This is a genomic window from Micromonospora sp. NBC_01405 (genome assembly GCF_045040155.1).
GTDB lineage: Bacteria > Actinomycetota > Actinomycetes > Mycobacteriales > Micromonosporaceae > Micromonospora.
Genome location: NZ_CP109532.1, coordinates 5,567,256 through 5,624,058, shown reverse-complemented (window position 1 = coordinate 5,624,058; position 56,803 = coordinate 5,567,256). Strand labels below are relative to the sequence as shown.

49 protein-coding genes and 1 pseudogene (1 of these 50 running past the window's edge) are annotated in these 56,803 nt (G+C 74.8%); 14 read left to right on the top strand and 36 right to left on the bottom strand.

Features of this window, described 5'->3' with window-relative positions:
- Positions 1-30 precede the first annotated feature (30 nt).
- Genes OG559_RS24305 through OG559_RS24295 form a run of 3 tightly spaced genes read right to left on the bottom strand, consistent with a single transcriptional unit; the run spans position 31 to position 3,670 of the window.
- Positions 31-2,082, bottom strand: coding sequence for a sulfatase-like hydrolase/transferase (locus tag OG559_RS24305; RefSeq protein ID WP_405107428.1), 2,052 nt, complete (start codon positions 2,080-2,082; stop codon positions 31-33).
- Complete coding sequence (locus tag OG559_RS24300) at positions 2,075-3,505, bottom strand: class I SAM-dependent methyltransferase (protein ID WP_405107425.1); 1,431 nt, start codon at positions 3,503-3,505, stop codon at positions 2,075-2,077. The genes OG559_RS24305 and OG559_RS24300 overlap by 8 nt, the downstream gene beginning before the upstream one ends.
- Before the next feature lie 15 nt (positions 3,506-3,520).
- Positions 3,521-3,670, bottom strand: coding sequence for a hypothetical protein (locus OG559_RS24295; protein WP_396673451.1), 150 nt, complete (start codon positions 3,668-3,670; stop codon positions 3,521-3,523).
- Positions 3,671-3,862: 192 nt separating this feature from the next.
- Between OG559_RS24295 and OG559_RS24290 the strand changes: the two genes are divergently transcribed.
- Positions 3,863-4,261, top strand: coding sequence for a VOC family protein (locus tag OG559_RS24290; RefSeq protein ID WP_405107421.1), 399 nt, complete (start codon positions 3,863-3,865; stop codon positions 4,259-4,261).
- A gap of 67 nt (positions 4,262-4,328) precedes the next feature.
- Here the strand turns inward: OG559_RS24290 and OG559_RS24285 are convergent, their stop codons facing one another.
- From OG559_RS24285 to OG559_RS24270, 4 genes are all read right to left on the bottom strand, one after another.
- Positions 4,329-5,015, bottom strand: a complete 687-nt coding sequence (locus tag OG559_RS24285) for a helix-turn-helix domain-containing protein (protein WP_405107419.1) — start codon at positions 5,013-5,015, stop codon at positions 4,329-4,331.
- 46 nt (positions 5,016-5,061) lie between these two features.
- Positions 5,062-6,555 carry an ATP-binding protein gene (locus OG559_RS24280; RefSeq protein WP_405107416.1) on the bottom strand — a complete coding sequence of 498 codons (1,494 nt, stop codon included), beginning with the start codon at positions 6,553-6,555 and terminating at the stop codon, positions 5,062-5,064.
- Positions 6,533-7,273: a response regulator transcription factor gene (locus OG559_RS24275; RefSeq protein WP_405116928.1), complete on the bottom strand. Its 741-nt coding sequence runs from the start codon at positions 7,271-7,273 to the stop codon at positions 6,533-6,535. The genes OG559_RS24280 and OG559_RS24275 overlap by 23 nt, the downstream gene beginning before the upstream one ends.
- Before the next feature lie 238 nt (positions 7,274-7,511).
- Positions 7,512-7,736, bottom strand: a complete 225-nt coding sequence (locus OG559_RS24270) for a hypothetical protein (RefSeq protein ID WP_405107413.1) — start codon at positions 7,734-7,736, stop codon at positions 7,512-7,514.
- A gap of 189 nt (positions 7,737-7,925) precedes the next feature.
- On the opposite strand from OG559_RS24270, the gene OG559_RS24265 reads away from it, so the two are divergent.
- The 3 genes from OG559_RS24265 to OG559_RS24255 all read left to right on the top strand — a co-directional run bounded on the left by OG559_RS24265 (position 7,926) and on the right by OG559_RS24255 (position 10,512).
- Entirely contained in the window at positions 7,926-8,885 is a 960-nt protein-coding gene (locus tag OG559_RS24265) for a serine/threonine-protein kinase (RefSeq protein ID WP_405107410.1), read from the top strand.
- 113 nt (positions 8,886-8,998) lie between these two features.
- Positions 8,999-9,424 (top strand): OsmC family protein, encoded by a 426-nt coding sequence (locus OG559_RS24260; RefSeq protein ID WP_396673457.1) that lies wholly within the window; start codon positions 8,999-9,001, stop codon positions 9,422-9,424.
- A gap of 242 nt (positions 9,425-9,666) precedes the next feature.
- Positions 9,667-10,512 carry a hypothetical protein gene (locus OG559_RS24255; protein WP_405107407.1) on the top strand — a complete coding sequence of 282 codons (846 nt, stop codon included), beginning with the start codon at positions 9,667-9,669 and terminating at the stop codon, positions 10,510-10,512.
- 57 nt (positions 10,513-10,569) lie between these two features.
- Here the strand turns inward: OG559_RS24255 and OG559_RS24250 are convergent, their stop codons facing one another.
- The 5 genes from OG559_RS24250 to OG559_RS24230 form a co-directional block, all read right to left on the bottom strand.
- On the bottom strand, positions 10,570-11,058 hold the full coding sequence (locus tag OG559_RS24250) for an ATPase (RefSeq protein WP_405107404.1): 489 nt from the start codon (positions 11,056-11,058) through the stop codon (positions 10,570-10,572).
- Between the two features lie 128 nt (positions 11,059-11,186).
- The gene (locus OG559_RS24245; protein ID WP_396673460.1) at positions 11,187-11,633 is read right to left on the bottom strand and encodes a response regulator; all 447 of its coding nucleotides are present in this window, start codon (positions 11,631-11,633) and stop codon (positions 11,187-11,189) included.
- A 70-nt stretch (positions 11,634-11,703) separates the two neighbouring features.
- Positions 11,704-12,051: an STAS domain-containing protein gene (locus OG559_RS24240; RefSeq protein ID WP_405107400.1), complete on the bottom strand. Its 348-nt coding sequence runs from the start codon at positions 12,049-12,051 to the stop codon at positions 11,704-11,706.
- A gap of 87 nt (positions 12,052-12,138) precedes the next feature.
- Complete coding sequence (locus OG559_RS24235; RefSeq protein WP_405107397.1) at positions 12,139-13,185, bottom strand: B12-binding domain-containing protein; 1,047 nt, start codon at positions 13,183-13,185, stop codon at positions 12,139-12,141.
- Positions 13,186-13,210: 25 nt separating this feature from the next.
- On the bottom strand, positions 13,211-14,953 hold the full coding sequence (locus OG559_RS24230; protein ID WP_405107395.1) for a SpoIIE family protein phosphatase: 1,743 nt from the start codon (positions 14,951-14,953) through the stop codon (positions 13,211-13,213).
- Positions 14,954-15,182: 229 nt separating this feature from the next.
- Between OG559_RS24230 and OG559_RS24225 the strand changes: the two genes are divergently transcribed.
- Complete coding sequence (locus OG559_RS24225; RefSeq protein WP_405107392.1) at positions 15,183-15,518, top strand: STAS domain-containing protein; 336 nt, start codon at positions 15,183-15,185, stop codon at positions 15,516-15,518.
- A 71-nt stretch (positions 15,519-15,589) separates the two neighbouring features.
- On the opposite strand, the gene OG559_RS24220 is transcribed toward OG559_RS24225, so the two are convergent.
- Positions 15,590-15,907 (bottom strand): hypothetical protein, encoded by a 318-nt coding sequence (locus OG559_RS24220; RefSeq protein WP_405107390.1) that lies wholly within the window; start codon positions 15,905-15,907, stop codon positions 15,590-15,592.
- A gap of 209 nt (positions 15,908-16,116) precedes the next feature.
- Between OG559_RS24220 and OG559_RS24215 the strand changes: the two are divergent.
- The 3 genes and pseudogenes from OG559_RS24215 to OG559_RS24205 all read left to right on the top strand — a co-directional run.
- Positions 16,117-16,767 (top strand): annotated as a pseudogene (locus OG559_RS24215) (DUF2267 domain-containing protein); the annotation flags it as partial.
- Positions 16,768-16,849: 82 nt separating this feature from the next.
- Entirely contained in the window at positions 16,850-17,641 is a 792-nt protein-coding gene (locus tag OG559_RS24210) for a spermidine synthase (protein WP_405107388.1), read from the top strand.
- Between the two features lie 62 nt (positions 17,642-17,703).
- Complete coding sequence (locus tag OG559_RS24205; protein ID WP_405107386.1) at positions 17,704-18,804, top strand: AI-2E family transporter; 1,101 nt, start codon at positions 17,704-17,706, stop codon at positions 18,802-18,804.
- Between the two features lie 20 nt (positions 18,805-18,824).
- Here OG559_RS24205 and OG559_RS24200 read toward each other — a convergent pair whose 3' ends face one another.
- The 8 genes from OG559_RS24200 to OG559_RS24165 form a co-directional block, all read right to left on the bottom strand.
- Positions 18,825-20,126, bottom strand: a complete 1,302-nt coding sequence (locus OG559_RS24200) for an NAD(P)/FAD-dependent oxidoreductase (RefSeq protein WP_405107384.1) — start codon at positions 20,124-20,126, stop codon at positions 18,825-18,827.
- 87 nt (positions 20,127-20,213) lie between these two features.
- Complete coding sequence (locus OG559_RS24195; RefSeq protein ID WP_405107381.1) at positions 20,214-20,741, bottom strand: GNAT family N-acetyltransferase; 528 nt, start codon at positions 20,739-20,741, stop codon at positions 20,214-20,216.
- Between the two features lie 459 nt (positions 20,742-21,200).
- The gene (locus OG559_RS24190) at positions 21,201-22,358 is read right to left on the bottom strand and encodes a HesA/MoeB/ThiF family protein (protein ID WP_405107379.1); all 1,158 of its coding nucleotides are present in this window, start codon (positions 22,356-22,358) and stop codon (positions 21,201-21,203) included.
- A gap of 211 nt (positions 22,359-22,569) precedes the next feature.
- On the bottom strand, positions 22,570-22,857 hold the full coding sequence (locus OG559_RS24185; protein ID WP_405107377.1) for a DUF6510 family protein: 288 nt from the start codon (positions 22,855-22,857) through the stop codon (positions 22,570-22,572).
- Between the two features lie 66 nt (positions 22,858-22,923).
- Positions 22,924-23,670 (bottom strand): ferredoxin reductase, encoded by a 747-nt coding sequence (locus OG559_RS24180; RefSeq protein ID WP_405107375.1) that lies wholly within the window; start codon positions 23,668-23,670, stop codon positions 22,924-22,926.
- Positions 23,667-24,257 (bottom strand): sulfite oxidase-like oxidoreductase, encoded by a 591-nt coding sequence (locus tag OG559_RS24175; protein ID WP_405116926.1) that lies wholly within the window; start codon positions 24,255-24,257, stop codon positions 23,667-23,669. Before OG559_RS24175 ends, OG559_RS24180 begins: the two co-directional genes overlap by 4 nt.
- A gap of 169 nt (positions 24,258-24,426) precedes the next feature.
- Positions 24,427-25,446: a TerC/Alx family metal homeostasis membrane protein gene (locus tag OG559_RS24170; protein WP_405107372.1), complete on the bottom strand. Its 1,020-nt coding sequence runs from the start codon at positions 25,444-25,446 to the stop codon at positions 24,427-24,429.
- A gap of 289 nt (positions 25,447-25,735) precedes the next feature.
- Positions 25,736-26,149 (bottom strand): DUF2267 domain-containing protein, encoded by a 414-nt coding sequence (locus tag OG559_RS24165; protein WP_405107369.1) that lies wholly within the window; start codon positions 26,147-26,149, stop codon positions 25,736-25,738.
- A gap of 198 nt (positions 26,150-26,347) precedes the next feature.
- Between OG559_RS24165 and OG559_RS24160 the strand changes: the two genes are divergently transcribed.
- Both OG559_RS24160 and OG559_RS24155 read left to right on the top strand, forming a co-directional pair.
- Entirely contained in the window at positions 26,348-26,617 is a 270-nt protein-coding gene (locus OG559_RS24160; RefSeq protein WP_396673474.1) for a DUF2795 domain-containing protein, read from the top strand.
- 25 nt (positions 26,618-26,642) lie between these two features.
- Positions 26,643-27,290, top strand: coding sequence for a DUF1345 domain-containing protein (locus OG559_RS24155; RefSeq protein WP_405107367.1), 648 nt, complete (start codon positions 26,643-26,645; stop codon positions 27,288-27,290).
- A 244-nt stretch (positions 27,291-27,534) separates the two neighbouring features.
- Here OG559_RS24155 and OG559_RS24150 read toward each other — a convergent pair whose 3' ends face one another.
- The 7 genes from OG559_RS24150 to OG559_RS24120 form a co-directional block, all read right to left on the bottom strand.
- On the bottom strand, positions 27,535-28,200 hold the full coding sequence (locus tag OG559_RS24150) for a hypothetical protein (RefSeq protein ID WP_405116923.1): 666 nt from the start codon (positions 28,198-28,200) through the stop codon (positions 27,535-27,537).
- 75 nt (positions 28,201-28,275) lie between these two features.
- The gene (locus OG559_RS24145) at positions 28,276-29,247 is read right to left on the bottom strand and encodes a pirin family protein (protein ID WP_405107364.1); all 972 of its coding nucleotides are present in this window, start codon (positions 29,245-29,247) and stop codon (positions 28,276-28,278) included.
- Positions 29,248-29,439: 192 nt separating this feature from the next.
- Positions 29,440-30,036 carry a hypothetical protein gene (locus OG559_RS24140; RefSeq protein WP_405107361.1) on the bottom strand — a complete coding sequence of 199 codons (597 nt, stop codon included), beginning with the start codon at positions 30,034-30,036 and terminating at the stop codon, positions 29,440-29,442.
- A 379-nt stretch (positions 30,037-30,415) separates the two neighbouring features.
- Positions 30,416-31,249, bottom strand: coding sequence for a DedA family protein (locus OG559_RS24135; protein ID WP_405107356.1), 834 nt, complete (start codon positions 31,247-31,249; stop codon positions 30,416-30,418).
- A gap of 221 nt (positions 31,250-31,470) precedes the next feature.
- Positions 31,471-32,319 carry an SAM-dependent methyltransferase gene (locus OG559_RS24130; protein WP_405107353.1) on the bottom strand — a complete coding sequence of 283 codons (849 nt, stop codon included), beginning with the start codon at positions 32,317-32,319 and terminating at the stop codon, positions 31,471-31,473.
- A 106-nt stretch (positions 32,320-32,425) separates the two neighbouring features.
- Positions 32,426-33,307 (bottom strand): helix-turn-helix domain-containing protein, encoded by an 882-nt coding sequence (locus OG559_RS24125; protein ID WP_405116922.1) that lies wholly within the window; start codon positions 33,305-33,307, stop codon positions 32,426-32,428.
- 151 nt (positions 33,308-33,458) lie between these two features.
- Positions 33,459-33,698 carry a DUF397 domain-containing protein gene (locus OG559_RS24120; RefSeq protein ID WP_387025209.1) on the bottom strand — a complete coding sequence of 80 codons (240 nt, stop codon included), beginning with the start codon at positions 33,696-33,698 and terminating at the stop codon, positions 33,459-33,461.
- Between the two features lie 265 nt (positions 33,699-33,963).
- Here OG559_RS24120 and OG559_RS24115 point away from each other — a divergent pair, with 265 nt between their 5' ends.
- Entirely contained in the window at positions 33,964-34,614 is a 651-nt protein-coding gene (locus tag OG559_RS24115) for a GGDEF domain-containing protein (protein ID WP_405107350.1), read from the top strand.
- Positions 34,615-34,641: 27 nt separating this feature from the next.
- Here the strand turns inward: OG559_RS24115 and OG559_RS24110 are convergent, their stop codons facing one another.
- The gene (locus OG559_RS24110) at positions 34,642-35,133 is read right to left on the bottom strand and encodes a type II toxin-antitoxin system PemK/MazF family toxin (RefSeq protein ID WP_405107347.1); all 492 of its coding nucleotides are present in this window, start codon (positions 35,131-35,133) and stop codon (positions 34,642-34,644) included.
- A gap of 124 nt (positions 35,134-35,257) precedes the next feature.
- On the opposite strand from OG559_RS24110, the gene OG559_RS24105 reads away from it, so the two are divergent.
- From OG559_RS24105 to OG559_RS24095, 3 genes are all read left to right on the top strand, one after another.
- Positions 35,258-35,860 carry a DUF4291 domain-containing protein gene (locus OG559_RS24105; RefSeq protein WP_405107344.1) on the top strand — a complete coding sequence of 201 codons (603 nt, stop codon included), beginning with the start codon at positions 35,258-35,260 and terminating at the stop codon, positions 35,858-35,860.
- Positions 35,861-35,991: 131 nt separating this feature from the next.
- Positions 35,992-36,504: an NUDIX hydrolase gene (locus tag OG559_RS24100; protein ID WP_405107342.1), complete on the top strand. Its 513-nt coding sequence runs from the start codon at positions 35,992-35,994 to the stop codon at positions 36,502-36,504.
- A 29-nt stretch (positions 36,505-36,533) separates the two neighbouring features.
- Positions 36,534-37,793, top strand: a complete 1,260-nt coding sequence (locus tag OG559_RS24095) for a hypothetical protein (protein WP_405107339.1) — start codon at positions 36,534-36,536, stop codon at positions 37,791-37,793.
- Positions 37,794-37,974: 181 nt separating this feature from the next.
- On the opposite strand, the gene OG559_RS24090 is transcribed toward OG559_RS24095, so the two are convergent.
- The 7 genes in view from OG559_RS24090 to OG559_RS24060 are tightly spaced (at most 28 nt apart) and all read right to left on the bottom strand, a layout consistent with a single transcriptional unit that may run on beyond the window.
- Entirely contained in the window at positions 37,975-43,476 is a 5,502-nt protein-coding gene (locus tag OG559_RS24090; protein WP_405107337.1) for an amino acid adenylation domain-containing protein, read from the bottom strand.
- Positions 43,473-46,592 carry a non-ribosomal peptide synthetase gene (locus OG559_RS24085; protein ID WP_405107334.1) on the bottom strand — a complete coding sequence of 1,040 codons (3,120 nt, stop codon included), beginning with the start codon at positions 46,590-46,592 and terminating at the stop codon, positions 43,473-43,475. Before OG559_RS24085 ends, OG559_RS24090 begins: the two co-directional genes overlap by 4 nt.
- Positions 46,589-46,777 (bottom strand): MbtH family protein, encoded by a 189-nt coding sequence (locus OG559_RS24080; protein ID WP_396673526.1) that lies wholly within the window; start codon positions 46,775-46,777, stop codon positions 46,589-46,591. Before OG559_RS24080 ends, OG559_RS24085 begins: the two co-directional genes overlap by 4 nt.
- Positions 46,777-47,730: a TauD/TfdA family dioxygenase gene (locus tag OG559_RS24075; protein ID WP_405107331.1), complete on the bottom strand. Its 954-nt coding sequence runs from the start codon at positions 47,728-47,730 to the stop codon at positions 46,777-46,779. Before OG559_RS24075 ends, OG559_RS24080 begins: the two co-directional genes overlap by 1 nt.
- A gap of 28 nt (positions 47,731-47,758) precedes the next feature.
- Entirely contained in the window at positions 47,759-53,266 is a 5,508-nt protein-coding gene (locus tag OG559_RS24070) for an SDR family NAD(P)-dependent oxidoreductase (protein WP_405107328.1), read from the bottom strand.
- Positions 53,267-53,280: 14 nt separating this feature from the next.
- Positions 53,281-56,799: an amino acid adenylation domain-containing protein gene (locus OG559_RS24065; RefSeq protein ID WP_405107325.1), complete on the bottom strand. Its 3,519-nt coding sequence runs from the start codon at positions 56,797-56,799 to the stop codon at positions 53,281-53,283.
- Positions 56,796-56,803, bottom strand: partial view of a lantibiotic dehydratase gene (locus OG559_RS24060; RefSeq protein WP_405107322.1) — the final stretch only. It continues 2,311 nt past the right edge of the window; 8 of the gene's 2,319 nt are visible here — the last part of the coding sequence; its start codon lies beyond the right edge, outside the window; it ends in the stop codon at positions 56,796-56,798. Before OG559_RS24060 ends, OG559_RS24065 begins: the two co-directional genes overlap by 4 nt.

The window sequence follows — 56,803 nt, the reverse complement described above, 5'->3', positions numbered from 1 at the left end:
AGGGGCCCCTACACCGGGCGGGCGAAACTCTCAGGAAACACTCAGTCGGCGCAGCTCATCGCCGGGGCCGACCCGGTAGACGTCCAGCCGGTTGGCGCCGGCCCGGAACAGCCGGTCGTCGGGGAGGAGGGCGGCGAACCGCCGCCCGCCGGGATCGGGCGGCCCGACCGGGACGACCGCCCCGATCCGGCCGTTGACCGCGACGGCGAGCAGCGTGCCGTCACGCACCGACGCCCCGACGGTGCCCCAGACCAGGGCCGGCAGTTCGCCGGCGTCCGGATCGACGGCGCGGAACGCGGCCAGGTCGGCGACCCGGGCGGTACCGCCGACCGGCCGTTCCCCCACGGCTACGCCGACCAGCGGGTGGGGCGACGGCTGGGGCGGCGGCTCCGGCACCCCGCCGGGGAGGCTGACCGGTTCGCCCGGCCGGTCGTAGAAGCGCTTGTCGGCGCGCTCGCGCGGGGCCCGCAGGGCGGAGCTCCCGTCGACCTGCCACGGGATCCGCACGTGCGCGTGGTCGGCGACCGTGGGCAGCAGGTCGACGTGTTCCCAGTTGCGGTCGTCGACCCGCCCGGCCCGCTGGCCGGGCTCCTTGACGAACATCGGCACCCAGGCCACCTGCCCGGCCGCCGCGCGCACGGCGTTCATCCCGCGCCCCTGGAAGCCGTTGTCGAAGCTGACCCCGTGGTCGGCGGTGACCACCACGAGGGCCTTGTCGTACAGGCCGCTGGCGCGCAGGGTGCGCAGCGTCTCGCCGATCAGCCGGTCGGTGTACCCCAACTGGGCGAGGTGCCGCTGCCGGGCCAGCTCGACCCAGCCCGCGCCGTCGTTGGGCAGGTCCTGCGGGGCTGCGTAGCGGGCCCCCGACGGCAGGAACACCCAGGGCGCGTGCGGCATCAGCAGGTGCAGGAAGTGCAGGGTGGGCCGGTCGCTCGGGCGCAGCCCGGCCAGGAACGTGGTGAACCGGGCCGGCTGGTTGTCGTCGAGGCTGTCCCAGCGGAACTTCGGGTCGGCCGGGACCGGCTCGGCGGCGTCCAGCCCCGCCTCGGCGGCGGTCAGCTCGCGGTACGACTCCTCGGGGGCGACGCGGCTGTCCACCGGGGCGGTCACCTGGCGCAGCAGCCGGCCGCTCTCCCGGACCAGGGTGCCGAGGCCCTGCGTGGGGCTGGCCGGCTGGTCGCAACGGCTGGGCGGGCAGAGCCGGGTGATGCTCTCCTGCGCCCGGATGTCGTACAGGCCGCCGAGGGCGGTGAACAGGTTCTCCGGGTACTGCGAGTAGTGCGGGGCGACCGGCCGCGCCGGATACCGGCCGGTGAGCATGGCCGGCAGCGCGTACGGCGTCCAGCCGCTGACCCCGGTGGCGTTGCGGTACCAGGTGGAACCGGCCGCCAGCTCGGCGAAGTGCGGGTAGCGGGCGGCGTCGATCCGGGCGTCGGGGCCGAGCAGGGAGACCAGCGGCAGCTCGTCGAGGACCAGCATGACCACCGGCGGGTGCTCCCCCGCCCCGGCCGCCCCGGCCGCGCCGACGGGGCCCCCCGGCAGCACCACCGGCGACGCGGGCGAGGCGAGCAGGAACAACGCCACGAAGGCCGGCGGCCCGGCCGCGGCCACCCGCAGCGCCCACCCCGGGCCGCGCCACCGCCGGTGCGCGGCGGCCCCGGCCACGCCCACCACCGCCGCCGCCGCCAGCAGCGGTACGCCCCGCAGCGGCGTGCCGTGCCGGCCCACCTGGACGGCGAGGGCGGCGAGCAGCAGGCCGACGGTCCCGGTGTGCACGGCGGCCCGGACGCCCCGCCCGGCCAGCCGGCTCGCCGCGCCGAGCAGGACCACCGGCAGCGTGGGGACCAGCGCGATCAGCGCCACCAGGGTCAGGACCTCGCCCCGGGTGGCGCGGTGGAACAGGAAGAAGTCGGGGCTGCGGCCCAGCACGTCCAGCATCGGCTGGGTGACCACCAGCCCGACCAGCGCCACCACCTCCAGCAGCAGGCCCCGCTCCGCCCGCCACCCGGTCCGCTCGGTGGGGCGGCCCGGAGCCGGGTCGACGTCCCGGAGGGTCGGCGGCGCCGGCGCCGAGTCAGCCACCCACCACCGCCTGGTAGAGCGTCCGGGTGCCCGAGGGCAGCTCGGCGTGCCGCTCGATCCGGCACCGGGCGGCCAGCAACCGGGCGAACTCGTCGGGCCGGTAGGCCGGGAAGAGGCCGGGCGGCCGGTTGGCCAGCAGCCGCCGGGCCATCGGGTCGTCCGGGTGGACGAACTCGACCACCAGCCGGCCGCCGGGGGCGCAGGCGTCGGCGAGCTGGTCGACGAGCTGGTCCAGCGGCACGTTGCGCCCGATCGCGAGGTGGTGCACGACGGCGAGGGCCAGCACCAGGTCGGCGCGGGCCCGGGTGGCGAAGGCCGCCCGCTCCACGCCCCGCCAGCCGCCCCCGGGCGACGGGTCGGCCAGGTCCATCACCAGCGGCAGCACCCGCCGCTGTCCCTCGGCGCGCAGCGCCGCGTACAGGTCGTCCACCACGGCCGGGTCCTGCTCGACGGCGACGACGTAGCCGGCGTGCCGGGCGGCGATCCGGGCGTACCGGCCGTCGTTGGCGCCGAGGTCCAGCACCAGGCCGGGCGGCGGGCCGGCGGTCAGCGCCGCGGCGACGAAGCGTTCCTTGGCGGCCCGGTCCCCCGCCGAGTACGTGCAGGTGCGCTGGTAGTCGACCCAGTGGCTGCGGGCGTGGCGCGGGGCCAGCCGGCGGACCAGCTTCTCGATCCGGCGCACGGCGGCCAGGGCCAGTTCCCGGGAGTAACCGGCGGTGCGCAGTTGCGCCCGCACGTCGCTGGTGGTCGCGGCGGCGTGCCGCTGCTGCATCGCGGAGTGCAGGTGCACGTGGGTGGGGACGCCGGGCAGCAGCCGGCGGGTGCCGGTGAACAGCCGGCGCATCTGCTCCGGCGGGATGCCGTCGACCTGGGCGCGCAGCCAGGGCTGGAAGTCCACGCCGAGGTGGGAGGTGAGCAGCAGCGGGTAGAGCAGGGTCTGGCAGAACTGCCGGTAGCCGGCCCAGGGCTCGCCGTCGCGGGCCGGCTCGAACGAGCCGACGTCGATGAAGACCGGTCGGACGCCGTGCCACTGGAGGTTGTAGGCCGATCCGTCCTTTGTGGTGAAGCCGGCGGCCAGCGCCGCGCGCAGGACCTCCAGGTGCAGCAACGCGGCGTCGCGCAGCATGCCGAACGACCACTCGTACGGGTGGGAGACGAACGGGATGCGCTCGTGGCGCAGGACCGCGGCCCACGGCACTCCGTCGGGGGCCCGGAACCGGTCCGGTGCGACGGGCTCGGTGCCGCAGACCTTGCCGGCGGCGAGCAGCGGCGGGAAGAACTCGCTGGCGGCCAGGGCCCGCCAGTCCTCGGCCGCCCGCGCGTCGAGCCCGCGCAGCACCTCGCCGTCGGCGTAGAAGACGCGGTTCGCCGGGTCGCGGAAGGAGCCCGGCTCGACCCGGACACCGGTGTCGGGGGTGGTCATGCCTGCGGGCCCGGATCAGGAACGGTCGGTGGGCCGGCGGCGGAACCGGGCCGTCAGCCGGCGCCAGTAGAGCTTCGTGGCCACCGCCGCTCCGGCCACCCCGCCGACCACCGCCTGCACGATCAGGCTGCCGGAACCCGCGTCCAGGTAGGCCAGGTGCATCACGGGTCGCTCCTTCCCCTCGCCGTCCCGGAGTCAGCTTCCGGCTCCGCCACTCAGGGGTTTTTCTGCCGAAAAGCCGGACTTGTCTCATTGCCACCGTACGCGACGACGGGCCGCGTCGAGGCCACACCGCCCAGTCCGACCGCGTCCGTTCCGTTCAAGACGCGACGCCCGGCCCCGCCGTACGGTCGGCGCATGACACCTCACTTCGACCTCGTCGGCCTGACGGTCACCGACATGGCCCGGACCCTCGATTTCTACCGCCGCCTGGGCCTCGACGTCCCGGCCGGCGCGGAGGCCGAGCCGCACGTGGAGTTCACGTTGGCCGGCGGCCTGCGGCTGGCCTGGGACACGGTGGAGACGATCCGCGGCTTCGACCCCGACTGGGCGCCGCCGACCGGTGGCTCCCGGGTCAGCCTCGCGTTCCGCTGCGCCGACCCGGCCGAGGTCGACCGGTGCTGGGCCGAGCTCACCGGGGCCGGCTTCCAGGGCCACCTGGCGCCGTGGGACGCCGTCTGGGGCCAGCGGTACGCGGTCCTGCACGACCCCGACGGCACCGCCGTCGACCTGTTCGCCCCGCTGCCGGTCGACTGACCGCAGCGCCCCGGTGGGTCCGCTCCGGTCCCGGCCCCGTCCGCGCCGACAGGACGACCCGAGTGGCTCAGCCGCGCAGCAGGGCCCCGGGCGGCACCCCGGCCAGCTCGCGGACGTCGCGGGTCAGGTGGGCCTGGTCGGCGTACCCGGCGCGGGCGGCCACCTCGGCCAGCGGCGTCCCGGACCGGGCCAGGGCGAGCGCCCGGCGCATCCGCAGAATGCGGGCGAGGGTCTTCGGGCCGTACCCGAACAGGTGCCGGCAGCGGCGGTGCAGCGCCCGCGCGCCGAGGCCGACCTCGGCGGCGACCGTGCCGACCGGCGCCCCGGCGGCCAGCCGGCCCACCAGGCGCGCGCCGAGCGGGTCGGGGCCCCCGGCCGCGCGCAGCCGATCCCGGGCCACCGCCTCCAGCACGGCGGCGACGCCCCGCCCGTCGGCCGTCCGGTCGGCGACGGAGGCCGCGCCCGGTCCCCACAGGTCGGACAGCGGCACCCGCCGGTCCCGCAGCTCGTCGGCGGGCACGCCGAACACGGCCGGCCCGGCGCCGGGCGGCAACCGCAGCCCCACCCAACGCTCACCGGCCGCGCTCCCCGACAGGTGCGCCGTGCGGTCCGGCCCGGCGACCAGCAGTCCCCGCCGCGAGGACCACAGCAGGTCCAGGCACCCGTCGGGCAGCACCCGGGCCGGCCCGTCGCCGGTGGCGACGCTCTCCCAGAGCACCGCCCCGGCCACCCTGGCACCACGCTCCCGGTACACGCCCCCGAGTCTGTCACCCCCGGATCGGTCGCCGGCCCGGGCCTGGTCAGTCCGTGACCGCCGGTAGAGAAACCGTGAACACGGTTCGCCCCGGGCGGCTTTCCACCTCGACCCGGCCGTGGTGGGCGTCCACCACGGCCGCCACGATGGCCAGCCCGAGGCCCGTGCTGCCGTGGGCGCGCGACCGGGAGCTGTCCCCCCGGGCGAAGCGCTCGAAGACCTCGTTCTGCAGGTCGGCCGGGACACCGGGGCCGTCGTCCGTGACGCTGAGCACGACTCCCGCCGGGGTGGGGGCGAGCCGGGTGGTGACGGTGGTACCCGGCGGGGTGTGCACCCGGGCGTTGGCCAGCAGGTTCGCCACCACCTGGTGCAGCCGGGCGGCGTCGCCGGGCACCACCTGCTCCGCCTCGGGCAGGTCGAGCTGCCAGCGGTGCTCCGGGCCGGCGACGTGCGCGTCGCTGACCGCGTCGACGACCAGCGCCGTCAGGTCCACCGGCTCGACCGCCAGCGGGCGACCGGAGTCGAGCCGGGCCAGCAGCAGGAGGTCGTCGACGAGGCTGGTCATCCGGGTGCTCTCCGACTCGACCCGGCGCAGCGCGTGCGCCACGTCCGGCGGGACGCGGTCGTGGCCCCGGCGGGCCACCTCGGCGTACCCGCGGATGGCCGCGAGGGGGGTGCGCAGCTCGTGGCTGGCGTCGGCGACGAACTGGCGTACCCGGGTCTCGCTGGCCTGGCGGGCGGCGAGCGCGGCGGCGACGTGCCCGAGCATCCGGTTGAGCGCGCCGCCGACCTGGCCGATCTCGGTACGGGGATCGGTGTCCGCGGCGGGGACCCGCACGGACAGCGCCACCTCGCCCCGGTCCAGCGGCAGCTCGGTGACCCGCGCTGCGGTGGCGGCGACCCGGCGCAGCGGGCGCAGGGTGGCCTGGACGATCAACGCGCCGAGGCCGCCGGCGATAAGCAGCCCGGCGGTGGCGACCCCGGCCTGGGCCAGCACCATCCACCAGACGGTGTCCTGGACACCGGTCAGCGGCAGCGCGAAGACCAGCACCCCACCGGAGCCGTCGTTGTCGAGGTCGACGAACTGCCGGGCCACCGCCCGGTAGTCGCCCTGGTCGCCGAGGTCCACCGTGCGGGGCCGGCCGTCGACGGCCAGCCCGGCCAGCGGGGCCGCCGTTGCGGTGGCGAGCGGCTCGACCGAACCGGCCGAGTTGCGGATCTTCGCCTCCACGACCCGGCCGTCGACCACCCGGACGACGATCGAGCCGGGCGGGAAGCCGGGGGGCAGTGTCACCTCGCGGGGCAGCGGGGGCAGGGTGGGATACCGGTTCCGCCGGTCCCCGCCGACCCGATGCTGGTCGAAGGTGAGCTGGTCGTCGACCTGGGCGACGAGGAAGTGCCGCAGCGCCACCGTGGTCAGCCCGCCGATCCCGATGCTGACCAGGGCGAGCAGCGCCACCACGGCGGCCACCAGCCGGGTGCGCAGCGACCAGCCGGCCGGCCAGCGGCGCAGCCGGTCAGTCCGCGGGCTTGAGGACATACCCCGCGCCGCGCAGCGTGTGGATCATCGGCGCCCGTCCGACGTCGATCTTCTTCCGCAGGTACGAGATGTACAGCTCGACGACGTTGGCCTGCCCGCCGAAGTCGTAGTTCCAGACGTGGTCGAGGATCTGCGCCTTGCTGAGCACCCGGCGCGGGTTGCGCATCAGGTACCGCAGCAGCTCGAACTCGGTCGCGGTGAGGGTGACCAGCTGGCCACCGCGGCGCACCTCGTGGCTGTCCTCGTCCAGGCTGAGGTCGCCGACGGTCAGCACCGCGTCCTCCCGGGTGGCGACGGCGAACCCGGAGCGGCGCAGCAGCGCCCGCAGCCGGGCGATCACCTCCTCCAGGCTGAACGGCTTGGTGACGTAGTCGTCGCCGCCGACGGTGAGCCCGGCGATGCGCTCCTCCACCGCGTCCCGGGCGGTGAGGAAGAGCACCGGCACGGTCGGGGTGTGCTCGCGCAACCGGCGCAGCACCTGGAACCCGTCCAGGTCGGGCAGCATCACGTCGAGCACCACCGCGTCCGGCTGGAACTGCCGGGCGGTGCTCAGCGCCGTCATCCCGTTGCCTGCGGTGCGGACCTGCCAGCCCTCGTAGCGCAGCGCCATCGAGAGCAGGTCGGTGAGCGTGGGCTCGTCGTCGACCACCAGCACCCGGACGGGTTCCCCGTCGGGTCGGCGCAGCTCGATGCGGCCCTGCGCGGCCTGCCCCTCCATGACCATGCCTCCCATCGTGGGACGGTCGGCTGTGCCCCACATCGGCAGACCCTGTGTACCAGCTGTGCGAGCCGACCGGTGCCGGGACCGCGCATCCGCCCCCCTGCCGGCCGTGCGGCGCGCGGGCCGCGGCCTGAGGCCGGGACCGGCGTACCGGGTCAGGCGGGGCGGGTCGCGGACCGGGCCCGACGGTTCACCACGTCAGGGCCCGGCGGATCACTGTGGCAGGCCCGGCGGATCACTGTGACATGCCCATCGGGTCGGTGCGGACGAAGCGCATGGTCCAGGTGCCGGTGTCGTCCGGGCGGTCGCGCCGGTAGAGGTGGTCGGCGGTCGGCGCCGGGGAGCCGCCCGGGTGGCGCAGCACCCAGCGCTGCGGGGGCGTCCCGTCGGGCCCGGCCGGCACCTGTCGCACCAGGTCGTGCGCGGGCCCGCCGACGAACCGTACGGTCACCTCGGTCATCACCCCTCCGTTTCGCCGCCGTCACCCCGGGTCGACCTTCCGGTGTGGAAGCTACCGCACCCACCGGAGAGACGCGGGCGGTGCGGCGTCTACGCTCCCGGCGGTTTGCCCAGCTCCAAGGTCGGGTACCGGGCGGAAGTGACGGGATTGCCGCCCGCCGATGGTGGCGAGCTAGACGAGGAGCGGTCGATGAGAACGCTGGACGGGCGCTACCAGCTCGAACAGCGCATCGGCATCGGCGGGATGTCAGAGGTGTGGCAGGCCCACGACACGGTGCTCGACCGGCCGGTCGCGGTGAAGCTGATCTCCCCCGGCCGGGACGAGGCCAACTCGGTGGAACGCATCCGCACCGAGGCCCGCTCCGCGGCCCGGCTGGTGCACCCGAACGTGGCCAGCGTGCACGACTTCGGCGCCTCGTCGATGCCGCCCGGCCGGTCGGCGCCGTACATAGTGATGGAGCTGGCGGAGGGTGACACCCTCGCCGCGCACCTGCGCGCCGGGCCGCTGGACTGGCGCATCGCCGTGCGGGTCTGCGCCGAGATCGCGGCGGCGCTGGCCGCCGCGCACGCGCACGGCATCGTGCACCGGGACGTGAAGCCGGCCAACGTGATGCTCACCCCGAGCGGGGTCAAGGTGCTGGACTTCGGCATCGCCACCTCGGCCGACATGCCCGACGATCTGCCGGACGGCATGGTGGTGGGCACTCCCGCGTACCTTGCTCCGGAGCAGCTCGACCGGCGGCCCGCCACCCCGGCCGCCGACATGTACGCCCTCGGGGTGCTGCTCTACTACTGCCTCACCGGCCGGCTGCCGTACCGGGCCGAGAGCACCAGTGAGCTGCTCGGGGCACGCCGACGGCAGCCACCGGAGCCGCTGCCGCCGGTGGACGGCCTGCCGCCGGAGGTGGCCGGGCTCTGCGAGCAGTTGATGGCCGACGATCCCACGTGCCGGCCGACCAGCCTGATGGCCGCGCTGCTGCTGGCCGAGGCGGTTGACGCCCGGGTGTACGTGCCGATGCTCGACATGTCCCCGCCCCGGCAGCGCGAAGGGCTGGTGTCCCCGTGGACCGAGCAGGCCGCCACCGACGCGACCCAGGTGGCGGGCGTCGGCGACCGGACGGCCGGACCTGGGCGCGACCGGGCGTCCTGAGGCCCGGCAGCCTGCCCCCGGAGCCGGTGGCGGCCGGGGCCCGCGACGGAGTCGGTGGCGGTTTCGCCGGGCGCGGGCCGGGTAGTCGGGCGGGTGACTGAGGGGGGAACGGAATGCCGGATCCGAGTTCCTGGCTGCACGAGGCCACCGCGACGGCGGCGGGGGGCCACGTCCGCACCGACGACGGAGGACTGTCCAGCGCCCTGGCCTCCCCGCTGGCGCCGCACTGCACGGGCCTGACGCCGGAGCAACTGCTGGCCGCCGCCTTCGCGTCCTGTCTGCACCACGCGGCGGTCGAGGCCGCCGGGGAGATCACCGACGAGGCGCACACCGTGCAGGTGCGCGCCGAGGCCCGGCTGGGCCGTGACGACGACGGACGCTATCGGGCCGACGTGCACGCCTCCATCTCGTCGGCCGGGCTGAGCCCGCAGCAGCTCGCCCAACTCGTCGAGCATGCCGATCGGCTCTGGCCGTTCTCCAGCGGCGACAGCACCCGCCACCGTCTCACGGTCACCTCGGCGGACAACGGCGGGCGCTGAACAGGTATTCGATCATCACCCGAACGAACGAGTTGATCAAGCTACCCTGACGGGTCGCGCCAGCTCGGCAAAAAATTACTCTTGTCCCTCTTGTTGGGGTGATGACGGACATCGCAGACACGCAGGGATGGCCGGTTTGCTGCACAATCGGAGGGATATGGCCGGTCGGAATCTCGCACATTGTGGCGCAGGCCACCAGCCGCCTCCTGGGGAAAACGCGCCGGGCTCTCTAGCCTCGGCGGGTGCGTCCCGACCAGAACGCTGAGCAGAAGCAGACCGCCACCCGACCGGATGACCGTTCGACCGAGGCCACATCGACCGGGTGGACGGCTGGCCGGCACCGCCGGCCCGAACCGCCGCGCCGCGCCGGCCGGGCGATGCTCGGGTCGACCCCGGTGCGCGCGGCCCTGGCCACCGGCCTGACCTGCTGCCTCGGCGTGGCCGCCTTCGCCGGCACCCGGCACGCCGACACCGACCCGGCGCCGGTCCGCGATGCCCTCGCCGACCGGGCCGCGGTCGCCGCCGAGGCCGAGCGGCGCGCCTCCCGCTCCCTCGACCGCACCCCCGCCGCCCCGCCGACGCTCTCCCCCACCCCGACGGCGAAGTCCAGCCCCGGTGCCAGCCGCAAGCCGAAGCCGGTCAGGCCGTCCCGCCCCCGCCCGGTCGCCGGCCTCGACCAGCTCCAGATGGACAACGCCAAGGCCATCGTGGACGTGGGGCGGGGCCTGAAGCTGCCCCGCCGGGGCCTGGTGGTGGCGGTGTCCACCGCCATGCAGGAGAGCGACCTGCGGAACCTGGCCAGCAACGTGCTGCCCGAGTCCTACGAGTACCCGCACCAGGGCACCGGCTCCGACCACGACTCGGTCGGGCTGTTCCAGCAGCGACCCAGCAGCGGCTGGGGCAGCGTCCGCGAGCTGATGCGCCCCGCGTACGCGGCGCGGGTGTTCTACGAGGCGCTGCTGAAGGTCCCCGGCTGGCAGGAGATGAGCGTCACCGCCGCCGCCCAGTCCGTGCAGGTCTCGGCGTTCCCCGACGCGTACGCCCGGCACGAGGAGCGGGCCGCCGCGGTGGTGGCGGCGCTGCTCTGAGCCGGCCCGGGCCACCCGGGTGCCGCGCTCGCCCGCAGGCTCGGCACCGGTCACCGCTCAGCTCGTGGGCACCCCGCCGGGCGGCACGGACGCGGCGGCCGTCGGCGTGTCCGCGGCCACCGGCTCACCGACCGGCCCGGTGAGGATCTCGTCGAGCCGGGTCGCCCGGAGACGGCGCGCCGCCAGGGCGGCCTCGACATCCCGGCGGGCCCGCACCGCCTCGGCGTACGCCTGCTCGCGGAGCTGCCGGGCCTCCTCGCGGGCCGCGTCCAGCTCGAACCGGGCCCGGGCCAGGACCTCGGCCGCCTCCCGCTCGGCCTCCGGCGGCGACGACCGGCCCGGGTCCGCCCCGGCCGCATCGGCCCGGCGCCGCTCGACCAGGTCGCACAGGCGAGCCGCCTCCCGCCGGAGCCGGTCCCACTCACGGCCCGTCACGGCGGCGACCTCCGCCCGCGCGGCGAGCCGGCTCAGCCGGACCGCCAGCTCGTCGAGGCAGGAGTCGACCTGCCGACGGTCGTAGCCGAACTCCACGACGGAGAACCTCATCCTGTCGCCCCCAGGCAGCCGGTGCTTCTTCCCACCTGCCGATCCTCGGCGGTGCCGGCGGGACGCCGAGGGGGTTCGGGAGAATTGTTCGGCATCCGGGCGACGACGCCCGCCGCCGGCGGCTCGGGTCAGGCCCGCTTGGGCAGCACCACGACGCGGCCGAAGAACTCGTCGATCCGGCGCACCACGTCGTTGAAGTCGTCCAGGTCGATCGGCTTCGTCACGTACGCGTTGGCCTGGAGGGTGTAGCTGCCGACGATGTCGGTGTCGGCGTTGGAGGTGGTGAGCACCACGATCGGGATGGTGCGCAGGTCGTCGTCCTGCTTGACCTCGCCGAGCACCTGCCGCCCGTCCATCCGGGGCATGTTCAGGTCGAGCAGGATCACGTCGGGCCGGCGGGCCTCGGTGTGCCGCCCCTCCTGGCGCAGGAACTCCATGGCCTCCTGGCCGTCGCCGACCACGTCGATGACCTTGTCGACGTCGGAGTCGGCGAGGGCCTCCTCGATCATCAGAACGTCGCCGGGATCGTCGTCCACCACGAGGATACGAACGGGGCCGGGGATGTTTCCAGCCATGAGTGACCTGCCTCGGATTTGACGCGGACGGCGACCTCACGATCGCCTGCTGGCGGGGAAATCTAGCCCATCACGAGGCGGACTGCGACCTCGGGTGCGCCGTGTCGAACGGGTATCGCAGGACGTCGGCCAGCCCGGTCACCTTCAGCACCCGCTCCACCCGCCCGGTGGCCCCGGTGACCCGCAGCCAGCCGCCCCGGGCCGCGGCCCGGTTGTCGCCCCGGACGAACGCGGCGAGGCCGGTGGAGTCGCAGAAGGTCAGCTCGGTGAGGTCGACCAGGAGATGACGCTCCCCCTGGTCGGCCAGCCGGTCGAGGACGGCGTTCAGCTCGGACGCGGTGCTCAGGTCCAGCTCGCCGGCGAGTCGCAGGCACGCCCCGGCACCGTCCCGCTGGGCGTACGTGACGGTGAACGTCAACCGTGGTTCCCCTCGCTTCACCGCAGGCTGATGCTTGCAGTGGAGCAAGTATAAGAGTGAGCCGCGGACCTCCGCACCTTCGCACGCTCAACGCGACCGCGCGCCCGCGTCGAGCAACGCCCCCGCCGCGCCCAGGAAACGCGCCGCCCGCGGGGAGTCCCGCAGCTCCCCCGCGTAGTGCCCGAGCGTGAACCCGACCGCCGAGGCCGGCACCCCCCGACTGACCAGGATGGTGACCAGCCACTCCACGAACTCGGCGAACAGCGAGGCGTCGTCGACGTAGACCGCGGCGGCGAGGAAGTCGACGATGTGGCCGAGGTCGCTGACGGTGGAGTCGAGCTGGGCAGGCGTGTACTCCCGCACCCCGGGAACCCGGTCACGCAGGTCGGCCAGGGCACCGTCGATCAGGTCACCGCGCCGCTTCACCAGGCTGGCGTACTCGTCGTCGGCGAGCTGCGGGGACAGGTCTGCCGGCTGGACACGACGCAGGGCCCGCTCGTCGGCCACCAGCTCGGCCGCGCTGGGCGCGTCAGGGGCCCAGGCAACCCCGAGCCTGCGGGCCCAGCGCCCGTCGTGGCCGAAGCCTCGGCCGCCGACCACCACCGGCACGTCGGAGCGGCGGCACGCCTCGATCACGCGGTGCGCGTACGGCAGCCTCGTCGGCAGCGCGCAGGCCAGCGCGACCGCGTGCGCGTCGTGCCGGTGCAGGTACGACACCAGGTCCACGGCCGGCACACTGGCCCCGAGGAAGGTGACCTGCCAGCCGCGCAACCGCAGCACCTCGGCGACCAGTCGGGGCGGCAGGGCGTGCCACTCGCCGTCCATGCAGGCCACGACCACCCGCCCCCGGGTGGGTCGGGGGTTGACCCGGGCGACGACGGCGGCCACGACCCGCTCGCTGATGTGGGTGGCTGCGTGTTCCTGGGCGACACTCCACTCGTTGCGCGCCCACCGCTCACCGATCTCGACCTGGGCGGGGGCGACCAGTTCCAGCAGCACCCGTTCGGCGGGCACCCCGGCGTCGACCAGCCCGAGCGCGGCGTCGACCGCGGCGTACTCGTCGGCCTCCTCCAACGATCCGAGGAAGCCGTGGTACGAGTAGGCCGGGGAGGCCTCGGCGGTGGCTGCGATCACGCGGCGATCTCCTTCGAGAGGGCGGTCAGGGCGGGGAGGACACGGCGTGCAGGTGCCGGGCCGGTCGGCTGTGCGGCCCGATGGCCCGCAGCGCGAGCACGGCGATGTCGTCGTGCTCGCGCTGGGCCAGCCAGTCGCAGGTGACCTGTTCGACCCGCTCGGCCAGCGCCGGGGCGGGCATCCGCTGGCAGCCGCCGAGGGCACGGACCAGGCGGTCGGTGCCGAACTGCTCGTCGCCACGCCGGCCGCCCCGCGCCTCGGTCACCCCGTCGCTGTAGAGCAGGCAGGTCTCGCCCGGCGCCAGCTCGACGGTCACCTCGCCGATACGCGGGTCGGGAACCACTCCGATCAGCATCCCGCTGAGGCCGATCGACTCCACCTCACCGGACGTGCGCAGCACCAGCGGGGGCAGGTGGCCGCCGCCGGACATGGTCAGGGTCAGACCGCCGTCGCGTCGGGGGCGGACCACGCCGAGCACCATGGTGGCGAACCGGCCCTGGCCGTGCGCCAGGGTGGTCTCCAGCAGCGCGTCGTTGAGCAGCCCCAGCAACCGGCCGGGGTGCGACTCCACCCGGTGCAGCGCCTGGAGGCACTGGCGAAGCTGGCCGGTGAACACGGCCGCCTCGACCCCCTTGCCCGAGACGTCACCGAGGAAGAACACCGAGCCACCGTCGGGCAGCCGGTGCGAGCCGTAGAAGTCCCCGCCGATGCGCAGCCCGGCCTGCGCCGGTCGGTACGCCGTGCCCCACTGCACGCCGGCCGTCTCGGCCGGCTCGACCGGCACCAGGCTGGCCTGGAGGGTGTCGGCGACCTCTGCCTGGTCACGGTAGAGCACGGCGGTGGTCAGGGCGGCGCCCGCCCGGGCCGCGAAGGCGCGGACGAGGTCGAGGTCGGCCTCCTCGTGGTGGCGGGCGGTGCGGCGGGCGACCAGCAGCACGCCCACCGGCAGGTCCCGCCCCGGCAGCGGCACCACCCGGACGCTGGCGTCGGCGGCGGCGAGGCCGGGCAGCCAGCCCGCCTCGACGGCCTGCTCCACGAGCCAGTCCAGCGCGTGCGGCTCGGTGCCGGCGAGCGCCTCGTCGATGGCGGCCGGCAGGTCGACGGCGTCGAGCACCCCGCTGTCCACGGTCGAGGTGTCGTCGTCGGCGGCGCGGGTGGCCCGCCACCAGCGGGCCCGGCCGGAGCGGGGGGCCAACACCAGCACGGCCACCTCGGCCAGGGTGGGCACGGCGAGCCGGACCACCGCGGCGGCGGCCCGGTCGGGGTGCAGCGGGTTGCCGAGCTTCTCCCCCACCACGGCCAGGAAAGCCGAACGGGCCCGCTCGGCGAGCAACGCGTCGGCCCGGGCGACGCTCTCGGTGACGTCCTCGACGTACCAGCAGCACCGGGCGGCGGACAGCGGCACCTGGCGGACCCGCAGCCGGCGGTCGTGGTGGGTGAACTCGCCGACGCCGGACGCGGCGTGCAGGCCCGCGATCCCGGACGCGGCGAGCAGCGCGCCGACGACCACCTCGGGCAGCAGGCGCCCGGCGACCGGGCTCAGGTGCCGCACCACACCGCGGGCGTCGCAGACGATCAGGCCCTCGCGGAAGTGCTCGACGACCTCGGACCAGGCCGGGGTCGGTGGGCCGCGGTCGGGGGTGAGTCTCGGCAGTCCGGCCACGGGTCGCACCGGCATGTCGGCGGGCCAGGCCGGAGCCGGTGCGGTACTCGGCGTGGAGATCCGTCCGTCGCCCGGGTCCGCGCCCCTGACGTCGGCAGCAGTCACCAGCTGAGCCCCACTCCTTCTCGACACCCGCCCGTCACCGAAACGGTGTATGTGGTCCAATCCCTCCCACCCCACCCTACGCCGGTGTGCCGGCACCGCCATCTGACGCAGATCGAGCAGGCAGGCCCCACCGGCCTGCCGGCCCGTCCGCTGCCTTGGGCTCAGGCGGGCGTCGCCCGCCTAGCCCGGGGGGGGTTTGCCGATCGCGGTCGGCTGGGAACATGGGCCCATGCCCTCTCCGCTGTTGACCATCGAGGTGACCCGGTCCGAGGCCGGACGCGCCCGGCTTCGGCTGACCGGCGAGCTGGACTTCGACACCGCGCCGGAGCTGACGGAGATCGCCGAGGCGCTGCGTCGGGACGGCTGCCACGAGCTGGAGATCGACATGGACGGCGTCGGGCTCTGCGACTCCTCGGGGCTCAGCGCGCTGGTGGTGATCCACCGCAGGGGATCCGGCCCGATCCGGCTGACCGGGGTGCGCGGCCAGCTCCAGCGGTTGCTCGACCGCACCGGCCTGAGCGAGGTGCTCGACGCCGAGGCCGTCGACGCGCGCGACGTCGGCTGACCCCGGGGCCCGAAGGGCAGGGGGTGGCCCCCGAACCCTGGGACCAGGAGTCGGGGGCCGGGAGGGTGGCCTCAGGTGGCAGTCACCGGTTGCAGGCGCGGCCCGTCGGCCCGCCGTTCGGCGTCGCCCGGCGGGGGCTCCGCGTCCTCCGGTGGTCCGGAGTCGGGCGTCTGGAACAGGTAACGGACGAACTCCCCACCCGCCTCGTTGTCGTCCGCCCCGGGCCACTGCCCGGTGCAGTCGACGCCGACCACCTCGCGGCCGACGCCGTCGGACTCCTCAAGCAGGGCCCACAGGCTCACCCGGTAGCACCTGGTCGCCTGCGGCGTGAGCCGCCAGCGGGCGTACCAACCGGGACGGGCGGGGACGATTTCGACGATCCTCTTCATGACGACCTTCCCTTCCGCGTGTGTCGGAAGTACTCCGGCCCACTCCGATCGTGGAGCCCGGTCGGGTGAGCCTGGTTCACCCGCCCCGGATGACGCCGCCCCCGGCCGCCGTCGGCCGGCCCGCCCCGCGGGGGCTCGGCCGTTTCGGCCCCGACGACGCCGGGAAGGCGACCCGTCGAGACAACGGACCGGAGAGGGCGAGGTGTGCCATGCGTAAACAGATGGAGGGTGACAACCAGCGCCGCCGGGCGCTGGCCCGCCAGTCCCGCGAACGGGGCCGGCAGGCCAGCGAGACCGGCGCGAGCCTCAGCGCGTCCAAGCAGCTCACGCACCTGGACCGGGGTAAGCGGGCCGGGCCGCCGCCGGCCGGCCGGCACAAGCCCGACACCACCCGGGGCGGGCCGGCCCCACCTCCGGCCGCTCCCGCGCCGACCGCCCGGCCGCAGCCGCGCCCGCAGCGTGGCCCCGGAGGGGCGCCGGGGGCGATCGGCGTGGGCTACCGGGAACTGGTCGACGACGTCGGACGGCGGGCGGGCGTCGACTTCCGCACCGCGAAGGTGGCGGCCGAGGCCACCGTGTTGACCCTGGCCTGGGCGCTGGACCAGGCCGCACGGGAGCGGCTGCTGACGGCCGTGCCGGTGTCGCTGCACGACGTGGTCCCGGTGGACGGCATCGAGCGCCACCACGACCTGCCCGGCTTCCTCGCCGAGGTGGCCCGGCTCAGCGGCCGTACCCCGGAGCAGGCCCGCTACCAGGCGGAGGCGACGCTCGCCGCGCTGGCCGACCGGGACGGCGACCTGGTCGCCTCGCTGCACGTACCGGACGGGCTGCGCGACCTGCTCGGCTCGGCTGCCGGCGGTTGAGGTGGAGGCCGGCGGGCAGTCGTGCCCGCCGGCCCGCCGCCCGGAGGTGGAGGCCGGGCGCGGCGGCTACGGTGCCGGCATGCACACCGCCGCCGACGGCCCGCACCTGGTGGTCGACCCGGCCCGCCGCACCGGGCGCACCCTGCTCGCGGGCGGGGTGGCCCAGTCGTACGTCGACGTGGCCGACCCCCGACACCTGCACTTCGAGTACGTGCGCCGGATGGCTGCCGTGGTCGACCTGGCGGCGCCGCCCGGCGCCCCGGTCGACGCGCTGCACCTCGGCGGGGGCGCCCTGACCCTGCCCCGTTACGTGGGGGCGACCCGGCCGGGCTCCGCCCAGCTCGTGGTGGAGCGGGACCCGGCCGTGGTCGAGCTGGTCCGCCGCGAGCTGCCCGCGCCGGGAGCCGGGGTACGCGTCGTCGTCGCCGACGCCCGCGAGGCGGTGACCGAGGCCCCGCCCGGCGGGTACGACCTGGTGCTCGCCGATGTCTACCGGGCGGCCCGGATGCCGGGGCACGTGGCCAGCGTGGAGTTCGCCGCCGAGGTGGCCCGGGTGCTCCGCCCGGACGGCATCCTGCTGGTCAACGTCACCGACCTGCCCCCGTTGGTGTTCACCCGGTCCCGGGTGGCCACGCTGCGGGCCGTGTACGCCGACGTGTGCCTGGTCGCCGACCGGCGGATGCTGCGCGGGCGGCGTTACGGCAACGTGGTGCTCGCCGCCGCCGGCCGGGCGGGGCGGCTGCCGGCCGACCGGCTGGCCGCGCGGGCGGCCCGCGACCCGGTCCCCGGTCAGGTGCTGCACGGGTCGACGCTCGACGAGTTCGTCGGCGGGGCCCGCGCCGGCACCGACGACTCCCTCGGCGTCACCTGAGCCGCCCCGGGCCGCCCACCGCGAACGGGTTTCCGGCCCGTCGGCGGGGGTAGCCGCGCCGGATGAGGAACGCCGACGACAGGGTCACCACCCGGCGGGCCGCGATCGTCATCGGCCTGGTGCTGGCCACCCTGCTCGGGCTGTTCCTGATCTGGGCCACCCGGCGGCTGCTGGTCTGGGCCGTGGTCGCGGCGTTCTTCTCCGTCGCGTTGAAGCCCCTGGTCGACGGCGTGCAACGCCGCTTCGTGCGACGCCGCGCGCTGGCCACCCTGGTGATCTTCCTGGCCGCGTTCGGGGTGCTCACCGCGCTGATCGCGGTGATCTTCCTGCCGCTGGTGGACGAGCTGGGCCGGTTCGCCGACCGGGCGCCGGACCTGCTGCGGGAGACCCGGGCGGGGCGGGGCCCGGTCGGCGAGGCGCTGGAGCGGCTGCGGCTGCGGCGGTACCTGGCCGGCCACTCCAACCAGATCGAGCAGTACGGCAACCAACTGCGCGAGCCCGCCGTCGGGCTGGTCCGGCGCGTGCTGGAAACCCTCGCGGGGCTGATCACCGTGATCGTGCTGGCGTACCTCATGGTGCTGGAGGCCCCGAGGATCACCGCAGGCGTGACCGCCCTGCTCAGCGACCGGGCGGCGGGCCGGGCCCGGCGCATCGGCCGGGGCGTGTCCCGGGTGGTCACCGGCTACCTGACCGGGAACCTGCTGATCAGCGTGATCTGCGGCGTCCTGACCTTCCTCGTGCTCGTCCTGACCGGGGTGCCGTTCGCCGGGGTGATCGCGCTGCTGGTGGCGATCGCCGACCTGTTGCCCCTGGTCGGCGCGACCCTGGGGGCCATCCTCGCGGGCGGCGCCGGGTTCCTGCACTCCCCCACCGCCGGGATCGTGGTGCTGGTGTTCTTCGTGATCTACCAACAGGTGGAGAACCATCTGCTGCAACCGGTGATCATGGCGCGGGCGGTCCAGCTGAACCCGCTGACCGTGCTGGCCAGCGTGCTGTTCGCGGCGGAGCTGGCCGGTCTGATCGGGGCGCTGCTGGCCATCCCGGCCGCCGGGATCGGGCAGCTGCTGCTGCGCGAGTTCGGGCCGAGGAGCCGCCGCCCGCGCCCCCGGCCGACGAACGCAGGTCGCGTCGGCGAAGGGGGTGATCGCGCCGGCGAAGGGTGATCACAAGAAACGCCGGGCGCTCAGCCGAGCCGGACCGGGACCTCCGGCGACGAGCTCTCCAGCGGCACGGCGTTGGCGGGCACCAGGCCGAGCCGCGCGGCCGGACGGGGCAGGGTGGCGTCGAGCAGCCAGTCCGCGCCGATCCGGGCCCGGTTTCCCGGCATGGCCAGCAGGTGGTAGCCGCGGGTGACGGCCTTGGCCGGCAGCCCGGACAGGGACACCTTCAGCGGGTTCGCCGCGGCGTCCTTGCCGCCGAGGTCGACCACCCAGCCCAGGTCGTGGTGCTTGTACGGCCGACGCCGGCCCTGCCCGTAGGAGGCGGCGATGTTGTACGCCGCCAGCTTGCCCTGGCGCTGGGCGTGTTGGGCGGTCATGGTGCAGACCTGCCCGGGGCGGGTCAGGTCGGGCACCGCGGCGGCGTCGCCGCAGGCGTACACCTCGGGGAAGCCGGGGACGGTGAGGTACTCGTCGACCACCAGACGCCCCTTCTCGGTGCGCAGGCCGAGCTCGGCGACGAACGGGTCGGGGCGCACCCCGACGCACCAGACCAGGCTGCACGTGGGCACGCACTCGCCGTCGGTCAGCCTCACCCCGTCGAACGTGGCCTCCGCCACCGACGTGCCCATCCGCACGTCGACGCCGCGTCGGCGCAGCACCCGGTCGGCGGTCACCGACATCCGCTGATCCAGTTCGGGCAGCACCCGGGGGGCCACGTCGAGCAGCATCCAGCGGGGCCGGACTCTCAGGTGCGGATGCTGGGCGACCAGCCGGTCGGTGAAGAGCTGGCCGTGCGCGGCCACCTCGGTCCCGGTGTAGCCGGCGCCGACCACCACGAAGGTGGTGCGGGCCCGCTGCTCGGCCGGGTCGTCGGTCAGCTCGGCCAGTTCGATCTGGCGTACCACGTGGTCGTGCAGGTAGAGCGCCTCGGGCAGGCCGCGAAAGCCGTGGGCGTACTCGGTGACGCCGGGGATGGGCAGCAGCTTGTTGACGCTGCCGACGGCGAGCACCAGGCGGTCGTAGGCGAGCCGGCCCTGGTCGCCCTCCGGCATCGTGTAGCCGACCCAGCGGTTCTGCAGGTCGATCCGGTCGGCCTCGCCGACGACCACCCGCACGCCGTCGAGGGTGCCGCTGAGCGGCACCGCGATCCGGCCGGGCTCGACCACCCCGGCGGCCACCTCGGGCAGCAGCGGCAGGTAGAGGAAGTAGTCGGTCGAGTTCAGCAGGACGATCTCGGCCCGGTTCCGGGCGATCCCGCTCAACGTCTTCGCCGCGTGGTAACCGGCGAACCCGGCCCCCACGATCACCACCCGAGGCTTCGTCATGGGGGGTGCCGTTCCCACCGCCGGCCTGGGCAAACGTCGGAATCAGTCCGGCTGGAGCCGGAGGTGGGCGGCGGGTCAGGGACGGGCTCAGGGCCGGTCGGGTGCGGTGATCGCCCACCGCTCATGGTCCCGCCACGCCCCGTCGACGAACAGGTAGTCCGGCGAGTAGCCCTCCAGCCGGAAGCCGAGCTTGCGGGCGATCCGCCGGGACGGCTCGTTGCCCGGCTGGATGTTCGCCTCCAGCCGGTGCAGTCCCAACACGTCGAACGCGTGCCGCACCACCAGGCCGATCCCGGCCGACGGGTGCCCGGTGCCGCTGAACGGCAGGAACGCCGCGTAGCCGAGGTAGCCGCCGCGCAGCGCGCCGAGCAGGATGCCGCTGATGTTGACGTACCCGGCGATCGCCCCGCCGGCCCGGTCGCAGATCAGGTATCCGGCGTGGTTCCGGTGCCGGATCCGGCCCAGATACGTGGCGTACGCCTCCGGGGTGTCCGGGGCCGACAGCCACGGGTGGTGCAGCTGCCCGCTACGCCGGGCGGCGGCGACGAACTCGGCCTCGTCGGAGGATCGGGGTCGGCGGATCGCGGCGGGCCCACCGGTGCTCAGGTATCTCACGACCAACGACTCTGACCGGCGGGGCGGGACGCTGTCCAACCGGCTGCCTCCGCCGGGCGACCGGACGGCACGGCGCGACACGTCCGCGCCGACGGCACCGGCCCGGAACGGATCGGTGCCCGGTGCCCGGCGCAACAACAGGTTGATCCCCCAGCCGGCACTGGTCTGCGCGGCCTCGCCGCGCCACAGGAAGGTGACGAGGCGCTGCCGCTGTCGACCCGCTCGACCAGGGGGGTGCCCCGGTGGACCCCGGCTTCAGTTGCCGCTGGGGTTGCTCGCACTGGTCGTCTCCACCTTGTCCAGCTTCCGGATGACGATCTGCTCCACGGTTCTCACCTCCCTCCGAGGGGGTCGGGACCGGCCGCGCCCGCCCGGTGACCGGTCGGCCGACCAGCCACCGGACGCGCTCCGGGCGCAGCTCGTGCGGCAGGACCCGGCCGGAGCCTGCGGCCTCGACGCTCATCCGCGCGCTGCCCGGCCGGCGACGACCGCCGCGTCGACGGGTGTCCCGCCGCAGCCGGCCGGGCAGCGCGGGTGCGGCGGGTGGGCGATGAGGAAGTGCTGGTCGGGGGCGACCAGGTTGATCCCCTGAAGCTGACCGGGCCGGACGGCCGGGACGCCGGTCAGCAGGGCCGTCGCCAGGTGGGCGGCGAGGTGCCCGGAGAGGCCGGCCGAGGACGCGCTGACCGCGCTGCTGCTCTCCCGCTGCACGGTGTACTCGGCTGACGGATCGTCGCGGCGGCGCTTGTCGTGCTCGGCGAGCCAGAAGCACTCGTAGCACGGGCCCACCCCGGGCAGGTACGCCGCCGCCGTCACCACCGGGCCGTGGTACCCGGCGTCCACCCAGGGGGTCGCGGCGCCCAGGCAGACCCGGTTTGCCCAGGCCCGGATGGCGCCCGGCCGGTCGGCGCAGAGCAGCAGCACGTCGCAGCCGGCGACCAGCCGGCGCAGGTCGCCCGGCCCGCGCACCTCGGACCGCTCGCCGGTGACCTCGATGTCGGAGTTGAGCCGGCGCAGCCGGGCCACCGCGGCGTCCACCTTGGGCCGGCCGATGTCGTCCTCGACGTACATGGTCTGGCGGTTGAGGTTGGACAGCTCGACCACGTCGGGGTCGACGCAGTGCAGCCGCCCGACCCCGCCGGCGGCCAGGGCGAGCGCGGCGGCCCCGCCGGTGCCGCCCAGCCCGACCACGACCGCCCGGGAGCGCTTCAAGGCGAGCTGCGGCTCCCAGGAGGTGGCGCGCGGGACCAGGTCGACCCAGCGGTGGAACCGGCGGCCGCGGTCGTGGCGCTCCCGGTCCCGGTCGGTGAGTTCCGGCGGGTCGGGGGCAGCCGCGTCGGTGAGATACCCGGCGGCGGCGAACAGGTCGAGCGCGGAGCGGACGGCGCCGGCCTGCTCGCCCGGGTGCGCGGCGAGCACCTGCCGGACGATCTCCTCGACGCCGCGGGTGCCGTCGGCGGCGCACAGCGTCGTCCAGATCGCGCCGGTGGGGTCGAGCACCTCGGCCGCGATGCCGTAGACCGAGCCGCCGACGCGGATTTGGCCGCCCGGCAGCCGGTGCAGGCCGTGCTCGGGTTTGACCTGGGGATGCCACCCGGACGTCGCCAGTGATGCCATCGATCCTCGCCCCCGAACGGCAGATCGCTGTCCCGGGAATCAGCCTGGCGCAGCCGGGCCGGGGAGCGCAACACCCGGCGGGCGATCGGTGGCCGGTCGGGTACCCGAGCCGCCCGTACGGGCACGCGGCGGAGCCGGGCCCCGGGCACCGCCGGCGCCGATCAGGCGGTCGGCAGCACGCGGATCGGCGACGCGACGGCGTCACGGCGCGTCAGACGGGCCGGGGTTCATCGGGGGGCATGGGCACCTGGAGGTAGGTGGTGCCGCGCAGGTCCAGCCAGGCCCGGTCGGGCGCCCGGACCAGGCGCAGCATCACCGCCGCGCAGGCCGGGCAGCGGGCGACCAGGCCGGGGGCGTGCGGGTAGACGTGCAGGCCGGCGAGCGGGCCGGTCATGCCGCACGACTGGCAGCGCCCGGTGGCGGCGCTCAGGTCGACGGCGAACAGCTCGCGCAGCGGGCCGTCGAGCATGTTGCCGTCCAGGTAGGTCATCTCGGTCATCGGGTCTCCTCGGGCGGGTCGGGGGCCGGATCGGCTGGCGCCGGCCGCGTCCGGCCGGGCCTCGGGTCAACCGGTCGGGCCGAAACGTTCGGTGCGGACCCGTCGGGGCTGGTGGCCCAGGCCCACCAGCAGGTCCGCCGCCGTCTCGACGAAGCCGGTCGGCCCGCAGACGTAGCAGAGCGGCTCCAGGTCGGGCGGCCAGCCGTGGACGTTCACGTCGGCCAGCCCGATCCGGTGCGGCTCGCCCCGCCACCCGTCGGGCGCCGCCCGGGTGTACACGTACGCCACGTCGAGGCCCTGGTCGTCGCGGGCGCGGCGGCGCAGCTCCTCGGCGTAGAGCACGTCGGTCGGGGTGCGCACCGAGTAGACCAGCCGGAACGGCGCCCGGCTGCCGGCGGCCCGGCGGGCCCGGACCATCGCCATCAGCGGCACCACGCCCGAGCCACCGGCGACCAGCAGCACCGGCGCGGTCTCCGTCGGCCGCCAGACGAACCAGCCGCCGACGGGGCCGCGCACCTCCACCGGGTCGCCCGGCGCCCAGACGTCGATCAGGTACGGCGACACCTCGCCGTCGGGCACCCGCTGCACGGTCAGCGCGATCCGGTCGCCGTCGGCCGGCCCGGCGAGGGAGTACGACCGGGCTGCCTGGTACCCGTCGGACGCGGTGAGCCGGACGTCGACGTGCTGGCCGGGCAGGTGCCCGGGCCAGCCGGGCGCGTCGATGACGAGCGTCCGCGCGGTCGGCGTCTCGCCCCGCCGCTCGACCAGCCGGGCCACCCGCCAGGTCAGCGGGGCGTTCGACGGGGCGTTCAATCGCCGGTGTAGCGCTGCTCGCGCCACGGGTCGCCGTAGGCGTGGTACCCGGCGGTCTCCCAGAAGCCGGGCTCGTCCATGGTCTTGAGCCGGATGCCGCGCACCCACTTCGCGGACTTCCAGAAGTAGAGGTGGGGCACCAGCAGCCGGGCCGGGCCGCCGTGCTCGGCGGGCAGGTCGCGGTCGTCGAAGCGGTGCGCCACCCAGGCCCGGCCGCCGCGCAGGTCGGCCAGCGGCAGGTTGGTGGTGTACCCGCCGTACGAGTGGACCAGGGCGTACGCCGCGTCGGTGTCGACGCCGTCGAGCAGGACGTCCAGCGAGACGCCCTGCCAGGTCGTCGCGAGCTTGGACCAGCGGGTGACGCAGTGGATGTCGACGGTCGGGGTGTCCTGGGGCAGGGCGGTGAACTCGGCCCAGGACCAGCGGCGCTCCGCGCCGGTCTCGGTGGTGACGACGAACTCCCAGGTGCCCGGCCGCACCTTCGGGGTGGGGCCGGCGGAGAGCACCGGGAAGTCCTCGGTCAGGTACTGCCCCGGCGGCAGGGCGGGCTCCGCCGAGCGGGGCCGGCCCTGGAAGCCCGGTGACACGATTCCCACCAGTCAGTCGTACCACCTGCCGGATCGCGACGGCACCGTTCGCCCGGACCCGCCGGGGCGGACGACCACGGCGGACGCGGGTCGGGCCGGAGTCCCGCCCACGCCCGTCGCGGCGTGACCGATGTCGACGGCGGGCGGTGACGCCCGGCCGCCTGCGCGGTCAGTGCCGGTCGGCGACGGTCTCCTTGTCGCCCGCTGCGGCGTTGCGGGTGGCCCGGAGGCTGGTGAACGTGACGACGACCAGCACGCCGATGATCACCCCGAGCGAGGCCAGCGTGGGGATCTGCGGCACGCCCGGCCAGATCCCGTGCGCCCAGTGCAGGCCGAGCTTGACGCCGATGAAGGCGAGGATGAAGGCCAGGCCGTAGCTGAGGTGCACCAGCCGGCTCAGCGCGGCGTGCAGCACGAAGTACAGCGCACGCAGGCCGAGCAGGGCGAAGGCGTTGGTGGCGAAGACGAGGTAGGGGTCCTCGGTGATGCCGTACACGGCGGGCACCGAGTCGACGGCGAAGACGATGTCGGTGGCGAACACCGCGACCACCACGAGGGCGAGCGGGGTGAGCGCCCGGCGACCGTTCTGCCGGACGATCATCCTCGTGCCCTGGTACTCCTCGACGACCGGCATGAACCGGCGCAGCAGCCGCACCGACCGCATCTTGTTGATGTCCACCGTCTGCTCGTGGCCGGAGACGGCGTCACGGAGCAGCTTGACGGCGGTGACGATGAGGATGGCCGCGAAGATCAGGAAGGCGAAGTCGAGGGTCTGCAGGGCCGCCGCGCCGAGGGCGATGAAGATCGCCCGCAGCACCAGCGCGCCGGCGATGCCGTAGAGCAGCACCCGCTGGGCGAGGGCGGCGGGCACCGCGAACGCCGCCAGCAGCAGCATGAAGACGAACAGGTTGTCGACCGAGAGGGACTTCTCGACCAGGTAGCCGGTCAGGTACTCCACGCCCTGCTGGGAGCCGAAGCGGGACCAGACCCAGGCGCCGAAGGCCAGCGGAAGGGCGATGTAGAAGGCGGACCAGCCGAGCGCCTCCTTGAGCGACACCTCGTGCGGCTTGCGGGTGACGAGGAAGTCCAGCACCAGCAGCGCGAGCACGCCGGCGATGGTGACCGCCCAGAGCGTGGGTGTGCCCACCGATGACAACTCACCGGCGGACAGATAAGACAATTCGGTCATGGAATCCCCTCGAACACCGTGTCATGTTCGAGGTCTCCTTCACCCGCGTTTCCGTGGGCAACCACCCGAGGCGTGCTCCGGGCACGCCGTACTGACCGGAATGATTCGTGGGAAGTACTCCCCTCGTGCGACAAGGTTAGGCCAGCCCGGTCGACTCGCCAAGCCGCGACCCCGGCCGTCACCAGCGGTGATCGGGCCGGGACGCGCGGGACGGATTCCCAGCGCCTGACGGGACAAACGCGAAACGCCTGAACCCGGCCGACCCACCCCGACCGGGTGGGTCGGCCGGTCAGGGTCGGCGCGGGACGGCCGCCCCCGGGGCGAGCGCCGGCTCGACCATGTCCCGGTAGTCGCGCGGCATCTGGACCACGATGTCGTCGAACTCCCCGCCGCTGACCGCCTCGCGCAGGGTGACGAACACCGCCCGGACGGCGTCCCGGGCGGCCCGCTCGTCCAGGCCGGCCCGCTGGCCGACCCGGGCCACGAACTCGCCCGCGCCGAACCGGTCGGCTGCCTCGGTGTCGGGGCTCGGCCGCAGGACCAACCGCAACGGCTTCGGCAGCTGGGCCGCGAGGTCGAGCACCTCGCCGCCGGTCAGCCGCTCCGCCAGGGTCTCCAGCGTGGCGCGGGTCAACTCCACGGCCCGCTCCGCGGGGACCTGTGCCCGCAGGGCCACCTGTTCGACGAAGGTGTCGTAGTTCATGGCGGTGCTCCTTCCGCTGCATCGGGCCGGTCGCGTACCCGTCCCTCGGGCCCGGAAACGGCGGCCGGCCGGATCGACCCGGACGGGCCGGGTCCGCGATTTCCCCGCGCCGGACGGGCGTGGGCGGCCGGCGGGTGGGTAACCGCGGCCGGTCGTGAAGTCGTGAACCGGATCGAACCGGCGAGGAGAGCCCACACCATGGCGAGTTACGACGACGTCCTGCGGTACCTGTCCAGCCTCGACTACCCGGCCGAGAAGGCCGACGTGGTACGCGAGGCGCAGCGGGAGGGGGCGCCGCCGGACGTGCTGCGCGCGTTGCGGGCCCTGCCCCCGGTCGACTACGCCAACGGCAACGAGGTGGCCCGCTCCGCCAAGATCGACGCCGCCCCGGAGATCGGCAGGTCGCAGCGCGCGGCACAGGCCCGAAATCCGCACACCCGGGTCTCGCAGCACCTACGCGGCATCTGAGCGCCGCGCCGTCGGGAGCGGGTGAGTGCGCGGCAGTGACGGGCACACCCCGGCGGTGGTCCAGCTCGCCGTGCTCGGGCTGGCCGGTGGGCTGGGCGGCGGCCTGTTCGCGCTCGTCGGCCCGCCGTCGCTCGGCCCCCTCGTGGGCTGGGACGTGGCGGCGCTGAGCTGGCTGGTGCTGGTCTGGCGCACACTGTGGCCGTCGGACGCCGAGCGGACCGCCCGGCTCGCCGTACGCGAGGATCCGAACCGGCCCACCCGCGACCTGCTGCTGCTGGTCGCCTGCCTGGCCAGCCTGGTCGCCGTCGCGGTCGTGCTGGTCATCGCGCGCAGCGCCCGGCCGGGGCTGCCCCAGGACGCCTACGGCGTGCTGGGTGTGGCCAGCGTGCTGCTGTCCTGGCTGGTGGTGCACACCGTCTTCACCGCCCGGTACGCCCGGATCTACTACGGCGGACCCGACGGCGGGGTGGTGTTCCACCAGGCCCAGCGCCCGCGCTACTCGGACTTCGCCTATCTGGCGTTCACGGTGGGGATGACCTTCCAGGTCTCCGACACGAACCTGACCAGCAACGAGATGCGTACGACCGTGCTGCGGCACGCGCTGGTGTCGTACCTGTTCGGGGCGGTGATCATCGCCGCGACCGTGAACCTGCTGGCCGGGCTCGTCAGGTGAGCGGGCCGGTGAGGTGGTGACGGGTCGGTCGGCCGGCCGGAGACAGGCGGGCGCCCCGGGTCACGAACCGCGACCTGGGGCGCCACGCAGAACCTGTCTCCCGGCGGTGACCGCGACCCGAACCGGGTCGCACCGCCGGGCGGCCACGTCCGCCCGAACCGGGCGAACTCGACTGCCGAGATCATCATAGCTTCCGCCATCGTCCTTACGGTCAGATTTCGAGGAACTGTGGGCCGGCACACGTTCAGTCGGCCAGCTCGGCGTACCGCTTCTCCAGGTCCACCCGGGCGAGCGCGCCGACCAGCCAGGCCAGCCGCTCCGACTCGCCGCCGCCGGCAAGGTGGGCGAGATCGGTCGCGGACCGCCCCAGGCCGAGCCGGCGGGCCGCCGCGAGCGCCCGTCGGTCCGCCACCGGGGCCACCTCCCGCCACAGCGCCTGCGTCTCACGCAGGAACAGGTCGACCACCCCGGCGTCGACCCCGGGCAGCTCGGCCAGCTGCGCCCGCTCGCCGGCCGGGTCGTGGTGCGCCGCGGCGCGCAGCCGGCGCAGGTCGCCCCGATACCGATCCACCACGGCACGGGCGAGGTCGCCCAGGGTGTCGGCGAGGGCGTCCACGTCGCCGCGCTGCCCGGCCGCCCGCAGCACCCGCACCCGATCGGCGTGCAGCGAACGGGCCATCCGGGCCGCGCTGTCCCAGCCGGCGTCACGCAGCACGGCGGCGGTGTCCAGGGCCCGCCGGAAGTCGCCCCGCCGGGCCAGCAGGACCGACAGGACGAGGAGCTGGAACAGGCTGGACGGATTGTTGGTGACCCGGAACCCGTACTGCTCGGCGAACCCTCGCCCGCTGCCGGCGAGCCGGCGAGCCAGTCGTTTCCTGTCCTCGATGTTGGGGATCGCGGTGGTCGGCATGCCCGCGACTACCCGCGTCGCCACCCGCCACGCCTCCACCCGCCGGTGCCTGTGCCGCCCGGCCCCGCCCGGGGTTCAGGCCCGGATGTCGCCGTGCCGGGTGCGGGCCTTGAGCCGGGTGGTCGGCAGCGCGGGCGCCGGCAGCGGCGGCGCCGCGTCGTCGGCCACCGTCCCGAACCGGCGGCCGGCCGCCCAGTCCTCGCGGGCCGCGACGACCTCCTCGTGCGACCGGCCGACGAAGTTCCACCACATCACCAGCGGCTCCTCGAACGGCGCCCCGCCGAGCAGCAGCAGCCGGCTGCCCGGCGCCGCGCTCAGGGTGAGGCTCTCCCGGCCGGCACCGAGGTAGAGCAGCGCACCCGGCTCCAGCGGCACGTCACCCACCTGGGCGGAACCGGACATCGCCAGCAGGCCGTACTCGAAGTCGCGGCGCAGCGGCAGCCGGGCCGGCGCCGCGCCCCGGGCCGTGAGCTGCGCGCCGACCAGCGGGGTGTGCAGCACCGCCGGGGACCGCTCCCCGCCCAGCTCACCGGCCAGCAGCGTGACGTCGAGGTCGCCGTCGCGCCACACCGGCAGGTCCTCGTGGTGGGCGAAGTCGGGCGCCGCCGCCCGCGCCGGGTCCGGCAGGGCCACCCAGAGCTGTACGCCGTGCATCACCGGCGGATGCGCCGCCGGCGACCGCTCCGAGTGGGCGATGCCGTGGCCGGAGGTCATCACGTTGAGCTGCCCCGGCCGGATCGGCTGGACGTTGCCGAGGCTGTCCCGGTGCACGATCTCCCCGTCGAGCAGCCAGGTGACCGTCTGCAACCCGGTGTGCGGGTGCGGCGGCACCTCCATCCCGGGCCGCTCGGCGACGTCGTCCGGCCCGAAGTGGTCGACGAAGCACCAGGCCCCGACCATCCGCCGCCGGCGCTGCGGCAGCAGCCGGCGCACCGTCGTGTAGCGGCCGAGCGGCACGTCGTGCCCGGGCAGCAGCACGCTGCCCGGATCGGCGGGCGCCACGCCGGGCGGTCGCGTCTGTGCCGGCAGGGATTCGGTACGGTCCACCGTCCGACTGTACGCTCAGGCCCCGTCGCCGGTCAGCGCGTCGGCCCCCGGTCACCCTCCGGATCGGATCACTCCCGCCCGGCCGGCGTCCCCAGGAAACCGCCGGCCCCCGGACGCGCAGACGCCGCTGGCCGGTCCCCGGGTGTCGGGGACGGCCAGCGGCGGTGCCGTAGCAGTGCGGTGGTGCGGGGGTCAGCTGTTCCAGTGCTCGGCGACGAGGTCGGCGGCCTGCTGCTCCCACTGGGCGTAGTGGTCGGGGTACGCCGACACCTGCACGGTCTGGGCGGCCTTGGTCAGCGGCATGTCCTGCCACCCGTCGACCTGCTTGAGGCCCTTCAGGAACGCGAGGGTGGAGTACTCGGGGTCGGTGATCTGCTCCACCGTGCCCCAGCCCGACGACGGACGCTGCTGGAACAGGCCCTGCGAGTCGTGGTCGTTGCGGTCACCCAGGTGACCCAGGTTCTCCAGCTTCGACTCCTGCAGAGACGTGCCGATCGAGATCACGGCGGCCCGCTCGTCCATACCGGCCTTCTTCGTCGCCGCCACGATCGCCCTCACGTTGGCGGTCTGCTCGCCGTCGAGGTCGATGCGGGACTGCTCACCCTGCACACCGTGCGGGATCAGCTTGGCCTTGTCCACACCCGGCTTGTCGGCCTGCACGGCCACAGCGGCCGGGACGGTCGACTCGACGGTCGGAGTGGTGGCGTGCTGCAGCGGACCGGCGGCCAGACCACCAGCGAACGCCAGACCAGCGATACCGAGAACGCTCTTACGCATGATCGTGTTCATCAGGGTGACTCCAATCGGGGGTCGACACACCCCACCCCAGGGGAAAAGGGTGGGCGTGTGAGCACCACGTCGAGGCGCCCAAAAGATCAAAAAGGGGGAAAACCATCCGACAGCTCACCGCACCCGGGGGGGGTGCTGATGGCGGCGGGACCATGTCCAACGACCGGCGGCCCACCCACATTCCCCGACGAGGTCACGGGGGTTCGGGCAGCTCAGCAGCGGCGTGCGCTACTCGATCGTCTGCCATGTGTAACGACCCCGGGCCGGCCCATGTTCCGCCGAGCGGATGTCGCCGGTCACTCCCCCAAACACCCCAAACGCCCATCCCGCCCCACCACCGGGCACCGAGGGCCCTTCAGGGCACGACGTCCACCGGCGGTCAGCGCTCGGACTCTCCCCGCCAGGTCCCGCTGCGGTAGACGGTCCCGCGGTACTCCCGCGCCCCACCGAACTCCGGCCCGACCGACGGCGACGCCTCCGCGTCCGACGCGTGGACAGCGTCGACCGGGGCGAGCGGGTCGGCCTTGTCGACAGGCAGCCGTCGGGCGGCGCGGGCACGCCGCACCCGGGTGACGACGAACCAGCCGAGCGCCACCGCGCACACCGCGATGACCACGTTCTGGAACGTGCCGACGTAGCCCTCGACGAGGTGCCACTTCTCCCCCAGCAGATAGCCCGCCATCACGAAGATCGTGTTCCAGATCAGGCTGCCGAGGGTCGTGAACAGCAGGAAGGTCGGCACCGGCATCCGTTCCACGCCGGCCGGGATCGAGATGAGGCTGCGGAACACCGGGATCATCCGGCCGAAGAACACCGCCTTGACCCCGTGCCGGAGGAACCACGCCTCCGTCCGGTCGACGTCCTCGAGCTTGACCAGCGGCAGTCGCGCGACGATGGCGCGCATCCGGTCCCGGCCCAACAGGGCGCCGATCACGTACAGCGCGAGGGCACCGACCACAGAGCCGAGGGTGGTCCAGCCGATCGCCCCTACCAGGCTCATTCTTCCCTGGCTGGCGACGAACCCGGCCAGCGGCAGGATCACCTCGCTGGGGATGGGCGGGAAGAGATTCTCAAGCGCGACCGCCAGTCCCGCGCCGGGACCGCCCAGCCGTTCGACCAAACCCGTGACAAACCCCACGGGCCCGTCGGAGCCGGGCTCGGGACCGGCGGCGATCGTACGGGGGAAGGGCAGGAGCGGTTGCGTGCTGATCATCCGACAAAGCTAATGACCATCTCCGCCGACCGCCATGCCGTCACCCGCAGTCCGTCGTACCGCTCCCCCAGGGTCAGGTCGGGGTCGGGCGGAGAGCCCCATCCCGCAGGCGTGGAGGGACGGGGATGGCGCTCACGACGGTACGGTGCGCTCGGCGGACGACACGATGATCACGTACAGGCGCATGAGCCGGGCGGCGGCCCGGGCCTCTCGGAAACCGGTCAGGGCTTGCGCGCCACGGCTGCGTACAGGCTGACGTCGACCGCCGAGGGCCGGGGCTGCGGCTCCGCGGCGGCACGCCACTCGGCTGCGGAGACGATGCCCGGCTCGACCAGTTCCAGGCCGTCGAAGAACCGGGTGAAATCGGCCAGGCTGCGCAGGTAGAGCGCGCCGTACCCGCCCCCGTTCCTCGTCGCCGCCCTGGCGTCCTCGCCGACCTGCCCCGGGAGGTGGTCGTAGGTGGCGTGCGTGGCGGCCAGGTGGCTGCCCGGGGGCAGGGCGTCCAGCAGCCGCCGGACCAGCGCGTACGGCTCGTCCGGGTCGGACAGGAAGTGCAGGATCGCCACCAGCATCAGCGCCACCGGCTGCCCGAGGTCGATGGTGCGCCGCAGGTCGGGGTGGGAAAGGATCTTCTCCGGGTCCCGAAGGTCGGCGTCGATGTAGGCGGTGGCGCCCTCGGGTGCGCTGGTCAGCAGGGCACGGGCGTGGGCGAGCACGATGGGGTCGTTGTCGACGTACACCACCCGGGTCTGCGGCGCGACGGCCTGGGCGACCTCGTGGGTGTTGTCGGCGGTGGGGATGCCGGTGCCGATGTCGAGGAACTGCCGTATGCCGGCCTCACGGGCCAGGTAGCGCACCGCCCGCTGGAGGAAGCGGCGGTTCTCCAGGGCGGTGACGCGGATGGTCGGGAAGGCCGCGGCCATCGCGTCACCCGAGTCGCGGTCGGCCTGGAAGTTGTCCTTGCCGCCCAGCCAGTAGTTGTAGCGGCGGGCGGGATGCGCCACCGAGGTGTCGATCCGGTCGCTGCGGTGGGCGGGGTCGGTCGGGGCACCGGGGGCATCGGTGGTCAAGGCTCCTCCATGCTCTGCGCTGGCATCGGCGCGCCGACGTCCGTCCACTGTCGCCGGTCCCGACCATGGTAGAGGCTCCCGGGCCGGCTCCGCGCCCGGGAACCCGTCACCCCGGAAGAATCTCGTCACGCAGCCGGGCCAGCAGCTCCGGCGTTCGCTCCGGGGGCTCGGCCTCCACGCAGAGGCGCTCCATGGCCGCCGCGTAGTAGTCGAGGTCCTCGCGCTTGTCGAGGTAGATGGCGCTGGTGAGCTGTTCGATGTAGACGATGTCCGGCAGGTCCTGGTCGCCGAAGCGCAGGATGGTGAAGGCACCGCCCGCCGCGGCGTGCCCGCCCGCGTCGAACGGGATGATCTGCAACCGCACGTGCGGCGACCGGGTCGCCTCGATCAGGGCGGCGAACTGGCCGCGCATCACCTCGGGGCCGCCGATCGGGCGGCGCAGCGCGGCCTCGTCGACCACCGCCCACAGCTGGGGCGGCTGCGGGCGGTGCAGCAACTCCTGGCGCTGCATGCGCAGGCCCACCCGCCGGTCGATCTCGTCCGCGCCGGCGCCGCGGTGGCCGAGCAGGACGACCGCCCGGGCGTACTCCGGGGTCTGGAGCAGGCCGGGCACGAACTGGACCTCGTAGCTGCGGATCAGCGCGGCGGCCGCCTCCAGGCCCAGGTAGGACTGGAACCAGGACGGCAACACGTCGCCGTAACGGTGCCACCAGCCCGGACTGTTGGCGTCCCGGGCAAGCTTGAGCAGGGCCTCGCGTTCCTCGGAATCGGTGACCCCGTAGAGGCTGAGCAGGTCGGCGACGTCGCGCTCCTTGAAGCCGACCCGGCCCAGCTCCATCCGGCTGATCTTCGATTCGGAGGCCCGGATCTCCCAGCCGGCGCCCTCCCTGGTCACCCCGACGGCCTCACGCAGGCGGCGCAGTTGGGCGCCGAGCAGCATGCGCAGCACGGTCGGGCCGGTGGCTGGGCCACCTTCCGTGGGAACCATCGTCACGTGCCGACCTCCGCTTGCCAGCCTCCGTCAACCGGGCCCCGACCCCGGCCGACGTGTAAGCATGCCATGGACCGACAGTGAGGTGTACCCGCCCGAAGGGTGTTTTGGTCCCATCGGCGGGACGGAGTCGGCCGGTGACGCTGGGTCAGGCGATCAGATCGTCGAAGTCCCCGTCCCGGGCGCCGAGCACGAAGGCGGCGATCTCGTCCACCGTGTAGATCAGCGCCGGACCCTCGGGGTGGCGCGAGTTGCGCAGGGCGATCCCGCCGCCGCCGGGGAGTTCGGCCAACTCGACGCAGTTGCCGCTGGGGTTGCTCCGTCGGCTCTTCTGCCACTTCAGCGGGGGGAGCTGCGCGGCGGGAACGCCGTTGTGGGGCTGCTGCATGGGGGCGTCTTTCTCTTCAAGAGCCTGCCTATGCCGCGGGGAGGAGCGGTGCTGGCGAGGGGATGGGTCGAAAACGATGCTGCTGCACGTGCATCTGCTATTGCATCTGCACCGGACAACGAGCATGATAACGCACGTGCGGTGTACCCATTCGTTCACTTTGGGTTACTCGAATCGGGGCCGCACCAGGGAAAATGCGGGTGTGTAGGAAGCGCCGGCCGGCATCGCGCAGGGCCAGCGGGCGGACGCGGCGAGGGGAGGGTTCGTGCCGGATCCGTTGACCATCGCATCCGGCATCTCGGCCGCCGGGGCCCTCGTGTCCGCGTGGCAGCTACGCCGCCGCGCCCTGCTGGCCGAGGCGGAGATCGAGCACCTCCAGGCGGAACTCGCCGCCGAACGGCACGCCGCGAGCCACGACCCGCTCACCGGGCTGCCCAACCGACGGGCCTTCTTCCGGCTGGCCACCACTCTGCTCACCGATGCCGTCGGCCAGCCGCTGATCGCGGTGGTGCTCGACCTGGACGACTTCAAGCAGGTCAACGACCGCTACGGGCACGCCGCCGGGGACCGGGTGCTGATCAGCGTGGCCGAGCGGCTGGCCGCGTTCGCCGGTGACAACCTGGTGGCCCGCCTCGGCGGCGACGAGTTCGCCGGCCTGCTGACCAGCCCGACAGTCGACCGACGGTGGATAGAGCACGCCTCCCGCCGGCTCTGCGAGGCGCTCGCCGCGCCCATCCCGCTCGACGGTCTCAGCCTCCGGGTCACCGCCTCGGTCGGCCTGGCCCCGGTGACCGGCCCCGCCCAGCTCACCGAGGCGCTCGACCGCGCCGACGCGGCCATGTACCGGGCCAAGAGCGTCGGCGCGTCCGGCCCCGCCCGGCAGCTCATGGACAGCGCGCACCTCGCCGAGTGTTGACCGCCCGGGCCGGGCAGCGGCGCGGGGTCAGCGCCAGCCGTAGCCGGCACGCAGGGCCTGGCCGACCCGGTCGAAGCGGGGCCGGTCCAGCACCGCGCCCTCGCGCCGGATGCTGTCCTCCCGCATGGTGAGCACCCGGTCGAGGCGTACCCAGCTCGGCCGGTTGTCGCGGTCCCACGTGCCGGGGCCGAGGGAGAGCCAGTGTCGCTGGCCGTCCCGCTCGCCCTGGCTGGACAGCATCAGGCCGAACAGGGTCCGGCTGGACCGGCCGACGACCAGGACCGGCCGGTCCTTGCCCTGCCGGGGGTCGTCCTCGTAGGGGACCCAGGTCCAGACGACCTCGCCCGGGTCGGCCTGCCCGTCGGGTTCCGGGGCGTAGCTGAGCTCCCGCCGCTGCAACGCCGCGACCTGCCGGCGCCGCGCGACCTGGGCCGGAATCGGACCGGGGGTAGGCGTCGGGGCGACCCCCCGGGTCACCCGCCCCAGCCGGGACGCCACACTTCTCAACAGGCCTGCCACGGCGGGCAGCCTAACCCCTCCCCCGGCCCGCCGCCGACCCACGTCGGGCACAGAGCAACGGGGCAGGCGCGGTGGATGCGTAAAGCGGTGGATGCGGGGCGGCCCGACCCGCGACGATGCCGACATGACCATCCCCCTGCGACAGATCCGAGCCAAATACACCGCCGACACGCTGACCGTGTACCAGGCGTACCCGCCGGAGATCGCCGGGCCGGCGGTGGCGGCGGGCCGGTTCGTGCCCCCGTTCAAGCGGGACCGGATGACCTGGATCAAGCCGTCGTTCCGCTGGATGATGTACCGCTGCGGTTGGGCCCGGAAGCCGGGCCAGGAGCGGGTGCTCGCCGTCGAGATCACCCGCGCCGGATTCGAGTGGGCCCTGGCGCACGCCTGCCTGAGCGGCTACGAGCCCGACCTGCACGCCGACCGGGACGGCTGGGCCCGGCGGCTGCGCACCAGCCCGGTGCGGGTGCAGTGGGACCCGGAGCGGACCGTGCGGGCGCAGCCGCTGCCCCACCGGTCCCTGCAGATGGGCCTGGCCGGCGAGGCCGCCCGGCGGTACGTCGACGAGTGGATCGTCGGGATCACCGACGTCACCGCGACGGCCCGGACGGTCCGGGCCCGGCTCGACGCGGGTGATGACGCATCGGCCGAGACGCTGCTGCCCGCGGAGCGCCCCTACCCGCTGCCGACCGGGGTGGGCGACGCGATCGCGGCGCACCCCGGTTGACGTGCGGGCCACCCGTCCGGCCGGTGGGGCCGCCGCGCGCCCCGGCTGACGTGCGGGCCACCGCCACCGTCGGGCACCATGGGGGCGGGCGACCGGGCCACCTGGGGCAGTGAACGGGAGGAGCGACGGTGATGAAAATCCCCGACGACCTGCCGGTCATCGAGCGGCGCGCGGTACGGCTGGTGGTGCTCGACGCCGACCGGCGGCTGCTGCTGTTCCACACCCGCGACCCGGACCACCCCCGGCTCGGCACCTGGTGGGAGCTGCCCGGCGGCGGCGTCGACCCCGGCGAGACGTACCTCGACACGGCCGTGCGGGAGTTGCGTGAGGAGACCGGCATCCGGGTCGTCCCGGAGCGGGTCGGTCCGCCGCGCTGGCGGCGGCGGGCCAGCTTCATCCACCGCCGGTTGCGCCACATGCAGGACGAGGTAGTCGTGACGGTACGGCTGGACGGCCCCGGCCCGGAGGTCGACGAGACCGACCGGCTGGACTACGAGCGGGAGGACTACTTCGGGTTCCGCTGGTGGCCGGTCGCCGACGTCGTCGGCAGTCGGGAGCGGTTCTATCCGGGCCGGCTGCCCGGGCTGCTCACCGCCTTCCTGGCCGGGGAGGAGATCGACGAGCCGTTCGAGCTGTGGTCGTGAGAACCGGCCCGGGCGGGCACAGTGGGGGCATGACGACGAACCTGCACGGCCCGCTGGCCCGCTACGCCGCCCGGCTGCACGGCTCGGTCGGCGACCGACACCACGTCGCGTCCCCGCTGGGCGCCTGGCTGCTGCTCGCGCTGTGCGGGTCGGCCGTCCCCGACGCCGACGGCCTCGCCGACGCGCTGGGCACCGACCCGGCGACGGCGGCGCGGACCGCCGCCGCGCTGCTCGACGCCCCGCACCCGCTGGCACCGGCCGCCACCGCCGTCTGGCACCGGCCGGACGCGGACACCGACGCGCTGGCCGCCTGGCGGGCCACCCTTCCCCGCGCCACGGAGACCGGCCCGCTGCCGGACCAGGCCGGCCTGGACGCCTGGGCGCGTAGGCACAGCGCTGGTCTGCTCGACAGGTTCCCGCTGACCCTCTCGCCCCGCGTCGTGCTCGCGCTTGCCTCGGCCGTGGCCACCCGGATCTCCTGGGCCGACCCGTTCGGCCTCGCCCCGGCCTCGGCGCTGGGGCCGGACAGCCCCTGGGCCGGGCGGCTGACCCGGGTGCTGCACACCCCGGGGTACGGGCACCGGGCCTGGATCGCCGCGACGCCGGAGGCCGGCGACGTCGCCGTGCACACGGCGGCGGCCGAACCGGGGGACGGGAACGGGGCCGACGGAGCCGGGGACGGAGACGGGGCCGGGCTGCTGGTCGTGTCGGTGGCCGCCGCTCCCGAGGTCGCCCCCGCCGACGTGCTCGCCGCCGCGTACCGGATCGCGGCCGACGCCGACGCCGGCGAGCCCACCGGCCAGCGGTCGCTGTTCGACCTGCCGCTGGGCGCGACGCCGCTGTGGACGCTGCGCGAGGAGACCGTCCGCACCCACGCCCGAGACCGCCGGGTGGAGCAGCACACGGCGGCGCTGCCCTGCTGGTCGGCCCGCGCCGAGCACGACCTGACCGGGCCGGGGCTCGGGTTCTCCGTCCTCGCCCGGGTCCTCGCCCCGCTGATCGGGGGCACCGAGGTCGAGGCACGGCAGGCCGTCGTCGCCCGGTACAGCCGGTACGGGTTCGAGGCCGCAGCCGTGACCGGAGTGTTCGGGCCGGTGGGCCTGCCCCCGGAGGGGGTCGCCCGCACCGCCGAGCTGCGCTTCGGCCACCCGTACGCGGTGGTGGCTGTCGCCACCGACCGGCGGGGCGACAGGGTGGGCCCGTGGCACGGGGTGCCGGTCTTCTCCGGCTGGGTCGCCGAGCCCGACGACGTTTCCGAGGCCGAGTTCGCCGACCCACCCCTGATGTAGGGGCCCGCGCCCGGCGCGGGGCCGGGGACGCGCGGAACCGAGGGCGGGCGCGGAACCGAGGGCGGGCGCGGGACCGAGGGCGGGCGGTCGGGGCCTACGGATCCGGCCCGGGACAGGGTCGGGGGCCTCCGGCAGTACACCGGAGGCCCCCGACCCGTCGCTCACGACACCGCCGGCGCCGTCACGCCGCGACCGGCACCTTCTCCTCCTGCCGCTCGGCGGCCCGGGCGGCCAGCCGCCGCTCGCGCTCCTGGGCGCCGATCAGGTCGTCCGGCAGCGAGTCCGGCACCTCCATGTCGAAGCGCCGCAGCAGCCGGATCGCGAAGCCGCCCAGGGTGACCAGCACCAGCGCCGCGCCGAAGCAGACGTACGCGAAGCCGATGCCGCGGCCCGGACCGGTGCCGATCACCGCGCCCACCGAGCCGGCGAGGGCCCCGCCCGGGGCGAGCATCGGCTCGAACAGGGCGGTGGTCACCGGGGCGATCAGCGCGAAGCCGATCGGCAGCGTGGACCAGGAGATGGTCTGGTTCAGGCTGAACACCCGGCCGTGGTAGCGCTGCGGGACCTTCACCTGGACGATGGTGGCGTAGATCGACTGGGCGGTGGTCATCGACAGGCCCAGCCAGAACACCCCGACGCAGATCACCGTCACCGAGGCGTCCAGGCCGATCACGATGCACCCCACGGCGGTGCCGAGGTTGCCGATCAGCACGCCGATCATCCGCCGGCTGCGGGGGCCGCCCCACAGCGACATCAGCACGCCGCCCGCCACCGCGCCGAGCGCCTCGGCCAGGGCCACCTGCGCCACCTCCGTGGCGGTGGCGAAGGAAAGCACCATCGGGGTGGTCAACACCAGGGCCGGGGCCAGGAAGATGTTGCCGATCGCGAAGTAGCCCAGCATCAGCCGGAAGCCCCGGTGCTGCCACGAGTAGCGCATCCCGTTGGCGATCGCCGTCAGCAGCCGCTCCCGGGGCCGGAAGCCTAGCAGGTCCGGGAAGCGGACCACGGCCAGGGTCAGCACCGCCACCACGTAGCTCGCCACGTCGATGAGCAGGATGCCCTTGAGCCCGATGGCGGCCAGCAGGCCGGCCGCGAAGACCGGCATCAGCAGCATGGCGGAGCCGTTGGTGAGCTGGGTGACGCCCATCGCGTGGCCGAGGTACCGCTTCGGCACGAGCTGCGGCACCGCCGAGGAGAACGCGATGCGCTGGAACGACCCGGCGACCTGGCTGAGCGCCACCAGGATGTAGATCATCCACAGCCGCAGGTTGTCCGTCCAGAGCAGGGCGGCCAGCACGAGCTGGATCGTCCCGGCGCTGGAGCTGGCGATCATCATGATCTTCCGGCGGCTGACCCGGTCGACGACCGCGCCCGCGATCGGCAGCATCAGCACGCCGCAGACCAGCGCGAGGGCCCAGAGCATGCCCAGGTTGGCCACCGAACCCGTCCGGGTGAACAGCCAGATCGGCACGGCGAACGCCGTCAGCGCCGAGCCGGTGGTGGAGACGAACTGGCCGGCGGTGACCGCTACGAACCGGCCCATGCTCGGCTTCACCACCGCCTTCCCCGAGCCCGGGGTCGCGCCGATGCGCTGGTGGTCGGCGACCACCCAGCCGGCGTCCTCGCCCCGGGCCGGGGCCTCCAGCGCGGTGGTGTCGCCGGCGAGCACCGCCGGGTGCGCCGCCGTGACGATCTCGGCCAGCTCGTCGGCCCGGTACTTGAGGAAGAAGTGCCCCGCCTGGTCGAGGACGACCAGCCCGAGGGTGTCGGAGAGGAACCCCCACTCGGCGTACCGCTCGGTGTAGTAGTCGGTCACCGGGTCCTCGGAGCCGACCACCGAGACGATCGGGGCGCGCAGCTTCGCCGTCCCGGCGTCCAACAGGCCGGTGAAGTACTCCTCGGAGGCGCGGGAGTCGGCCCGCATGTTGCTGATGATCCGGTCGGCCTGCTCCGGGTCCAGCTCGTCGGTGTCCACCCCCATCGACTTGAGCCAGCTCGCGTAGTGCTTGTTGCTGCGGAGCTGTTCGAGGCGGTTGCGGGCGGCGGCGAAGAGGCCCTTCGGCCGGGCGAACGGGAACATCGCGCCGATGTAGACGGCCTCCAGCTCCCGGCCGGCCGCCTCGACCTTGCGGGCCACCTCGGCGACGATCGCGCTGCCGACGCCGCAGTGGCCGTACAGCACGATCGGGCCTTCGATCCGCTCGATGATCTCGTCGGCGACCCGCCGGGTCAGCTCCTCGAACGGCAGGCCGTCCTCGCTGAGCCCGACGTCGTGGCCGGGGATGGCCAGCGAGTACAGGGCGTTGCCAGCGGGCAGGGCGTCCGCGAGGGGCTGGTAGACGATGGCGCTGCCGCCGCCGTACGGGACGCAGACGTACGTGCGGACCCGTTTGCCGGCCGGGATCGGCTTGGTCAGCTCGTAGAGCAGCCGGCGCGGGCCGTCGTCGGCGGCGTCGCCGGTCATGAACGCGGCCAGGTCCCGGATGGTCCGCTTCTGGAACAGGTCCATCACGCCGACCGGCCGGCCGCCGTGCTCGACCTTGCGGATCTTCGCCACCACCTGGGTGGCGAGCATCGAGTGCCCGCCCAGGTCGAAGAAGTCGTCGTCGATGCCGAGCGTGTCGACGCCCAGCACCTCCGACCAGATCCCGGCCAGCAGCCGCTCGGTGTCGTCGCGCGGCTCGACCAGCGCCACGGACGCCTCGCGGGTCACCACGGGGGCGGGCAGCGCCCGGCGGTCGAGCTTGCCGCTGGGGCTCAGCGGCAGCGCGTCGAGGGTGACGAACGCGGTCGGCACCATGTACTCGGGCAGGGTCTCCTTCAGCGCCGCCTTCAGCGCGGCGTGCTCGGCGTCGCCGACCACGTACCCGGTGAGCCGCTTGTCGCCCGGGGTGTCCTCGCGGACGATCACCGCCGCTTCGGTCACCTGGGGCTGCTCGCGCAGGGCGCTCTCGATCTCGCCCAGCTCGATGCGCAGGCCGCGCAGCTTCACCTGGTGGTCGATCCGGCCCAGGAACTCGACGACCCCCGAGCCGTCCGGCAAGGCCACCCAGCGGGCCAGGTCGCCGGTGCGGTACAGCCTCGCGCCCGGCTCGCCCGAGAACGGGTCGGGCACGAACCGCTCGGCGGTGAGCGCCGGCCGGCGGTGGTAGCCCCGGGCCAGCCCGACGCCGCCGATGTGCAGCTCGCCCGCGACGCCGACCGGGCACTCGTTGCCCGCCGGGTCCAGGATGTGCAGGCGCAGGTTGGCGATCGGGCCGCCGATCGGGACGCTGGTCAGCCCGGCCAGCCTGGCCGGGTCGCAGTGCCAGGCGCTGACGTCGATGGCCGCCTCGGTGGGGCCGTACAGGTTGTGCAGCTCGCACCAGGGCAGTCGGGCGGTGAACTCCACCGCCGAGACCAGCGGCAGCTCCTCGCCGGAACAGATCACCCGGCGCAGGCCGGTGGCCGCCTCGACCCCGTCCTCGCCGAGGAACACGGTCAGCATCGACGGGACGAAGTGGGCGGTGGTGATCCGCTCGGAGACCAGCAGGTCGCGCAGGTACCCGGCGTCCTTCTGCCCGCCGGGCCTGGCCAGCACCAGCCGGGCGCCCTCGCGCAGCGGCCAGAAGAACTCCCACACCGATACGTCGAAGCTGGCCGGGGTCTTCTGCAGCACCGCGTCGTCCGCGCCCAGCCGGTACGCCTTCTGCATCCAGTCCAGCCGGTTGACGATGCCCCGGTGGGTGTTCGGCACCCCCTTGGGCCGGCCGGTGGAGCCGGAGGTGTAGATGACGTACGCCAGGTTGCCCGGCCCGGCGGTCGGCGCGGGGTCGGCGGTGGGCTGGTCGGCCCACACCGCCTCGTCGTCCAGGGCCAGCACGGTCGCGCCGGTGTCGGGCAGCACGTCACGCAGGTGCTCCTGCACCAGCACGACACCGGCGGCGGCGTCGGTGACCATGAAGGACAGCCGGTCGGCCGGGTACTCCGGGTCCAGCGGCAGGTAGGCGCCGCCGGCCTTGAGTACGCCGAGCAGCCCGGCGACCAGCTCCACCGAGCGTTCCGCGCACACCCCGACGAGGGTCTCCGGGCCGACGCCGACGGCGCGCAGCCGGTGCGCCACCCGGTTCGCGGCGGCGTTCAGCTCGGCGTACGTCACCGAGCGGTCCTCGAAGGTCAGCGCCACCGCGTCCGGGGTGGCCGCGGCCCGCTGCTCGAACGGGCCGTGCAGGGTCTGCGCCTGCGGGAAGTCGGCCATGGTGTCGTTCCAACCGGCCAGCAGTTCCCGCTCGGCGGGGGCGGTCAGCTCCAGCGCGGAGACCGGGGTGTCCGGTGCGGCGACGACCGCCCGCAGCAGGGTGATCCAGCGCCGGGCGATCCGCTCGACGGTCTCCCGGGTGAACAGGTCGGTGTTGAAGACCAGCTTCCCCCAGAGACCCTCGGTGGTCTCCACGGCGTGCAGCTCGAAGTCGAAGCGGGTGGCCCGCAGCTCCATCGGGTTCCACTGGAAGCTCACGTCGGCGGCGTCGGAGACCCCGGTGAACCGGCCCATCTCGTAGTTCTGCAGCACGAACATGGACTGGAACACCGGGGACCGGCTCACGTCGCGGGGCAGCCCCAGCTCGTGGACGACCTTCGCGAACGGCACCTCGGCGTGCTCGAAGCCGTCCAGCACGCTGTGCCGGGTGCGCTCCAGCAGCTCGGTGAACGTCGGGTCGCCGGCCAGCTCGGCCCGCATCGGCAGCATGTTGATGAACATGCCGACGATGTTCTCCAGCTCGGGGGCGGACCGACCGGCCACCGACGCGCCGACGGCGAAGTCGTCCTGGCCGGCGTGCCGGGCCAGCAGCACCTGGTACGCGGCGAGCAGCGTCATGAACAGCGTGCCGCCGCCGGCCCGGGTGAGCGCGTTGAGCCGCTCGGTGTCCGCCGGGTCGAGCTGGAACTCGACGAAGTCGCCCCGGTAGGTCTGGGTCGCCGGGCGGGGCGCGTCCAGCGGCAACTCCAGCGGGGTGATCCCGGCCAGGCGGGACTTCCACCAGTCCAGGTGGCCCCGGGCCGCCGGGCCGTCCAGCTCGGCGGCCTCCCAGACGGCGAAGTCGCCGTACTGCACGGGCAGGGCCGGCGGCTCGCCGCCGTGGTAGAGGGTGATCAGGTCGCGCAGCAGCACGTCCACCGACCAGCCGTCGCCGACGATGTGGTGCTTGCTGAGGAACAGCACGTGGTCATCGTCGGCCAGCCGGATCAGCAGGGCGCGCAGCAGCGGCCCGGTGGCCAGGTCGAACGGCTCCGTCGAGGCGGCGTCGACCAGCGCCTGCGCCGCCTGCTCGTCGGCCGCCTCCGTCACCGTCAGCGGCACCTCGACGGTGTCCTCGACGACCACGGTGGGGCGGCCGTCGGCGTCCGCCGGGAACCGGGTGCGCAGCGACTCGTGCCGGGCCGTCAGCCCGGCCAGCGCGCCGCGCAGGGCCGCGACGTCGAGCGGGCCGCGCACCCGCAGCGGCACCGCGATGTGGTACGCGGCCTCGCCCGGGGCGAGCTGGTCCATGAACCAGACCCGCTCCTGGGCGTACGACAGCGGCACCTCGGCGTTCTCGGGCCGGGGGGTGATCCGGGCGGCCGGGGTGGCCTGGCGGCGGCGTAGCCGCTTGGCGATCAGCGCCTGCCGGGCCGCCTCCCGGGCCGGATCCTTCAGGTCGGTCATGTGGTACGTCCCTCTTCCGTCGCCAGCAACTCGGCGACCTCGGTGTCGGAGAGCTCGTCGAGTTCCGCGGCGATCAGGCTCTCGAGCTGGGCGGCCAGGTCGGCCACCACCGGGCTGCCGAACAGCGCCCGCATCGGCAGGTCGACGTCCACCTCGGCCCGGATCCGGGCCATCGCCCGCATGCCGCGCAGCGAGTTGCCGCCGAGGGCGAAGAAGTCGTCGGTCGCGCCGACCTTCTCCACGCCGAGGATGTCGGCGTACACCTCGGCCACCAGGGCCTCGGCGTCGGTGCGCGGGGCGACGTACGCGTCGTCGACCGTCCCGGTGGCCGGGGCGGGCAGCGCGGCCCGGTCCAGCTTGCCGTTCGGGGTCAGCGGCAGCGCGTCGAGCCGGACGAACGCGGCCGGCACCAGGTGCGCCGGCAGCTCCCGGGCCAGGTCGGCGGCCAGCGCGGCCTCGTCGGCGTCGCCGACCAGGTAACCGACCAGGGTCGGCTCGCCGGTGTCGGTGCGCACGGCCACCGCCGCCTCCCGGACGCCGGGCCGGGCCAGCAGGGCCGACTCGATCTCGCCCAGCTCGATGCGCATGCCGCGCACCTTCACCTGCTCGTCGCGGCGGCCCAGGTACTCCAGCGTCCCGTCGGCCCGCCACCGGGCCAGGTCGCCGGTGCGGTACATCCGCTGCCCGGGCTGCCCGTACGGGCAGGGCAGGAAACGCTCGGCGGTGAGGCCGGGGCGGCGCAGGTAGCCGCGAGCGAGCTGGTCGCCGGCGACGTACAGCTCGCCGGCCACGCCCGGCGGCACCGGGTTCAGCGCCGCGTCCAGCAGCAGCGCCCGGGTGTTCCAGGTGGGGGTGCCGATCGGCACCGCCCCGGCGGGCAGCTCCGCCCCCGGCGCGATCCGGGCGGCGACGCAGCCGACGGTGGCCTCGGTCGGGCCGTACTCGTTGATCACCGCCACCTCGGGGTGGGCGGCCCGCCAGTCGGCGAGCTGCTCGCCGGTGAGCGCCTCGCCGCCGATGACCAGGTCGGCCGTCGGCGACAACGCCTCGTCGAGCAGCGGCAGGTGACTCGGGGTCACCTTGAGGAAGGTCGGCCGGCCGCCGGCGCGGGCGGCCGGCTCGTCGATCGCCGCGAGCCGGACCGTGCCGCCTGCGGTGAGCGGCCCGAGCAGCCCGGTGACGGTGAGGTCGAACGACACCGGCGAGTGCAGCAGGGCCGTGCCGGCCAGGCCCGGGTAGGTGTGCCGGGCCCAGGCCAGGTACGCGGTCACCGACCGGTGCTCCACCACGACGCCCTTGGGGCGGCCGGTGGAGCCGGACGTGTACAGCACGTAGGCCGGGTGGTCCGGGCGCAACGGGGCGGCCCGGTCGGCGTCGGTCAGGTCCGCCGCGTCGAGGTCGGCGGCGGTGAGCGGGTCGAGCACCAACGCGTCGCCGGGCACGTTGGCGGCGGTGTCGGCGTCGGCCAGCACCAGCGCCGGCTCGGCGTCGGTCAGCAGGTACCCGATCCGGGCCGCCGGGTAGCCGATGTCCACCGGCACGTACGCCGCGCCGGACTTGAGCACCGCGAGGATGGCCACCAGCAGGTCCATCGAGCGGGGCAGCGCGAGCGCGACCCGGGTCTCCGGGCCGGCCCCCCGGGCGACCAGCAGCCGGGCCAGCCGGTTCGCGGCGGCGTTCAGCTCGGCGTACGTCAGCTCGGCGCCGTCGCAGACCAGCGCGAGGGCCTGCGGGGTGGCCACGGCCTGGCGCTGCACCTCGTCGACCACGGTGCTCACCGGCCGGTGGTGGGCGGTGGTGTTCCAGGTGGAGAGGACGAGCCGCCGCTCGGCGTCGTCGAGCAGCGGCAGCTCGGAGACCCGCCGGCCGGGGTCGGCGACGGCGGCGGCGAGCAGCCGGACGTACCGGGTGACGATCGACTCGGCGGTGGCCCGGTCGAACAGGTCGGTGCGGTAGACCAGCCGGCTCTCCCCGGCGGTGACGTCGAAGGCCAGGTCGTCCTTGGTGGTGCCCAGCGGCACCGGGTCCAGGCCGGAGTCGGGGATGAAGTTCAGCGCGGTCTGGAAGATCGGCTGCACCGACGGGTCCCGCTGCGGGGCGACGGCCTCGACGATCTTCTGGAACGGCGTCTGCCCGTGCTCCATCGCGTCGATCAGGCCGCCCCGGACGCGGCCGAGCAGCTCGGCGACGGTGGGGTCGCCGGTCAGGTCGCAGCGCAGCGCCACCGGGTTGACGAACATGCCGACCAGCGGGGCCACCTCGTCGGTGTCCCGGCCGGCGGTGGACACGCCGACCACCACCGTGTCGTCGCCGGAGATCCGGGACAGCAGCGCGGCGAACCCGGTCAGCAGCACCATGTACGGGGTGGCGGCCGAGGCCGCGGCGAGCCGGCCGACGGAGTCGAGCAGCCCGTCGGGCAGGTCGAAGCGCACCTCGTCGCCGGCGAAGCCGAGCTGGGCCGGGCGGGGCCGGTCCAGCGGCAGACCGGTCACCGCCGGGGCCCCGGCCAGGTGGCCGGCCCAGAAGGCGAGTTGCCGGTCCAGTTCCGGGCCGGTGAGCTGGTCGCGCTGCCAGGCGGCGAAGTCGGCGTACTGGATGGGCAACTCCGGCACCTCGGCGGGGGCGCCGGTGAGCGCGGCGGTGGTGAACGCGGCCAGCTCGCCGGTCAACACCACCGCCGAGTGGGCGTCGTAGACGGCGTGGTGCATCACGGCCAGCAACGTCCACGCCGTGTCGCCCTTGATCAGCCGGGCCCGCCACAGCGGCGCGGCGTCCAGCGGGATCGGGGTGCGGGCCAGTTCCTCCTTGATCGCCGCGTACCGGGCGAGCCGCTCGGCCTCCGGCAGGCCCGACAGGTCCTCGGCGTCGATCCGGACCGGCTCGTGCGCGCGGACCACCTGCACCAGGACCCCGTCCGCCATCCGCAGGTGGGTGCGCAGCGCCTCGTGCCGGGCGACGACCTGGTTGAACACGTCGCCGGCCGCGTCGGCGTCCAGCTCGGCCGGGAAGGACCACAGGTTGGACACGTTGTAGACCGGCGAGCCGGTGTCGAGCTGGTTGGCCATCCACACCCGCTCCTGCGCGAAGGAGGCGGGAAAGGTCCACTCCCCGGTCATGAGGTGCCCTCGCGGACGGAACGGGGGCGCATGTCGGTCCACACGGTGTCGATGTGCGCCAGGCACTCCTCGCGGGTGCCGGCGAAGCCGGTGCCGTTCCAGCCCGCGGGGAGCTCACGGTCGGCCGACCAGATCGAGTACTGCTCCTCGTCGTTGCGCACGACCAGGAAGCGTGATTCGGCCATCAGTTGTCTCCAGTGCTCTCGGGGGTGTGCGGCTCGGCCATCGCGACGGCGATCCTGCGGGGGCCGGTGAACGGCTCCCGGGCGTGCGCGGCGGTCATGTTGTCCACCACCAGCACGTCGTCGCGCTGGTAGTCGAAGCGGACGCTGGCGGCCCGGTACGCGGCCCGCAGGTGGTCCAGCACGTCGCCGGGGATCTCGCCGCCGTCGCCGTAGTAGGTGTTCGACGGCAGCCCGTCGGGGCCGAACATCGCCAGCAGCCCCTCCTGGTACTCCTGCGGCAGGGTGCTCACGTGGAAGAACGTGGCGTGGTTGAACCAGCGCGGCGTGTCCGAGCCGGGCCGGTGGTGCACCACGTCGCGCACGGCGCGGGTGCGCAGCCCGTCCCCGCCGACCCATTCCAGGGCGATCCGGTTGGCCGCCGCGTACGCCTCGACCTCGGCCCGGTCGTCGGTGTTGAACACGTCCTGCCAGCGGGTGCCGAAGTCGGCGTGGAAGTTGCGCACCAGCATCCACCGGCGGCGGACGAACTCCTCCCGTACGGCCGGGTCGATCAGCTCGTACACCCGGCGCACGTCGGCGAGCGGGGTCGCGCCCCGGGTCTGGGGCGGGGTGACGCACCAGAAGAACAGGGTCAGCGGCCAGCGCGCCTGGTACGAGTTCTCGTTGTGCAGGAAGATCTCCTCGTCCGGCGGGTAGTCGGTCGAGGTGTAGACCCGGCCCTTGATGGAGTGCCGGGGCGAGGACCGCTCGGTGTAGACCAGCGGCTCCCCGGCCAGCGCCCGCACCACCGCGTCGAAGCCGTCGACGCCGCCGACGTCGAAGCCACGGAACAGCAGCCCGCCGTGCTCGACGAGGGCGGCCCGCAGCTCGGCCCGGCGGGCGTCGATGAGGTCGGTCAGCGCCCGGCCGTCGCTTTCGACGACCACCGGCAGCGTGGCGATCGTGTCGCTCATAGCTCTGTACTCCCTTGTTCCTCGGTGCTCACGCGCGGGGCAGCCGCGGGATGCTCGTGGTCGCCGCCGGGGTGGCCGGCTCGGCTACGGCGGACGCCTCGGCGCGCAACTCCTCGATCCGGACGGCCAACCCGGCGACGGTGGGCGTCTCGAAGAGGCTGCGCATCGGCAGCCGCACCCCGGTCGCCTTGCGCATCGACGCGATGAGCTGCACGGCGACGAGGGAGTTGCCGCCGAGGGCGAAGAAGTCGTCGTCCACGCCCACCACCGGCACCCCGAGCCCGTCGCGCCACACCTGGGCGATGGTGGCCTCCAGCTCGGTGCGTGGCGCCGCCGAGCCGCCGGCCTCGACCGTGGCGGTGGACGCGGTCGGGTCGGTCTCCGACTCCAGGCTTCCGGTGGTGACCCGGGCGGCGCGACGCCGAATGTCGGCCACCGACCGGGTGGTGATCACCACCTGGGCGCCGAGGCCGGCGGTGAGGCTGCGCCGGAACGCCTCCGCGCCGTCGACCGGCCGGATGTCCTCGCCGGGAACGTCGGCGGCCGGGACGGTGCCGGCCGGGGCGGCGTCGGCGGTGAGCCCTCCGGTGACCGCCGACTGGTCCACCCGACGCAGCACGAAGTCGCTGATCGCGACCAACTCCCGGCCGGACGCGTCGGTCAGGGTCAGGTCGGCGGTGATCACCTCGTCGGTTCCGCCGTCGCGGTGGCGCAGGTGGCTGTGGAACCGCTGCGGCAGCGCCCCGCGCACCACGATCCGCCCGTACGACAGCGGCAGGTAGGTGCCCGAGCCCTGACCCCGGCCGAACGCGGTGGCCACGTCCAGCAGGGCCGGGTGCAGCCCCCACCCGGCCAGGTCGGCGACCGCCTCGGCGGGCGCCTCGACGAGGGCCAACTCCTCGCCGTCGGCGAGGTGGTGCTCGGCCAGCGAGTGCCAGCGCGGCCCGAAGGTCAGCATGCTGGTGCGGCCCCGGCCGAACGACGAGTCGTCGTCGACCCGGCGGGACCGGGCGACCACGTCGGCGAGGTCCCGCGCCTGCGGCGGGGCGGGGTCGGTGGTCCAGCCGGCCGCGCCGCGAACGTGGGTGCGCAGCACCCCGGCGGCGAGGCTCTGCACCACGAACTCCGTCGACTCGTCCTCGGCGGCGGTCAGCGTCACCCGGTACTGGGCGACCGAGCCGTCCGGCACCGAGAACGGCTCCAGGAACACCACGTCGCGCAGCTCCACCGCCGCGTCCGGGCCGGGGGCGGGAACGGCGGCGGCCACGGCGGCGCGGACGGACTCCAGGTGGGCGGTGCCCGGCACCACCGGCACCCCGCCGATGCGGTGCTCGTCGAGCAGCCAGTGGGTGGCGGCGCAGACCAGACCGTGCAGCACCGTGCCCTCCGGGCCGGTCACCTTCGTGGTGAGCACCGGGTGGTCGACGGCGGCGGTGACGGTGTCCCGGGTCAGGGCCCGGAACCCGGCCGGGGCGGTGCTCTCCGCCGCCATGCCGACCTCGGCCCAGCCGCCCCAGTTCTGCGACACCACCGGGGCGGACCAGCCGACGCCCGCGCGGGCGTGCGCGTCGAGGAAGTTGTTCGCCGCGCAGTAGTCGACCTGGCCGAAGCCGCCGATCACGGCGGTGATCGAGGAGCACAGCACCACGAAGTCCAGCGGCAGGTCGCCGAAGACCTGGGCGAGGGCGAGCGTGCCGGCGAGCTTCGGGGCGAGCACCCGCTCGGCCTCGGCCCGCTCCTTGATCTCGGCCATGCCGCCGCCGGGCAGGCCGGCGGCGTGCACGACGCCGTCGATCCCGCCGAACTCGGCCTCGGCGGCGGCCCGGACCCGGCGCAGGTCGGCCGGGTCGGTGACGTCGGCGGCGAGCACCAGCACCGACGCGCCGGCCTCCTCCATCCGGCGGATCGCGGCGATCGCCCGGCCCACCCGGTCGGACTGGCCGGAGCCGTGCACGGCGAGGTGGTCGTCCCACTGCTCGCGCGGCGGCAGGCCGGAGCGGGCCAGCAGCACCAGCTTCGCCCGGGCCCGCCGGGCGAAGTCCTCGGCGAGGGTGATGCCGATGCCGCCGAGGCCGCCGGTGATCACGTACCGGCCGCCGTCGCGCAGCGCCCCGGGCTCACCCTCGGCGTCGACGGTGACCTGCTCGTAGCCGGTGACCCAGCGGCGGGTGCCGCGCAGCGCCACCTCGGTGTGTTCCGGGTCGACCGGGCGGCGCAGCTCGGCGACCAGGGCGTCCGCCCCGGTGGCGGCGGGGTCGGCGTCGAGCAGCCGGACGGTCAGCCCGGGCAGCTCGACGGGGAGCACCCGGACCAGGCCGGTGAGGGTGGCGTGCTCGGGCCGGGTCAGGTCCACGCCGGTCACGTCGCCGATGCCGGCGGTCACCAGGTCCAGGGCCAGCGAGCCGTCCTCGGCGGTGCGGCCGGCCCCGGCGAGGGCCTGCACCAGGTGCAGGGCGCTGAAGAAGCCCCGGTCCTGGGCGGCCCAACCGGCGGTGATGTCGGTGCCGGTGGGCTCACCGTCGAGGGCGAAGGCGTGCACCAGCCGCTCGGGCAGGGCGTCGCCGAGGGCGGCGACCAGCGCGTCGTGGTCCTCGCGCACGCCGGGGCGCAGCACCCAGCCGCCGTCGGTGGCGGCGAAGGCGTCGGCGGCGCGTACCTCGACGATCTCGGCGCCCGCGGCGCGCAGGCCGGCGACGAGCGCGTCGCCGCGCGGGCCGTCGGCCAGCACCAGGCAGCGGCCGGGCGCGGCGGTGGCCGGCACGGACGCGGCCTGACGCCACACCGGCACGGCGAACCACTCGGGCAGCGCCCGCGGGCCGGTCTCGGCCGGCGCGGCGGTGGTCTGCTCCTGCGGGTCCGGGTCGACCCAGTAGCGGCGCCGCTCGAACGGGTACGTCGGCAGCGGCACCCGCCGGGCGTCCGGGTCGGAGCCGGCGCGCACGCCCACGCCGGCGCACCACAGCGCCCCGGCGGTGGTGAGCAGGGCGGCCAGGTCGCCGGCCGGCTCCCCCGGGCCGGGCAGGCTGCCCAGCGGGACGAGCGCCCGCTGCTCCGGCGAGCCCTTGGCGACCTGCATCCGGGCCAGGTTGGCGAGCTGCCGGCCGGGGCCGCACTCGACCAGCGCCCAGGTGCCCTCGGCGAGCAGGGTCGCCACGCAGTCGCCGAAGCGCACCGGCTGACGCAGGTGCGCCGCCCAGTACGCCGGGTCGGTGGCCTGCGCGTCGGTGATCCAGGTGCCGGAGACGTTGGACAGGAACGGGACCTTCGGCGCGCGCAGCGGCACGGCTGCCATCAGCGCGGTGAACTCGGCGAGGATCGGGTCCATCATCGGCGAGTGGAAGGCGTGCGAGGTGCGCAGCGCCTTGCTCTTGACCTTGCGGGTGGTCTTCAGGGTCTCCGCGAACGCAGCGACCGCGTCGGGCTCCCCGGCCACCACGCAGGTGCCGGGGCCGTTGACCGTGGCGATCGAGACACCCTCGGGCAGCAGCCCGGCGACCACCGACTCGTCCAGCGGGACGGCCAGCATCGACCCGGCCGGCAGGGACTGCATGAGCCGGCCCCGGGCGACGACGATCCGCAGCGCGTCGGGCAGGTCGAGCACCCCGGCGACGGTCGCGGCGACGTACTCGCCGATGGAGTGCCCGGCCATCGCCGCCGGCCGGACGCCGACGCGCTGCCAGTGCGTGGCCAGGGCGTACTCGACGACGAACAGGGCCGGCTGGGTGTAGCGGGTCTGGAGCAGTTTCTCGGCCGCCTCCGGGTCCCGGTCGAGGATCAGGTCGCGGATGTCCAGGCCCAGCTCGCCCCGGAGCAGCTCGGCGCACTCGTCGACGACGGCGGCGTAGCCGGGCTCCTCGGCGTAGAGCTGCGCGCCCATCCCGGCGTACTGGCTGCCCTGGCCGGAGAGGAGGAAGGCGACCCGGGGCGCGGGGCCGTCAGCGACGCCGGCCTGCCGGCGTCGCTTGGTGCGCAGGGCGGCGACGGCGTCGGGCAGGTCGGTGGCGACCACCGCGGCCCGGTGCGCGTACTGCTGGCGGCCCACCCGCAGCGTGTGCGCGACGTCGGCCAGGTGCGCGGCCCCGCCGTCGGGGTTGCCGGCGAGGTGCTCGGCGAGCCGCTCCACGGCGGTCTCCAGCGCCGTGTCGGTCTTCGCCGACACGTGCAGCAGCTGCGCGGGGCGCACCCGCCGGTCGGTGCGGTACGCCTCCGGCGCCTCCTCGAGCACCACATGGGCGTTGGTGCCGCCGATGCCGAAGGAGCTGACCCCGGCCCGGCGGGGCCCGGAGTCGGTGTCCCACTTGGTGAGGGTGTTCGCCACGTAGAACGGGGTGTCGGCGAACTCGATCGCCGGGTTCGGGGTCTCGTAGTTGATGGTCGGCGGAATCAGCCCGTGCTCCATGGCCAGCACCGTCTTGATCACGCTCACGATGCCGGAGGGCTGGCTGAGGTGGCCGATGTTGGACTTCACCGAGCCGATGCCGCACCAGCCCCGCTCGTCGGTGTCCTTCGTGTACACCGCCGACAGGGCGGCGACCTCGATCGGGTCGCCCATCGCGGTGCCGGTGCCGTGCGCCTCGACGTAGCTGATGGTGCGCGGGTCGATCCCGGCCATCCCGACGGCCTGGGCGACTGCCTCCATCTGCCCGTCGACGCTGGGGGCGGTGAAGCCGACCTTGCCGGCGCCGTCGTTGTTGATGGCGTTGCCGAGCACCACGGCGCGGATGTGGTCGCCGTCGGCGATCGCGTCGGACAGGCGCTTGAGCAGGGTCACCCCGACGCCGCTGCCCCACATGGTGCCGTTCGCCTCCGCGTCGAACGGCCGGCACCGCCCGTCGGGGGAGGTGAAGCCGTCCATGCCGAGGTACCCGGCGTGCGGCAGCTCGATGTTGACGCCGCCCGCGAGGGCCATGTCGCACTCGCCGTTGCGCAGCGCCTCGCAGGCCAGGTGGAAGGCGACCAGGGAGGTGGAGCAGGCGGTGTGCACGGTCAGGCTGGGCCCGCGCAGGTCCAGCCGGTACGACACGCCGGTCGCCACGTAGTTGGGCGAGTTGCTGGTGGCGATGGAGACGGCGTTGTGCGGGTTGCCGCCGATCCGCTTGTTGTGCAGCACGTTGCGGTGCAGGTACGCGGTGCCGCCGGTGCCGGCGTACACGCCGACGGCGCCGTCGTAGCGGGCCGGGTCGTAGCCGGCGTCCTGCAGGGCGGTGTAGCAGGTCTCCAGGAACAGCCGGTGCTGCGGGTCGGTGACCTCGGCCTCCCGGGCGGTCATCCCGAACAGGGCGGCGTCGAACCGGTCGTAGCCGTCGACCAGCGGGGCCTTGTTGACCCAGCCCGGGTCGTCGAGCTCCTCGGGGGTGACGCCCCGGGCGAGCTGCTCCTCCCGGGTCAGCTCGGTGACCGACTCGACGCCGTCGACCAGGTTGCGCCAGAACTCGTGCACGTCGGCGGCGCCGGGCAGCCGGGCGGCCAGCCCGACGATCGCAATCGGCTCGATGCCGTCGTCGGCGGAATTGTCAGTTTCGATCGCGTTGTCCATCAGGTCGTCCTTCGTCACGCGGTGCCGCCGGGGCGGCGAGGAGGGATACGTCGGGTCCGACTGCGGCGGGCGGCGGCCCGCAGCGCGGCACGGGCCAGTTCCGGTCGGTCGGCCGCGCCGTCGAGGTGGGCGGCGAGGGCCCGGACGGTGGGATGGCGGAACAGGTCGAGCATCGCGATCGACCGGCCGGTGGCGGCGGTCAGCCGGGCGTGCACGGCGGCCAGGGCGAGCGAGTGCCCGCCGATGTCGAAGAAGTTGTCGGTGACCCCGACCCGGTCGTGTTCCAGGACCTCCCGCCAGATGCCGGCGACCAGTTCCTCGGTGTCGGTGAGGGCGTCCGGGCCGGCGGGCAGCGCCACCATCCGCGCGGGCTCGGCGGTCGCGGCGACGGTCATCGCGCCGAGCTGGGCGGTGCGCACGGTCGGCCGGGGCAGCTCGGCGGCGACCTCGCCGGCCGGCGCGTCGGGGGCGGCGGCCAGCGCACCGACCAGGGTGGCCAGGTCGGCCAGCAGCGCGTCGATCCGGTCGGCGTCGAACAGGTCCGGGTTGTGCACCACCTCGACGCCGAGCCGGCCGGCCCGCTCCGCCACGTAGACGGTGAGGTCGAACGGGGAGCCGGGCTTGGGCACCGGCGCGGGCTCGCCGGTCAGCCCGGTCAGCGCCAGCCGGGGCTGGGTGAAGTTGAGCACGTTGAACAGCACCTGCAACAGCGGCGCCCGGGAGGTGTCCCGGCCGACGCCGAGCGCCTCGACGATCTTCTCCAGCGGCGCGCCGGGGTGGGCGGTGGCGTCGTGCAGCTCGGCCGCGCAGCGGTCGACCAGTTCGGCGAAGCTCGCCCCGCCGGTGCGCACCCGCACCGGCACGGTGTCGATGAAGAACCCGACGACGTCGTCGAACGCGGCCAGCCGCCGGTCGGCGACGATCGCGCCGACGACGTGGTCGTCGCCGCCGGTGAGCCGGCTCAGCAGCTCGCCGAAGCCGGCCAGCAGCACCGCCGCGACGCCCGTGCCGCGACGCTCGGCCAGCGCCCGCACCGCCCGGTCCGCCTCGACGGACAGGGTGGCCGCGGCCTCCACACCGGCGTACGTCTGCACGGCGGGGCGGGGCCGGTCGCGGGGCAGGTCCAGCACGGTCGGCACGCCGCGCAGGTGCCCGGCCCACCAGGCCAGGTCCTCGGCGCCGCGCCGGCGGTCCCGCTCGGCCCGCCACACGGCGTAGTCGGCGTACCGGGCGGCCACGGCGGGCAGGGCGGGGGCCTCGCCGGCCACGGCCCGCGCGTACGCGGCGGCGAGGTCGTCGTAGAACACCGCCTCTGACCAGCCGTCGAACACCGCGTGGTGCCAGGTGATCGCGAGCACGTGGGCGGCCGGTCCGAGCCGGTACACGGCGACCTGCCAGGGCGGCCCGGTGGCCAGGTCGAACGCGTGCGCCGCGCCGGCGGCGAGCATTCCGGCCAGCTCCGCCTCCGGGTCCGCCCCGCCGGTCAGGTCGAGCACCGGCACCGCCACGTCGGTGGGTTCCTCGCACACCGCGTACGGCACCCCGGCGGTCTGCGGGATGCGCCAGCGCAGCACGTCGTGCCGCTCGGCCACGGCGCGCAGGGCCGCGCCGAGGGCGGGGACGTCCAGCTCGCCGCGCAGCCGGTGGGCCACCGCGATGTTGTAGGGCGCGCTGGACGGGGCGAGCTGGTCGACGAACCACAGCCGGCGCTGCGGCGGGGACAGGGTGGGCGGGTTGCCGGTGGTCAGCCCGTCGCCGGGGTCCGGGGCGGCGGCGGTGATCCGTTCGACGAGGCCCGTCACGGTGCGCCCGGCGAACACGTCCCGGGTGTCGACGTGCCGGCCCAGCTCGGCCCGGAGCGCGGCGACGAGCCGCATCGCGACGATGGAGTTCCCGCCGGAGGCGAGGAAGTCGGTGTCCGGGCCGGGGGCGGCGCCGAGCAGCCGGGTCCAGGCCCGGGCCACGGCCCGGGTGACCGGGTCGGCGTCGGCCGGCCCGCCGTCGGCCACCGGCGCGGGGCGGGCGGCGACGGCCAGGGCGCGCAGCGCCGGGCGGTCCAGCTTGCCGGTGATCGCGCTGACCGGCAGCGCGGCCAGGCGCACCGTCCGGGCCGGGCGCATCGCGGCGGTCAGCCGGGGCTCGGCGTACGCGTGCACCGCCGCGTCGTCGGGGGCGTCGGCGGGGGTGAGGAACGCGACCAGCTCGGCGCCGGCCGGCCCGTCGACGGCCTCGACGGCGACCCGGTCGACGCCGGGCAGCCCGGCGAGGACGGCCTCGACCTCGCCCAGCTCGATGCGCTGCCCACGGATCTTGACCTGCCGGTCGGCCCGGCCGTGGTAGACGATCCGCCCGTCGGGGGCCTGGGTGACCAGGTCGCCGGTGCGGTACAGCCGCTCCCCGGGCAGCCCGGAGAACGGGTCGGGCACGAACCGCTCGGCGGTCAGGCCGGGCCGGTCGAGGTAGCCGTCGGCCAGGCCGGGGCCGCCGATCAGCAGCTCACCGGTCTCCCCCGGCGGCACCGGGCGCAGCTCGGCGTCGACCACGTACGCCCGGTGGTTGGGCAGCGGCAGGCCGATCGGCACCGGGTCGGTCTCGGCGGCGGTCAGCTCGCCGCTCACGGCCACCACAGTGGTCTCGGTGGGGCCGTAGCTGTTGACGAAGCGCCGGCCGGGGGCCCAGCGGGCGGCCAGCTCGGCGGGCACGGCCTCGCCGCCGCAGAGCACGGTGCGCCAGCCGGGCAGCTCGGCCGGGTCCAGCATGGACAGCACGATCGGGGTGATGAAGCCCCAGTTCACCTCGTGCTCGGCGACGAAGCGGGTCAGCCGGGCCGGGTCGGACCGGTCGTCGGCGCCGAGGAGTTGCACCGCGCCGCCGAGCAGCAGCGGGACGAACAGGTCGATGACGGCTGCGTCGAAGCCGAGCGAGGCGATGCCGAGGCTGCGCACCGAGGCGTCCGCGCCGGACCGGGCCGCGTAACCGGTGACGAACTCGACGACGTTGCGATGGGTGGTGAGCACCCCCTTGGGCCGGCCGGTGGAGCCGGAGGTGAACAGCACGTACGCCGGGTCGCCGGGGCGGGCCGGGCAGGGGACGAGCGGGGCGGGGCCGGGCAGCCCGAGCGTCTCCACGCCCGGCATGTCGCCGAACTCGGCCTCGGCGGCGTCGCCGACGACGACCCGCACGCGAGCGTCGGCGGCGATCTCGCGCAGCCGCCGGCGCGGGCCGCCCGGCTCCAGCGGCACGTAGCAGCCGCCGGCGAGCAGCACGCCGAGGACGGTGACCACGAGGTCGGGCCGCCGCTCGCCGCACACCCCGACCCGGCTCTGCCGGCCGACGCCGCGCTCGCGCAGCGCGGCGGCCACCCCGGCGGCCCGGCCGACCAGTTCCCGGTAGGTGAGCCGCTCGTCCCACTGGCGCACCGCCACCGCATCCGGGGTCCGCGCGGCCTGGGCGGCGATCAGCTCGGCCAGCGTGGCGTCGGGCCAGGGCAGCGGCTCCCCGTGCGCGGCGCTGATGGACAGGATGTCGGTCACCCGT

Excerpts from the sequence above, each read along its gene's own strand:
- OG559_RS24165 (WP_405107369.1), bottom strand. The coding sequence starts at position 26,149 with ATGAACTACGACACCTTCGTCGAACAGGTGGCCCTGCGGGCACAGGTC.
- OG559_RS24120 (WP_387025209.1), bottom strand. The coding sequence starts at position 33,698 with ATGCAGCAGCCCCACAACGGCGTTCCCGCCGCGCAGCTCCCCCCGCTG.
- OG559_RS24170 (WP_405107372.1), bottom strand. The coding sequence starts at position 25,446 with ATGACCGAATTGTCTTATCTGTCCGCCGGTGAGTTGTCATCGGTGGGC.
- OG559_RS24300 (WP_405107425.1), bottom strand. The coding sequence starts at position 3,505 with ATGACCACCCCCGACACCGGTGTCCGGGTCGAGCCGGGCTCCTTCCGC.
- OG559_RS24220 (WP_405107390.1), bottom strand. The coding sequence starts at position 15,907 with ATGAAGAGGATCGTCGAAATCGTCCCCGCCCGTCCCGGTTGGTACGCC.
- OG559_RS24095 (WP_405107339.1), top strand. The coding sequence starts at position 36,534 with ATGACGACGAACCTGCACGGCCCGCTGGCCCGCTACGCCGCCCGGCTG.
- OG559_RS24280 (WP_405107416.1), bottom strand. The coding sequence starts at position 6,555 with ATGTCCTCAAGCCCGCGGACTGACCGGCTGCGCCGCTGGCCGGCCGGC.
- OG559_RS24200 (WP_405107384.1), bottom strand. The coding sequence starts at position 20,126 with ATGACGAAGCCTCGGGTGGTGATCGTGGGGGCCGGGTTCGCCGGTTAC.
- OG559_RS24085 (WP_405107334.1), bottom strand. The coding sequence starts at position 46,592 with ATGACCGGGGAGTGGACCTTTCCCGCCTCCTTCGCGCAGGAGCGGGTG.
- OG559_RS24160 (WP_396673474.1), top strand. The coding sequence starts at position 26,348 with ATGGCGAGTTACGACGACGTCCTGCGGTACCTGTCCAGCCTCGACTAC.
- OG559_RS24100 (WP_405107342.1), top strand. The coding sequence starts at position 35,992 with ATGAAAATCCCCGACGACCTGCCGGTCATCGAGCGGCGCGCGGTACGG.
- OG559_RS24275 (WP_405116928.1), bottom strand. The coding sequence starts at position 7,273 with ATGGAGGGGCAGGCCGCGCAGGGCCGCATCGAGCTGCGCCGACCCGAC.
- OG559_RS24125 (WP_405116922.1), bottom strand. The coding sequence starts at position 33,307 with ATGGTTCCCACGGAAGGTGGCCCAGCCACCGGCCCGACCGTGCTGCGC.
- OG559_RS24150 (WP_405116923.1), bottom strand. The coding sequence starts at position 28,200 with ATGCCGACCACCGCGATCCCCAACATCGAGGACAGGAAACGACTGGCT.
- OG559_RS24250 (WP_405107404.1), bottom strand. The coding sequence starts at position 11,058 with ATGAGGTTCTCCGTCGTGGAGTTCGGCTACGACCGTCGGCAGGTCGAC.
- OG559_RS24105 (WP_405107344.1), top strand. The coding sequence starts at position 35,258 with ATGACCATCCCCCTGCGACAGATCCGAGCCAAATACACCGCCGACACG.
- OG559_RS24290 (WP_405107421.1), top strand. The coding sequence starts at position 3,863 with ATGACACCTCACTTCGACCTCGTCGGCCTGACGGTCACCGACATGGCC.
- OG559_RS24140 (WP_405107361.1), bottom strand. The coding sequence starts at position 30,036 with ATGAACACGATCATGCGTAAGAGCGTTCTCGGTATCGCTGGTCTGGCG.
- OG559_RS24245 (WP_396673460.1), bottom strand. The coding sequence starts at position 11,633 with ATGGCTGGAAACATCCCCGGCCCCGTTCGTATCCTCGTGGTGGACGAC.
- OG559_RS24135 (WP_405107356.1), bottom strand. The coding sequence starts at position 31,249 with ATGATCAGCACGCAACCGCTCCTGCCCTTCCCCCGTACGATCGCCGCC.
- OG559_RS24075 (WP_405107331.1), bottom strand. The coding sequence starts at position 47,730 with ATGAGCGACACGATCGCCACGCTGCCGGTGGTCGTCGAAAGCGACGGC.
- OG559_RS24210 (WP_405107388.1), top strand. The coding sequence starts at position 16,850 with ATGCACACCGCCGCCGACGGCCCGCACCTGGTGGTCGACCCGGCCCGC.
- OG559_RS24205 (WP_405107386.1), top strand. The coding sequence starts at position 17,704 with ATGAGGAACGCCGACGACAGGGTCACCACCCGGCGGGCCGCGATCGTC.
- OG559_RS24190 (WP_405107379.1), bottom strand. The coding sequence starts at position 22,358 with ATGGCATCACTGGCGACGTCCGGGTGGCATCCCCAGGTCAAACCCGAG.
- OG559_RS24260 (WP_396673457.1), top strand. The coding sequence starts at position 8,999 with ATGCCGGATCCGAGTTCCTGGCTGCACGAGGCCACCGCGACGGCGGCG.
- OG559_RS24080 (WP_396673526.1), bottom strand. The coding sequence starts at position 46,777 with ATGGCCGAATCACGCTTCCTGGTCGTGCGCAACGACGAGGAGCAGTAC.
- OG559_RS24070 (WP_405107328.1), bottom strand. The coding sequence starts at position 53,266 with ATGGACAACGCGATCGAAACTGACAATTCCGCCGACGACGGCATCGAG.
- OG559_RS24265 (WP_405107410.1), top strand. The coding sequence starts at position 7,926 with ATGAGAACGCTGGACGGGCGCTACCAGCTCGAACAGCGCATCGGCATC.
- OG559_RS24090 (WP_405107337.1), bottom strand. The coding sequence starts at position 43,476 with ATGACCGACCTGAAGGATCCGGCCCGGGAGGCGGCCCGGCAGGCGCTG.
- OG559_RS24185 (WP_405107377.1), bottom strand. The coding sequence starts at position 22,857 with ATGACCGAGATGACCTACCTGGACGGCAACATGCTCGACGGCCCGCTG.
- OG559_RS24225 (WP_405107392.1), top strand. The coding sequence starts at position 15,183 with ATGCCCTCTCCGCTGTTGACCATCGAGGTGACCCGGTCCGAGGCCGGA.
- OG559_RS24270 (WP_405107413.1), bottom strand. The coding sequence starts at position 7,736 with ATGACCGAGGTGACCGTACGGTTCGTCGGCGGGCCCGCGCACGACCTG.